We start from the raw sequence: 55422 nt of genomic DNA, 5'->3' as shown, positions 1-55422 counted from the left end.
GAGCGCCGCCGCCCCCGCCGGGGAGTCCGTGAGCCCGTGGGCCGACTCCAGGAGGGTCACCCCGAAGTAGTCGGCGACGACCGTGCCGGTGAACTGCCATTCCTCGCGCAGCAGTTGGGTGAGCAGTCGGTGGTGCGCATGGGCGGGCAGCCCGTCGACGTCGTTGTACGCGGCCATCACCGACCGCGCGCCGCCCTCCCGCAGGGCCATCTCGAACGGCGGCAGGATGACGTCCGCCAGCTCGCGCGGGCCGATCGACGCGGGCGCGTGGTTGCGGGCGCCGCGCGAGGCCGAGTACCCGGCGAAATGCTTGAGCGTGGCGACGATGCCCGCCGACTCCAGGCCCTGGACGTAGGCGGTGCCGACGGTCGCCACGAGGTGCGGGTCCTCGCCGATCGACTCCTCCGTGCGGCCCCAGCGCGGGTCCCGTACGACGTCGAGGACGGGGGCCAGCCCCTGGTGGATGCCGACGGACCGCATGACGGCGCCGATCGACGACGCCATCTCCTTCACCAGGGCGGGGTCGAAGCTCGCACCCCAGGCGAGCGGGGTCGGGAAGATCGTCGCCTGCCAGGCGGTGAACCCGGTGAGGCACTCCTCGTGCGCGAGGGCGGGCAGCCCGAAGCGGTTCGCGGAGCGGATGCGTTCCTGGAGGGAGGCGAGCCGGGCCGTGCCCTCCGCCGGGTCGACGGGCGAGGTGCCGAAGGGGCGGGTCAACTGGCCCAGCCCGTGCGGCAGAAGCTCCGCCAGGTCGATCTCCTCGGACAGGGCGTGCTGCAGCGGCGCCATGTCCCCGCCCGGCGTCTCGTTCGAGCCGGGCCACACGCTGTAGAGCTGGGCGATCTTCTCCTGGGTGGTCATACGGGCGAGCAGGTCGGCGGCGCGGACGGCGGCGGGCAGAGCGGGGTCCTGCCAGGGGTGGATCATGTAACTCCTCACAGATACGGGGGGATCGGCCGTCAGCCCTTGGTCGCGCCGAGTGTGATGCCGCCGATCAACTGCCGCTCGGCGACCGCGTAGAAGGCGAGGGCGGGCACCATGGCGAGCACCAGGTAGGCGAAGATGCGGGCCACGTCGGAGGCGTACTGGCCCTGGAACTGCTGGATGCCGACCGGGATCGTCCACCAGGTGGGCTCGCTGAAGACGAGCAGCGGCAGCAGGAACTGGTTCCAGCTGCTCACGATGGCGAGGACGGAGACCGTGCCGAGCGCGGGCCGGGCCAGCGGCAGCAGGATCCGCCAGAAGAACTCGAAGCGGGTGCAGCCGTCGAGGGTCGCCGCCTCCTCCAGCTCCCCCGGGATCTCCCGGAAGAAACCGCGCAGGATGATTATCGTCACCGGCAGTCCGAAGGCCGCCTCGGGCAGGATCACGCCCCACGGGTTGTCCAGCAGCCCGAAGGTGCGCAGCAGGATGAACAGCGGCAGGATCGCCACCGCGAACGGGAACATCAGCCCCATCGTGAACAGGGTGAACATCAACTCCCGTCCGCGGAAGGAGAACCGGGCGAGCGCGTACGCCGCCAGGGCCGCCGTCGTCACCGTCAGCAGGGTGGCGCCCACCGCGATCACCGTGCTGCTGCCGATGGACCGCCAGAACGTGCCCGAGCCGAGCAGCGAGGTGTAGTTCGACGTCACCCATGGCGAGGGCAGCCCGAACGGGTTGGAGGAGAGCTGGTCGGTGGACTTGAAGCCGGAGATCAGGGCGTAGAGGAGAGGGGTGACCATGAAGACGCCGACCACCCACAGGGTCACGTACACGGGCAGGCTGCGCAGCCGCCGGCGCCGCCGCGCGCTCTTCCGTATCTCCGTCGTGGCGCTCATCGTTTTCCTCGCATGGTGGTGATGGCTCCTTCGGTGTCCCTGCGCAGCACGAAACGCTGGTAGGCGAGGGCGAAGACCAGGCTGATCAGGAACATCACGACGCTGATGGCGCTGGCGTAGCCCATCTGATAGCGCTTGAAGCCGTACTGGACCATGCTGATCGCCATGGTCTCGGAGGCGTGGTCGGGGCCGCCGGTGGTGATGACCCAGACCAGGTCGAAGAGCTGGATGGAGTAGACGACCGAGAGGAACGCGCTGATCCGCAGGGTCGGCGCGAGCAGCGGCAGCGTGATGTGCCAGAAGCGCTGCCAGGTGCCGGCTCCGTCGATGCGCGCCGCCTCCTGCAGCTCGGCCGGAATGCCCTGCAGGCCCGCCAGGTAGAGCATCATGTGGAAGCCGAAGTACTTCCACGTCATGACGATGAAGAGGGTGGGCATCACGCTGTGCTGACCGGCGAACCAGTCGCCGCCCAGCCCGGCGAGACCGACCTTGTCGAGGACCTTGTCGGCGAGCCCCGCGCCCGGCGCGAAGATCATGCTGAACAGCACGCCGGTGATGACCTCGGACAGGATGTACGGGGCGAAGAACAGCATCCGGTACACGGCGCGGCCGCGCAGCTTCTGGTTGAGCAGCACGGCCATGGCGAGCGCGAACGGCAGCTGCAGGATGATGGAGAAGCCGATCAGCAGCGCGCCGCGCCCCAGGTCCCCCATGAACACGGGGTCTTTGAAGAGCCGTGTGTAGTTGTCGAGGCCGATGCTGTCCGAAGGCGAGCCGAAGCCGCCCCAGTTGAAGAAGCTGACGTAGATCGCGTAGCCCATCGGCACCAGCACGAGCATGCCGAACAGGACGAGGGCGGGGACCGTGAACACGACGGCCGACAGCCAGTCGCGCACCCGGCGCAGCGGCGACCTGCGGCGCGGCGGGCCGGGGGCGGCGTGGTCCCGGTCGGCGAACTTGCCGACCTCGGACGCGTACGCCGCCGACCCCCCGGAGGAGGCCGAAGAGGTGGCGGGGGTCGAAGTCGAGTGGGTCATCGGCGGCGCTAGCTCTTCTCGCTCTTGGCGACCTGCGTGACCGAACGCGTCACCTGCTCGGGCGACTTGGAGCCCGCGATGAGGGCGGCGACGCTGTCGTTGATCTCCTGGCCGACGGCGGGGGCGTATGCCTGGTCGAGGTAGAGCTGGAAGCCGGTGGCCTTGTTCAGCATCTCGGAGACGGCGGTGAGGTTGGGGTCGGTGAGCGCGCCGAGCGTCTGCTTGGACACCGGAATCAGGCCGGTCTGCTTGACGAGCTTCTCCGCGAACTCCTTCTCGGCGAAGAACTTCAGGAAGTCCAGCGCCTCCTGCGGGGCGTCCTTGCGCAGTGCGTGGCCGCCGCCCCCGCCGAACACCTCCGTGAGCGCGCCCTTTCCGCCCTCGACGGCGGGGAAGGAGAAGAAGCCGAGGTCCTTGCCGATGCCCTTGCCGGAGTCGGCCTCGACGATCGGCGCCCACTGGCCCATCAGCTCCATGGCCGCCTTGCCGTTGCCCATCAGGGCCGCTTCGCCGTTGGGGTCGGAGTAGGCCCCGCCGAGGAACCCCTTCTGGAAGGGCTGCAGCGCGACGAGGTCCTTGAGGTGCTGGCCGGCCTTCACGAAGTCGTCGCCGGTGAAGTCGGCGTCGTCGGAGGCCTTCTGCATCGCGTCGAGACCGGCGACGCGCATCGAGAGGTACGCCCAGTAGTACATGCCGGGCCACTTCTCCTTGCCGGCCAGGGCGATGGGCGTGATGCCCTTGGCCTTCAGGGCGCGGATGGCGTCGAGGTAGGCCGACCAGGTGGTGGGCGGCGTGGTGATGCCGGCCTTCTTGAAGAGCGCCTTGTTGTACCAGAAGCCGACGGCGCCTATGTCGAAGGGGACGGCGTACATCTTGTCGTCGTACTTGTAGGCCTCCATCGAGGCGGGCACGTAGTCGGCGGTCCAGGGGATCTTGCCCGTCAGGTCCTCGACCAGTCCCGCGTCGAGTTGCTGCTTGAGGACGCCGCCGCCCCAGGTGTGGAAGATGTCCGGCAGCTTGCCCGAGGCGATCTGCGCGGTCATCTTCGACTTGTAGGCCTCGTTCTCCATGGTGACGACCTTGATCTTCACGTCCGGGTGCGCGGCTTCGAACTCCTTTGCGCGCTGGGCCCACAGCTTCTTCGCGGGCTGGGTCGTGGTGATGTTCCACCACTCGATCGTCTTCTTGCCCGAACCGCTGTCGCCGTCCGAGGAGCCGCACGCGCTCAGCCCGGCCGCGCCCAGGCCGGTTGCCGCGGAGGCCGCCAGGAACCCACGGCGAGAGAAGTTGGAGGTCGTACCGAACGGTCGCATCGCACACCTTCCGGAAAGGAGCCGAAAATTATCGGTCAAGTGCGCACGGAAGTTACGGGCCGACGACAGGTATGTCAACGCTCCTGACAAATACGGGGGCCGACGAGATCCGCAAGACGGCGACCGGGTGACGAAAGCGCAGGCAGGGGGCGCGGGACAGGCTCGGGCGTCAGACGAGCGGGGCCGTACTCGCCCGCACCACCAGCTCAGTGGCGAGCTCGATCCGGGGAGAGGCGGGCTCCTCGCCGAGCGCGAGGCGCAGCACCGTACGCGTGGCCAGTTTGCCCATGTCCGCCAGGGGCTGGCGGACGGTCGTCAGCGGCGGCGCCGACCACCGGACCTCGGGCAGATCGTCGAAGCCGACGACGCTCAGGTCCTCCGGAACCCGCAGGCCACGGCGCCGCAGTGCCTCGATCGCGCCCAGCGCCATCTGGTCACTGGAGGCGAACAGCGCGGTCGGCGGCTCGGTCAGGTCGAGCAGGGCGTTGCAGCCGTCGAAGCCGGCGGAGTGGTAGAAGTCGCCGGGCACGATCAGCGCGTCGTCGACGGCGATGCCCTTGCCTTCCAGCGCCGCCCGGTAGCCGTCGAGCCGTGCCCGCGAGCAGAGCAGCCGGGGCGGCCCCGCGATGAACCCGATCCGCCGGTGCCCGAGGCCGAGCAGATGCTCCGTCGCGGCCATGCCACCGGCCCAGTTGGTGGCGCCGACGGTCGGCAGGTCGAGGGAGGGTGAGCCCGCCGGATCGACGACGACCAGCGGCACCCCGAGCCGCCGCAACTCGTCGTGCAGCCGGGGTTCGAGCACCGAGGTCACCAGGATCACGCCGTCCGAGGCGCGCGCCCGCAGATTGGTCATCCACTGGCGGGCCGACCCCGACGCCCCGTGGATGGCGGACACGACCGTGCCCACTCCGGAGGCGTGCGCGACCTCCTCGACCCCTCGGATGATCTCCACGGCCCAGGGGCTGTCGAGGTCGTTGAAGACCAGGTCGATGAGGGCGGCCCGGTCGCCCGGGGCGTTCGCCTTCCGCTGGTAGCCGTGGTGGCGCAGCAGGTCCTCGATCCGGGCCCGGGTCTCGGGCGACACGTCGGAGCGGCCGTTGACGACTCGGGACACGGTGGGCACCGAGACCCCGGCCTGCCGGGCGATCTCGGTGATCGTCACCTTGTTCTTGATGCTCTCCCGGGCCACGCGCCCACCTCCGTTGCCGAAACCTTGCAGGGGCCTTCCGGAATTCCGGGCTCGGCGTGAAGGCTACAGGGAGGGCGCACGGCTCTGTCCGGCCGGACAGCGCTTCAGCGCGGCGAAACGACCTGCCTGAAGAGGCGGATCGGACCGACTGCCGCGCCGCCCAATCTCCCTACGGGCGTACCCAGGGGGAGAGCGACACCGTCTCCGAGCGCACAACCGAAGAGGGCCAGCCCCACCCCGAGTGTGCTGACGCCGGGCAGGATCCCCGTCTGCACGGAGAAGACGAGGATCGGCACGCAATTGGAGAGGGCGACCAGGGTGAGACTCCTGCGAGAAAGCCTGAAGCACCACACGAAGAACATCCCCGCGAAGCCCAGCACCTGCAGGGCGATCACCACACCACTGAAATCGTTCGAGCTGCCGTATCCGAGCTCGGCCCGCGGAGTGAAGACACCGGCCAGGACGATCACCGAGGCCGCGAGATAGGACGCGTCACCGTAACCGATCCTGCTGATGCACACGGTCCCGAAAATCGCTCCGCTGAGAGTAATGGCAATCGAGTACAGAAGAATCGGCATATCTCCGCTGATAAAACTGACGAAGACCGGCACGGCGAACAGGAAGGCGACCGTATCGCGCGCGCCGCGTGCACGCCGGGCAGAGGGTCGCCCGAGCATTTCGAGAAATTCCCTGCGCGACTGAGCCGCCCGGGCACACTTCTGCGCGACATGAAGATCCACCAGCGATGTCACGATCAGCAGCACGGAAAACACCATGAGTACCGCCGAGTAAAGCAAAAACATATCCGGTTCCATCAGGGGACCATCATCGAACAGACTGTAATCGTTGTAGTGCCCATAGAGCAGGGAATCCTCATTGGTGGCCATTCCCAACCCCAACAAAGCGATCGCCACGGACACGACGACATACATCAACCCCGAGATGATGTCCCCGTACGAGAAGTCCTTCCGGCGTCGCGCGGTGAGATTGGCCAGGTGAACGCCCAGGGTGAGCCGTTCCCCGTCCGGCTTCCCGGGGCCGGAGACGGACACCGTGCCCACCGCCTGATCCGCTGAGTACGCGCCCTGCGCACCCGCCGGTTCGGGGCGAGCTCGTTTCGCGAGGGCCAGGTCGCCGGATCCGTCGAACTTGCGCCGCGGCAGGGGGTACTTGCCCGAGAGGCGGCTGCTCATGCGCCTGAACACCTCGTCCAGGCTGACGTCAGCGGAATCGTCGAGGTCCTCCGGCTCCGCTTCGAGGGCGTCCGCCAACGCCTGGGTGAAGGGGCTGGCCTCCCCCGGGGATTCCGCGTCGGCAGCCATGTCGATCGCGCTGGACGCGGTGATGACGTATCGCCCCTTCCCTGCGAGGGAATCCGGCATGACCTGGGCTCTTCCCTTGAAGGCGCCACTGTGGCAGCAGTCGAGAACAACGACCACCGTGCCCGCCCGCGTCTTCTTCATGATCTTGTTCAGCGAGTCCGCCGAAACCGCGGTGGAGACCATCCTGTTCTGCACCGAGTCCCTGCCGCAGAGAAAGAGCTCCTGCTGCTCCCGAACCCCGTGTCCGCTGTAGTAGAAGAGCAGGGTGTCCCCCGTCTCCCCCTTGGCGAAGAAATCCTCGGCCAGCTCCATGATCTCTTTCGAGGATCGCTCGTAGAAGACTTCCACGTCCTCCGAGCGGAATTTTCCCGTTCGAGGATTCGTGAGCGACGACCAGAGAATCAGCCCGTCTTTCCGTGGCCCCTCCAGCCGGCGAAATCGGGAAGGGTCCGCAGGGAAGACGGAGTTGCAGATCACCAATGCGCGGTACACCGCCACCCCCGTTCCGCTATGTTGCCCGTCAGGCAACAAGTAGATCGCCCGTATCGTACTCGGCGATCTCCGTACAGGAGGTTGGGATGACGGAATCAGTGCAGATCAGAATCCGCACGGAGGTCACCGGACTGACAGCGGATCACCCGGTCGCGCAAGAGGCTCTCGATGATTTCGCGAGTGACGCCCGGGAGGTGCCGGGCCTCTCCGTGGAAGAGGGAGGTGTGCCCGCCTCGGGAGCGAAGGGCGGCCCTTCGGAACTCCTCCTCGCGCCCGGGGCGCCGTCCGCCGCCTGGGCCGTGGTCAAACTCGTCGAACTCTGGCTGCGGCGTGACCGCTCGCGCTCGATGAAGATCACCATCCAACGAGACGGCGGCGAGGCGCTCGCGGTCGACGTCTCCGGTGAGCACATCTCCACCCAGGCCCTGGAGACGGGCATCGCCAAGGCCCTCGGGGAGGCCGCGGGCACTGAGGCCACCGAGGAGGCCTCGCAGGAGACGAACGAGACGTAGCGAAGGGAAGAGCCCCGGTGACGGAGGAGTCCGTCAGTCCCCGTCCACCGACTCGAACCGCCAACGGTGCACCGCCCGGGACACCAACTCACCGGTCGGTTCCGGGAGTTCGGGGAGCTCGGCGTCGTAGGCCGCGTCCCACCAGGTGATGACGAGGACGCGGTCCTGCGGGGCGCGGAAGGTCTCCCGGCGCAGGGGCTGCCCGTCCAGCTCCTGCTTCCGGGCCCAGGCCAGCAGGTCGGCGCCACGGCCGTCCAGGGCCCGGGCCTCCCACATCAGCGCGACGGTCACGAGTACAGGTTCTCCTTGCTGACCTCGTGCACATGGTCGTGCGAGTGACCGCGTCCCGGCACATGCGGGTCCGTCACCGGAAGCGACGAGTCCGCGGACAGATCCCAGTCCGAGGCGGCGCGCCCCCGGGCCACCATCTCGGCGCCCAGCGCGGCGACCATCGCCCCGTTGTCCGTGCACAGCTTGGGGCGCGGTACCCGCAGCCGGATACCCGCGGCCTCGCAGCGCTCCTGGGCCAGCACCCGCAGCCGGGAGTTGGCGGCGACGCCACCGCCGATCATGAGGTGGTCGACGCCCTGTTCCTTGCAGGCGCGTACCGCCTTGCGGGTCAGCACGTCCACCACCGCCTCCTGGAAGGAAGCGGCGACATCACGCACCGGCACCTCCTCCCCCGCCGCCCTCTTGGCCTCGATCCAGCGGGCCACGGACGTCTTCAGACCGGAGAAGGAGAAGTCGAACGCCGGGTCACGCGGGCCGGTCAGGCCGCGCGGGAACGCGATCGCGGCCGGGTCGCCCTCCTTGGCGTACCGGTCGATGACCGGGCCGCCGGGGAAGCCGAGGTTCAGCACACGCGCGATCTTGTCGAAGGCCTCACCCGCCGCGTCGTCGATGGTCGCGCCCATCGGCCGTACGTCGGAGGTGATGTCCGTGGACAGGAGCAGGGACGAGTGGCCGCCCGAGACCAGCAGGGCCATCGTCGGCTCGGGGAGCGGGCCGTGCTCCAGCTGGTCCACGCAGATGTGCGAGGCGAGGTGGTTGACGCCGTAGAGCGGCTTGCCGAGCGCGTAGGCGTACGCCTTCGCCGCCGAGACCCCGACGAGCAGCGCACCGGCGAGCCCGGGGCCCGCCGTGACCGCGATGCCGTCCAGGTCGCGCGCGCTGACGCCCGCGTCCTTCAGCGCCCGCTGGATGGTGGGGACCATCGCCTCCAGGTGCGCGCGGGAGGCGACCTCCGGGACGACTCCGCCGAAGCGGGCGTGCTCGTCGACGCTGGACGCGATGGCGTCCGCGAGCAGGGTGGTGCCGCGGACGACGCCGACGCCGGTCTCGTCGCAGGAGGTCTCGATGCCGAGGACGAGCGGTTCGTCAGCCATTGATCTCTGTTTCCTGTACGGATGGGGAACCCGCGGCGGAGCCGCTGTCGGATGGGGTGGTGAGGCGCATGACCAGGGCGTCGATGTTCCCCGGCTGGTAGTAGCCGCGTCTGAACCCGATGGGCTCGAAGCCGAAGCGCTCGTAGAGCTTCTGCGCGCGGATGTTGTCCACCCGGCACTCCAGCAGCACCTCGGCGCACTCGAACGCGGTCGCGGCCCGCAGCAGTTCGGTCAGCAGCCGCGAGCCGAGCCCGGTACCCCACTGGTCGCGGGCGACGGCGATGGTCTGTACGTCGGCCAGGTCGCCGTTGGCGGCAAGGCCCGCGTACCCGAGCACCCGCTTCTCGGGCGTCTCCGCCACCACGTACCGGCGCGTCGCGTCCGGGCCCCGCGCGTGGGCCAGTTCGGACCAGAACATGCCCCGGGACCAGGCGTCCTCGGGGAAGAGTTCCTTCTCCAGTTCCAGCACGGGATCGAGGTCCCACCAGCGCATCTCGCGCAGCTCGGACGTCACTTGGGGGTGACCACCTTGTAGTTCTTGGGGACCTGCGCGTCGGGGCGGCGCAGGTACAGCGGCCGGGGCGCGGCCAGGTCCTCGCCCGCCGCGAGGCGTTCCGCGGCAAGGGCGGCGAGCGCGGCCGCCGAGACGTACTCGGGCGCGCGGACGTCGGGGAAGGTGTCGGGGTAGAGCAGCGCGCCGGCGCCGACGGCGGGCAGCCCCGCGACGGTCTCGGCGATCTCGGCGGGCCGGTCGACGGCGGGCTCCGTGACGCGCGTGCGGGCGTCCTCGTACCGCGCCCAGTACACCTCCTTGCGCCGTGCGTCCGTCGCGACGACGAAGGGCCCCTCGATCTCGGCCGCGTAGGCGAGCCCGTCCAGGGTGCACAGGCCGTACACGGGCACCCCGAGCGCGAGGCCGAAGGTGTCGGCGGTCATGAGGCCGACGCGCAGCCCGGTGTAGGGGCCGGGTCCGACGCCGACGACGACGCCGGTGACGGCGTCGAGCTTCAGCCCGGCCTCGGCGAGCACGCGGTCGACGGCCGGCAGCAGCAGTTCCCCGTGCCGCCGTGCGTCCACCTGGCTCGAGGAGGCAACGACGGACGTGCCGTCGTGCAGGGCGACGGTCACGGCGGGGGTGGCGGTATCCAGAGCTAGCAAGAGCACGCAAACAGCCTACGGCGCCCGGGGCGGGAGCACGGCCGCCCGGGTCTGCCCCTTTCCGGCTGCTACCGTCACCACAAACGAGGTACAGGGTTCGAACGTGGTACGAGAGGTGGGCACACCAGGTGGCTAGGAGCAGCTCGGGATTCGTGGCCGGGCTCACCGTGGCGGCCGTCGCCGCAGTCAGCTTCCTCGCCTACCAGGCGTCGGCGAACGTCCCGGACAACCTGGGCAAGGCGCACGAGAGCGCGTCGCCCAAGGCCGCCACCTCGAAGGCCCCGCGGGACAAGAAGGGCCCGGCGGCGCCGCCCGAACAGTCCGGCACAGGCGAGCGCGTCGTCTACTCCACCGGCGACAACCGCGTCTGGCTGGTCGGCGCGAACGGCAAGCCCCGGCGCACCTTCAAGGTCACCCCCAGCGCGGTCGACCCGACGCCCGCCACGTACCGGGTGACGTCCCGCTCGAACGCCGTGACCGGCTCCGACGGCACCCCGATCGAGCACGTCGTGCGCTTCGCGACCAGCCAGGGCGTGGCGATCGGCTTCAGCGCCGCCGTCAGCGGCTCGACCGGCGCGCCCGACCCGGCCGCCAAGACGGGCGGCATCCGCGAGTCCCGCGCGGACGGCGACGCGATGTGGGAGTTCGCGACGATCGGCCAGAAGGTCGTCGTCGTCCAGTAGGACCGCAACACACGCCACGACACGGCACGACGGCGCGACCACGGCGCCATCACCGCACGTCAGTGCGGCAACACGGCGTGACGCCGATACCTCCGACAGCGTTACGCGGCCTTGCGGGGCTGCTCACTCCTGCGCGTCTCGGCGACGGGTGCCCGCGGCGGTGTGGACACCGCGTCGGCCGCCGCGCACGACGCCAGCAGATCCCGCATCGACACCGCGCCCGTCACGCGCGCCGGCGCCTCGTCTCGTTCCGATGCCGACATGGACGCCTCCTGGGGCCGGGGGCAAGCGTGGTTAGGTAGACCTAACTACGAGCTGGTATCCATGTGACCACGGCCGGGACGCCGTACGCAACATCTTGCCGACGTCTTGTCGGAACATTCATGTTCCGGCTTCTCCGGCGGCGGTCAGGCCGAGAGCACGCTCAGGTCGGCCGTCGTCCAGCGCTCCCCCAGCCCGGTGAGCGTGACGTGCCGTACCTCGTCCGTGGTGTCCCCGACCGCGCGGTGGATGACGACGTGCAGCCGGTCGTCGGTCAGCTCCTCGACCTTGCCCTCGCCCCACTCGACGACGATCACCGAGTCGGAGAGCGAGACGTCGAGGTCGAGGTCCTCCATCTCGTCGAGCCCGCCGCCGAGGCGGTACGCGTCCACGTGGACGAGGGGCGGGCCCTGGACGAGGGAGGGGTGCACGCGGGCGATGACGAAGGTCGGGGAGGTGACGGCGCCCCGGACGCCGAGCCCCTCGCCGAGCCCGCGGGTCAGTGTCGTCTTGCCCGCGCCGAGCTCGCCGTTGAGCATCACCAGGTCGCCCGGGCGCAGCAGCTTGGCGAGCCGACGGCCCAACTCCTGCATCTGTTCGGGGGAGTTGACGGTGAGGCGAACGGTGACGCCGCTGGGCATCGGGGCATGTGATGTTGCGATTTCTTCCATCGTCACTCACTTGCAGTAGTACACTGGTCACGCCCCGCAAGGGGCCGGTTCGGGCTGGACCGCAGTCGAAGACTGGAAGCCACCTCCGTCAGGAGGAGGCGGAGTCACAGCCACCCACGGTAGCTGTGGTTGGCATCGCCCCCGTGCGGGCGAGCAGATCGGCGAGGCGGTCTATGACGACTATCGGGTGCTCCAGCATCACCAGGTGTCCGGCGTCCGGCACCAGTACCAACTCCGCGGCCGGCAGAGCGTCCGCGATCGCCTCGCTGTGCTCGCTCGGGGTCACCATGTCGCCGACCCCGGCCAGCACGAGCACCGGCAGCTCGGTGAAGCGCGCCAGGGCTTCCGTCTTGTCGTGCTCGGTGAACGCCGGGTAGAACTCGGCGACGACGTCGATGGGCGTGCCCTCGATCATCCGCTCGGCGAACCTGGCGACCGCCGGGTCGACGTCCCGGGACGCGAACGAGTACCGCTTGATGATCCCCGCGAACAGGTCGGCGGTGGCCCGCCGCCCCCGCTCCACCAGCGCGGCCTGCTGCCCCAGCGCCTTCAGCACGCCGGGCAGTACGCGGCGCACCGCGTTGACGCCCGCGACCGGCAGCCCGAAGTTGACCTCGCCGAGCCGGCCCGAGGACGTACCTACGAGAGCGACGCCGACGACGCGGTCGCGAACCAGTTCGGGGTAGTGGCCGGCGAGCGCCATCACGGTCATGCCGCCCATGGAGTGTCCGACCAGCACGATCGGGCCCTCGGGTACGGCGGCGTCGATGACCGCCTTCAGGTCGCGGCCGAGCTGGTCGATGGAGACCGGTGTGCCGTCCTGCACCTGGCCGACGCCCCGCCCGGAGCGGCCGTGGCTGCGCTGGTCCCAGTGCACGGTGCGTACGACACCGCGCAGCGCCGCCCGCTGGAAGTGCCAGGAGTCCTGGTTGAGGCAGTAGCCGTGGCTGAAGACGACGGTGACGGGAGCCGGGGCCTTGCGCCCGAAGAGCCTGCGGCGGCGCGGGGTGAACGTGGCGTCCTGCTCGATGTCGTCGATCTCGTAGTACAGCTCGGTGCCGTCGTCGGCGTACGCCTTGCCGGAGGTGCCGCGCAGCGAGCCGAAGGGGCCGGTCGAGTCGAGGGCGAGCCGGGCCTTGGCGCGCATGCCGCGGCCGACGGTGAGCCGCTCCAGCGCGACACCGGCGGCGGCGCCCGCGGCGACCACGCCTATCGCGGCACCGGCGAGACCGGCCCTGCGCCAGGTCCCGACGGCTCCCGCGTTCTGGGCGGCGGGGGCGGCCGCCGTGACGGCGCTCGCGACCGCCTCCGCACTGCTCTCGCTCACGTACCGCTCCTTTTCGCTGGAGTCATTGAAATCACTGGTGTCACCGGACCCTCTGGAGTCACTGCGCTCACCGGAGCCATCGCAGTCACCTGGACCGCCTGAGTCACCGAAGCAGCCGTGGCCACTGGAGTCCGCTTCCCGGCACGCGCCGGGTCGTACACCTCTACGAGGGCTACCTGTTCTGTTCCTCGTTCACATTCACGTAGACGCGGGGGACGCGGGTTCCGATGCGTGTGACGATTTCGTAAGCGATCGTGCCCGCGGCCTGAGCCCAGTCCTCGGCGGTGGGTTCGCCGCGGTCGCCGGGCCCGAACAGGACGGCCTGCGCGCCCGGCTCCGGCTCGTCTCCCCCGAGGTCGACGACGAACTGGTCCATCGCGACCCGGCCCGCGACCGTGCGCCACTTGCCGCCGACCAGCACGGGGCCGGTGCCGGAGGCGTGCCTCGGGATGCCGTCCGCGTAGCCGACAGGGACCAGGCCGAGGGTCGTTTCGCCGGGGGTGACGTAGTGATGTCCGTAGCTGACGCCGTGACCGCCCGGGACCTGCTTGACCAGGGCGAGGGACGCGCTCAGCGTCATCACGGGGCGCAGTCCGAAGTCGGCCGGTGTGCCGACCTCGGGACCCGGTGAGATGCCGTAGACCGCGATCCCTGTGCGGACGAGGTCGAAGTGGGACTCGGGGAGCGTGAGTGTGGCGGGCGAGTTGGCGATGTGCCGCACCTCGGGGCGGACGCCCTGCTCCTCGGCGTACGCCACCATCGCGCGGAAGCGGGTGAGTTGGGCCTGGATGGAGGGGTGGCCCGGCTCGTCGGCGCAGGCGAAGTGCGACCAGAGGCCGGTGATGGTCACCAGACCTTCGCGCTCGGCGCGCAGGGCCTCGGTGACAAGGTCGGGCCAGTCGCCGGGCTGCGAGCCGCCGCGCCCGAGGCCCGTGTCGGCCTTGAGCTGGACGCGGGCGGTCCGGCCGGCCTCCCGGGCGGCCGCGGTGGCCTCGCGCAGGGCCCACAGGCCGCTGAGCGACACGTCGATGTCGGCCTCGACGGCCTCGCGCCAGGGGCCTCCGGGTGTCCACAGCCAGCACATGATCCGGCCGGGCAGGCCCGCCTCGCGCAGCGCCAGGGCCTCCTGGGGTGTGGCCGTGCCGAGCCAGCCGGCGCCCGCCTCGACCGCCGCGCGGGCACACGGAATCGCCCCGTGGCCGTAGGCGTCGGACTTGACCACGGCCATCAGGGCCGCGCCCGGTGCCTGGGCGCGCAGGCTCCGCACGTTGGCCCGCAGGGCGGCCAGATCGATCTCTGCGCGTGCGCGCAGTGGTGCTGTCTCAGTCATCGCGCCCCCAGTGTCTCAGAGGCGTCCGACAGCGCCCCTACCCGTCCGTACGCCTCATGTGCCGGCCCGGCGCCCCCACACGTACACCCGGTCGCCCTTCTTGAGGACGCGCCACAGCGTGCGGGCGTCGGCGAGCCGCAGGTTCACACAACCCCACGAGCCGTTCGGGTCGTAGATGCTGCCGCTGATGGCGTGGAAGGCCTGTCCCCGGTCGAAGAACTGGCTGTACGGCATGGGGCTGTGATAGATCGACGACCAGTGGTTCCTGTGCTTCCAGTAGACGCGGTGCCACCCGGTCCTGGTCCGGTACCCGGCCCGCCCGCTGCGCATCGGCGCGGGCCCCCACAGCACCCGCTTCCCCTTCTGTACCCAGGTCAGTTGCCGCTTCAGATCCACGCAGGCGATGCGGTACGACCGCACAGGGCACCTCCGTGCGGCGTTCGGGTTCTTCCTGGCGGAGATCAGCCGCATGGTGCCCCAGGTGACGGCTCCCGCGAAGCCGCTGTCGGGCTTGATCCCGTGCCGCCGCTGGAACGCGCGCACGGCGACGCAGTCACCGCCGGACTGCCTTCCGTCCACCCGCAGTTTCAGCCACCGCTCGACCTGCCGCTGGTAGGGACCGGTCCGGCCGGTGCAGGCCGCGGCGCCGGCACCGCGGTGCGCCACGTCCGCGGGCGCAGCGGCGCCCAGGGTCAGGGCGGCGGCGAGGACCAGGCCCGTGACGGCTCCTCGGCGTCGCGTGCCCTCTCGTACGATCATGCGTTCTTTGGTCACGGGTTCAGGGAATCGCTGTGAGCCTCCGAGAGGGTCGCGGCACGCGGCAGCCGCCGCCCGGGTCACCCGACGGGCGGCGGCGGGGACGAGCCGGGCCATCAACAACGGCGACGTCAAGACCGACATCAACGGCGGAGTGTTCTCGCTGGTCGGTTCGGGACTGGCACATCAGCCCCTCGGAGGCGAACAAGGGCGAGCGGCTTGCCGAGTTCCGCGGCGACGGCTCGCACTACCAGCTCACCTATGAGGTGCGGCCGGACAACTGGTAGGCCTCCTACCGCTGTACGTCACGCCAGGCGTCCGGGAGCGCCCCGGCGATCCCGGACGCCGTCAGCGGGGCACCGTCGGCGGCGTAACGCCCGGCAAGTCCGTGCAGGTACGCGGCGACGGATCCCGCGTCGCGGGCGTCGAGTCCGGCCGCGAGCAGCGCTCCGGCCAGGCCCGAGAGCACATCGCCACTGCCCGCGGTGGCCAGCCACGGGGTGCCGGTGGGGTTGACCCGCACCGGTCCCCTGTCCGCGTCGGCGACCAGCGTCGTCGAGCCCTTGAGCAGCACGGTCGCCCCGTACCTTGCGGCCAGTTCGCGCACCGAGTCGAGCCGGGCCGCCTCGACCCGTTCGCGCGGGACGCCGAGAAGTGCGGCCGCCTCACCGGCGTGCGGGGTGAGCAGGGTGGGAGCGCGCCGGGCCCGTACGGCGTCGGCGTCCAGGCCCCGCAGCCCGTCCGCGTCGACGAGCACCGGCACGTCCGACGCCAGCACCTCGTCGGCGCCGGTGCTGTCCCCGAGCCCGGGCCCGACCACCCAGGCCTGCACGCGGCCCGCCTTCGCCGGGGAGCCGTCGGAGACCAGGGTCTCGGGGAAGCGGGCGATGACCGCCTCCGCCGCCGAGCCGACGTAGCGGACCGCACCGGCGCCGCCGTGCAGCGCGCCCGCGACGGCGAGTACGGCCGCGCCCGGGTAGCGCACCGAACCGGCGACGACGCCGACGACGCCGCGGCGGTACTTGTCGCTGGCCGCGCCGGGTTCCGGCAGCAGTTCCGCCACGTCGGCGTGTTGCAGGGCCTCCAGGTCCGGCTCCGCCGGCAGGGCGCCGCGCAGGCCGATGTCGACGAGCCGCACCGCCCCCGCGTACTCCCGTGCCGGGTCGATCAGCAGCCCCGGCTTGTGCGTACCGAAGGTCACCGTCAGGTCGGCCGGGAGGGCGGCGCCGCGCACCTCGCCGGTGTCGGCCTCGATGCCGCTCGGCAGGTCGACGGCGACGACGGCCGCGCGGGCGTCGGCGGCGAGCTCGGCCAGGGGGGCGGCCTCGGGGCGCAGGCCACCCTTGCCGCCGATGCCGACGATGCCGTCGATCACCAGGTCCGCGCGGTGCATCAACGCCTCGGCGGCACCGGGCTCCACCACTCTGCCGCCGGCTCGCCGCAGCGCGGTCAGGCCCTCGCCATGGGTGCGCTCGGGGGCGAGCAGTACGGCACTCACGCCCGCGCCACGACGGGCGAGCCGGGCCCCCGCGTACAGGGCGTCGCCCCCGTTGTCCCCGCTGCCCACCAGCAGCACGACCCGGCTGCCGTAGACCCGGCCGAGCAGGTCGGCGCAGGCCGCGGCCAGCCCGGCGGCGGCCCGCTGCATCAACGCGCCCTCCGGAAGCCGGGCCATCAGCTCCCGCTCGGCCGCCCTTACCGTCTCCACGCTGTACGCAGTCCGCATGGCGTCGAGTCTGCCCCGTAAACCTCCGTGGCCGCACCCGGGCCGGTCAGCCCTCGGCCACCACCACCGCCGAGGCCACCCCCGCGTCATGGCTCAACGACACGTGCCACGACCGCACTCCCAGCTCGGCCGCCCGCGCCGCCACTGTGCCTCCCACCCGCAGACGCGGCTGCCCGCTGTCCTCGACGTACACCTCGGCGTCCGTCCAGTGCAGGCCGGCCGGGGCGCCGAGGGCCTTCGCCAGGGCCTCCTTCGCGGCGAACCGGGCGGCGAGCGAGGCGATGCCCCTGCGCTCGCCGCTCGGCAGCAGCAACTCCCGTTCCAGGAAGAGCCGTTCGGCCAGCCCCGGCGTACGCTCCAGCGACGCGCGGAACCGGTCGATCTCGGCCACGTCGATACCGACCCCGATGATGCTCATGCCTGGCACCTTAAGGGCACGGGGCAGCGGTCCCGACGCTCGTCGAACCCCTACCTACTGCACGTCGACAAAGTCACCGGTCGCCTTCACAGAGCCCGTGGTGGTCGTGCCGGCGAAGCTGAAGCGGTAGTAGCCGTCGACGTTGGCCGTGGTGGTGGTGTTCAGGGTCCCGGTGCTGCTGGAGGTGACCGTCTTGAGGGTGGTGTAGGTGTCGCTGCCCTTCTTGCGGAACTGCAGCTGCACCGGCTGGGTCGCGTAGCCCGCGTACTTGCTCGTGGTCCAGTTGGCGCGGCTCAGCTTCCCGGTGACCGTGACGGTTTTGCCCTTCTTCACCGGCTCCGGGGAGGCGTTGACGCTCAGCGTGGCGGCGCGCTTGAGCTTGGTGGTGGCGACGTCGTCGTTGTAGCTGGCGTTGGCGTAGAGGTCGTAGGCGCCGAGGAACAGTTTCCAGGTCCCGGCAACGCCGTTGCCGTCCTTGAAGTCACTGCCGGGGTCGATGTTGAAGACGGCCTTGCAGCTGTAGACGCCGAGTTGGGTCGTCGACTCCGTGCAGACGGGGTCGTCGTCCGTCCCCAGGGAGCCGGTGATGTCGTCCACGTTCGAGCTGTCGGTGCCCTGCCACAGGAATGCCTCGGTGAGGGCGATGCCGCTGTCGTTGGAGGCGGTGTACGTCACGGTGACGGACTTCTTGGCGCTCACACCGAGGACGACGTCCTTGCCGGCGTTGATGACCGCGTTCGTGAACTTGGTGGCGCCCAGCGAGTCCCTCGGCTGAACGGCCTTGGAGGCGAAGGATCCGAGCTTCGCCGTCCCGTCCGCATGCTCCGCCGCCTGAGCGGTGGCCGGAAGAGCGAGCGCGGAAAGAACGGCAGCGCTGGAAAGAGCGACGACAGCGGCGCGTACACGCATGAAATCCCCCACAGTGAAGTCGAAAGGCCTCGCCGAACCATCCCCCCGGCCAGGCCTGTTGAGATCTCGCATCGTACAGACGCACGAGTACCGCGGACCCGTGCCGGGCCTGTGAGTCGGATCATGAAGGCAGAAGGATTGGCAGATCCGTACCGCGCGTGACCTCGTGGTCGACGACGTGATCGACGGTGTGCGGGACTACTCCACCGTCACCGACTTCGCCAGGTTCCGAGGCTGATCCACCTCGTTCCCGCGAGCCGTGGCCAGCTCGCAGGCGAACACCTGGAGGGGAACCGTCGCGACCATCGGCTGGAGCAGGGTCGGGGTGACCGGGATACGGATCAGGTGGTCGGCGTACGGCACGACCGCCTCGTCCCCGTCCTCCGCGATCACGATGGTTCGCGCACCCCTCGCCCGGATCTCCTGGATGTTGGACACGATCTTGTCGTGGAGCACGGACCGTCCCCGGGGCGACGGCACGACCACCACCACCGGCATGTCCTCCTCGATCAGCGCGATCGGCCCGTGCTTCAGCTCGCCCGCCGCGAAGCCCTCCGCGTGCATGTACGCGAGCTCCTTCAGCTTGAGCGCACCCTCCAGCGCCACCGGATACCCCACATGGCGCCCAAGGAAGAGCACCGTGTTCTTGTCGGCGAGCGAACGCGCCAGCTCCCGTACCGGCTCCATGGTGGCGAGGACCTGGTCGACCTCACCGGAGATCTTCGCCAGGTCCCGGATCACGGCCTGGATCTCGTCACCCCACTTGGTGCCGCGCACCTGCCCCAGGTACAGCGCCACCAGATAGCAGGCCACCAGCTGCGTCAGAAACGCCTTGGTCGACGCGACCGCGACCTCCGGGCCCGCGTGCGTGTACAGCACCGCGTCGGACTCGCGCGGGATCGTCGAGCCGTTCGTGTTGCAGATCGCCAGCACCTTGGAGCCCTGCTCACGGGCGTGCCGCAGCGCCATCAGCGTGTCCATGGTCTCGCCGGACTGGGAGATGGCGATCACCAGCGAGCGCGAGTCGAGAATCGGATCCCGGTAGCGGAACTCACTGGCCAGCTCCACCTCGCACGGGATCCGCGTCCAGTGCTCGATGGCGTACTTGGCGATCAACCCGGCGTGGAACGCCGTACCGCACGCGACGATCACGACCTTGTCGATCTCGCGCAGCTCCGAGGTGGAGATCCGCACCTCGTCGAGTGTCAGCGAGCCCGCGGCGTCGATCCGGCCCAGGAGCGTATCGGCGACAGCCTTGGGCTGCTCGGCGATCTCCTTGAGCATGAAGTAGTCATAGCCCCCCTTTTCCGCCGCCGACGCGTCCCAGTCGACGTGGTACGAGCGCACGTCCCCGGGGGCGCCGTCGAACCCGGTGACCGTCACCCCGTCCCGGCGCAGCTCCACCACCTGGTCCTGGCCCAGCTCGATCGCCGACCGCGTGTGGGCGATGAACGCGGCGACGTCCGAGGCGAGGAAGGCCTCGCCCTCTCCGACGCCCACCACCAGAGGCGAGTTCCGCCGCGCCCCGACCACCACGTCCGGCTCGTCCGCGTGCACCGCGACCAGCGTGAAGGCGCCCTCCAGCCGCCGGCACACCAGCCGCATCGCCTCCGCGAGGTCCGCGCAGGCCGAGAACTCCTCCGCGAGCAGGTGGGCCACCACCTCGGTGTCCGTCTCGGAGGCGAGCGCGTGCCCGCGCTCCGCCAGCTCGGCCCGCAGCACGGCGAAGTTCTCGATGATCCCGTTGTGCACCACGGAGACACGGCCCGCGTTGTCCAGATGCGGGTGCGCGTTGGCGTCCGTGGGCCCGCCGTGGGTCGCCCACCTGGTGTGCCCGATGCCCGTCGACCCGGCCGGCAGCGGCCGGTCGACCAGCTCCTTCTCCAGGTTGACCAGCTTCCCGGCCTTCTTCGCCGAGGCGAGCCCGCCGTCCGCGAGCACGGCGACGCCCGCCGAGTCGTACCCCCGGTACTCCAGTCGCTTCAGTCCGGCCATCACCACGTCAAGCGCCGACTGCGACCCCACGTATCCCACGATTCCGCACATGGGCCGCAGCCTACGGGCCGACGCCCGCCCCAACACGGCTCTTCCTGCCCGATATCGGAAATTCCCGCGCCCGTACGAAGCCCGTACGAAGCGCGCGCGCCGCCCCCTACGAAGCCGCGCCGTCCCCCCGCGTGACGGACCCCACCCCCCATCCTGTCCATACTCCCGTAACAATGGACTGTGATCTCTCCGGTCTCCCCGTCGCAGCGGAGCGCCCACCGGCCCAAGCCGGAGGCGACTCCTTACGTCGACCTCACCCGTGCCGAGTGGAGCGCGCTGCGCGACAAAACGCCGCTCCCGCTGACCGCCGAGGAGGTGGAGAAGCTGCGCGGCCTGGGCGATGTCATCGACCTCGACGAAGTGCGGGACATCTACCTCCCGCTCTCCCGCCTGCTGAATCTCTACGTCGGCGCCACGGACGGCCTGCGCGGCGCCCTCAACACCTTCCTCGGCGAGAAGGGCTCCCAGTCGGGCACCCCGTTCGTCATAGGGGTCGCGGGCTCGGTCGCGGTCGGCAAGTCCACCGTCGCCCGTCTCCTCCAGGCGCTTCTCTCCCGCTGGCCCGAGCACCCCCGCGTCGAGCGGGTCACCACCGACGGCTTCCTCCTGCCCACCCGGGAGTTGGAGGCGCGCGGCCTGATGTCGAGGAAGGGCTTCCCGGAGTCCTACGACCGCCGGGCCCTCACGCGTTTCGTCGCGGACATCAAGGCGGGCAAGAACGAGGTCACCGCCCCGGTCTACTCGCACCTGATCTACGACATCGACCCCAGCCGAAAGCTCACGGTCCGCCGCCCCGACATCCTCATCGTCGAGGGCCTGAACGTCCTGCAGCCCGCCCTGCCCGGCCAGGACGGCCGCACCCGCGTGGGCCTCGCCGACTACTTCGACTTCAGCGTGTACGTCGACGCCCGCGCCGAGGACATCGAGCGCTGGTACCTGAACCGTTTCCGCAAGCTGCGCCAGACGGCGTTCCAGAATCCGTCGTCGTACTTCCGCAGGTACACCCAGGTCTCCGAGGAGGAGGCGCTCGACTACGCGCGCACCACCTGGCGGACCATCAACAAGGTCAACCTCCTGGAGAACGTGGCCCCGACCCGTGGCCGTGCGGGCCTCGTCATCCGCAAGGGACCGGACCACAAGGTGCAACGACTGAGCCTGCGCAAGCTGTAGGACGCCCTGAAGGACGACCTGTTAGAAAGGCGTCATGCTGCATCTGCGCCTCATCACGCCCGCGGACCGGACCGACGACGTGGTCCGCCTGATCGAGAAGACGGTCGGCACCACGCACCTCGTCGTGCTGCCGGGCGCCGCCCGCAACCCCGTCGGGGACGTGGTGATGTGCGATGTCGCGCGCGAGTCGGGCGACGAACTCCTGGTCGGCCTGCGGAAGTTGGAGATCGACAAGACAGGCTCGATCGCCGTCGAGAACATCGACCTGTCGCTGTCCAGGCGCGCCGACAAGGCCGAGGAGGAGGCGCCCGGCGAGGGCGCGGACGCGGTTTTGTGGGAGCAGTTGCGGGACGCGACGCACGAGGAGTCGACGCTCAACGTCACCTATCTCGCGTTCCTCACCGTCGCCACGATGCTCGCGGCCTGCGGTGTGATGCTCGACAACGCGATCCTGATCGTGGGCGCGATGGCGGTGGGCCCGGAGTTCGGCCCGCTGGCCGGGATCTCCACGGCCCTGGTGCAGCGCTCCCCGCATCTGGTGTTGCGCTCGCTGTGGGCGCTGCTCGCCGGGTTCGCGGCGGCGATGTTGCTGACAGTGGGCTTCAGTTGGCTGCTGGACGCCTTCGGCCTGTTCGAGAGGTCGATGGTGGAGGCGGCCCGGCCCAACACGGCGTTCATCTGGAAGCCCGACTGGATGTCGTTCGTGGTGGCGTTCCTCGCGGGCATCGCCGGGACGCTCTCGCTGACCTCCGCCAAGTCGGGCGCCCTGATCGGCGTCGCGATCTCGGTGACGACGGTCCCGGCGGCCGCGAACGCCGCGGTGGCCTTCAGCTACACCGACTACTCCCAGACGTGGGGCTCCACCTGGCAGCTGCTGGCCAACCTCGGCGGCATCGTCGTCGCGGGCACTCTCACGCTGCTCGCCCAGAAGTGGTTCTGGGCGAGGCAGCGCAGGATCCCCGTCGGCGGGATCGGCTGACGGACCGGACAGGTCCTAGCCCAGCGCCGACTTCACGACATCGGCGAGGCGTCCGGCGACCGACCGTGCCTGGTCGATGTCGGCGGCCTCGACCATGACGCGGACGAGCGGTTCGGTGCCCGAGGGGCGCAGCAACACCCGTCCGGTGGAGCCGAGTTCACGCTCGGCGTCGACGACCGCGGCGGCCAGCTCGGCGGAGGTCCGCACCCGGGAGCGGTCCACGTCGGGGACGTTGATGAGCACCTGCGGGAGCCGCTCCATGACGGAGGCGAGGTCCTTGAGCGTACGGCCGGTCTGGGCGACCCGGGCGGCCAGCAGCAGGCCGGTGAGGGTGCCGTCGCCGGTGGTGGCGTGGTCGAGGATGATCACGTGCCCGGACTGCTCGCCGCCGAGCGCGTAGCCGTGCTCCTTCATCTCCTCCAGCACATAGCGGTCGCCGACCGCCGTCTGCACCAGCGAGATGCCCTCGCGCTCCATGGCCAGCTTGAAGCCCAGGTTCGACATGACCGTCGCGACAACGGTGCCGGAGCGAAGTACGGAACGCTCCCGCATCGCCAGCGCGAGTACGGCCATGATCTGGTCGCCGTCGATCTCGGCGCCCGTGTGGTCCACGGCGAGGCAGCGGTCGGCGTCGCCGTCGTGCGCGATACCGAGGTCGGCGCCGTGCTCGACCACGGCGGCCTTGAGAAGGCCCAGGTGGGTGGAGCCGCAGCCGTCGTTGATGTTGAGGCCGTCCGGGTCGGCGCCGATCGTGATGATCTCGGCACCGGCGCGCGAGAACGCCTCGGGCGACACGCGTGCGGCGGCGCCGTGCGCCTCGTCGAGGACGATCTTCAGCCCGTCGAGACGGTTGGGGAGGACGGCGATGAGGTGGGCGACGTACTGGTCGAAGCCCTCGGCGTACGACTTGACGCGGCCGACTCCGGCTCCGGTCGGACGGCTCCAGGGGGCGCCGGTGCGGTGCTCGTCGTAGACGGCCTCGACCCGCTCCTCCAGCTCGTCGTCGAGCTTGTGCCCGCCGCGCGCGAGGAACTTGATGCCGTTGTCCGGCATGGCGTTGTGGCTGGCCGAGAGCATGACACCCAGGTCGGCGCCGAGCGCGCCGGTGAGGTACGCGACCGCGGGGGTGGGCAGCACGCCGACGCGCAGGACGTCCACGCCCGCGCTGGCGAGGCCCGCGACCACGGCGGCCTCCAGGAACTCCCCGGACGCACGCGGATCCCGCCCGACCACTGCCACCGGCCGGTGGCCCTCGAACGAGCCCGCCTCGGCGAGTACGTGCGCCGCTGCCACGGAGAGTCCGAGCGCGAGCTCGGCCGTCAGATCCGCGTTGGCGACACCGCGCACACCGTCCGTGCCGAAGAGTCGTCCCACTTGTCCTCCCGAGGTACTTCAGAATTCGGAATTCATCCGATCACACAAACCTTTGAGGGCCTTGTGCCGTTATACGCCCAAGCCTGTGATAAACGAACGCCCCGGCGGCACACAGCGTGCCGCCGGGGCGAACGGTCGTACAAAAAGCAGCAGGCGGTGATTAACGCTTGCTGTACTGCGGGGCCTTACGGGCCTTCTTGAGACCGGCCTTCTTGCGCTCGACCGCACGGTCGTCGCGCTTGAGGAAGCCGGCCTTCTTGAGGGCGCCGCGGTTGTTGTCGACGTCGGCCTCGTTCAGCGCACGGGCGACACCGAGACGGAGCGCACCGGCCTGACCGGAGACGCCGCCACCCGAGATACGGGCGATGACGTCGTAACGGTCGTCGAGCTCGAGCACCTTGAAGGGCTCGTTGACTTCCTGCTGGTGCACCTTGTTGGGGAAGTAGTCCTCAAGGGTGCGACCGTTGATCTTCCACTTGCCGGTGCCCGGAACGATCCGGACGCGGGCGATGGCGTTCTTGCGACGGCCCAGGCCGGCGGCCGGCTGCGGGTCGCCGAAGCGGCCGGCGAGCGACTCCGAGGTGTACTCGCCCTCGACGGGCACCTCGGACTCGGTGGTGTAGCTCTCGATGTCGACGAGCTCGGTCTCGGTCTCTTCGACCGGCTGCTCAACGGTGGTCTCGGCCACGATGCTCCTCAGATTCTTTTCTGTCTTTGGGGGTGGCCGGAACTACTGCGCGACCTGGGTGATCTCGAACGGCACCGGCTGCTGTGCAGCGTGGGGGTGCTGGTCGCCCGAGTAGACCTTCAGCTTCGAGAGCACCTGACGGCCCAGGGTGTTCTTGGGGATCATGCCCTTGATGGCCTTCTCGACGGCCTTCTCGGGGTTCTTGGCCAGCAGCTCGTCGTAACGGACGGAGCGCAGACCACCCGGGAAGCCGGAGTGGCGGTACGCCAGCTTCTGGGTCTTCTTGTTGCCGGAGAGGTGCACCTTGTCGGCGTTGATGATGATGACGAAGTCACCGGCGTCGACGTGGGGGGCGTAAATCGGCTTGTGCTTGCCCCGCAGGATGTTCGCGGCAGTGGTCGCCAGACGGCCCAGGACGACATCCTGGGCGTCGATGACATACCACTGGCGAGTGATGTCGCCGGGCTTAGGGCTAAACGTACGCACTTCGTAGCCTTCGCTTCTTCAGTGGATGGGTCCTGACACATGGCATCACTGAAGCGATCGTGCAGCTGGGGACGACAGTGCCGGGAACGATGCCCGTATGCCGCCCACTGGTAACTGCTCCAGGGAACCTACGTACGGCCCTATCGCGTGAGAACGACCAAGCCGATACGCATAACAAAGTGCAACACTACCCGCGCCGCCCCGGACGGGTCAAAACGCGCGAGGACGACCCCCCGGCGGAACCCTCTCGGGCATCCACGGAGGCCGCTCCATCCGGAGCATCCGGAGATGTCACTTTTGCCGTTCCCCCCAAGGGTACGACGAGGGTACGAGAGAGACAGGAGTGGCCTCCGGAGCGGAACGGCACCCCCCGCACCCCGTCTAAGATGCGGCCCATGAGCTATGGGCAGGGGGAGCCCCCGTGGGATCCCTGGAAACCGGGTTCCCAGCAACCGCAGTGGGGCAACCAGAGCGGCGGGACGCCCGACTGGGCGGCACTCGCCGAGGCGTCGGAGTCGCGCAACAAGCGGCGCAGACTGCTGCTGATCTTCGGCGGCGCCTTCGCCACGCTGGCGATCGGTGCTGCCGTCGCGGTGGCCGTCGTGTCCGCGAACGGCGACAGCCGGACCTCGGGCAAACCCACCTCCGACCTGCCCCCCAGCGCCGCCATCCCGAGTGACAGCACGGGAGCGGACCCCTCCTTCGAGCCGACCACGGCGCCTCCGCCGCTGGACCCGATGGACTTCATATCCAGCGCGAAGAAGGACACGGCACCGCTCAGCCCGGACATCCTCTTCCCGGGTTCGCAGCTGACGATGGGCGACCGCGTCTACCGCAAGGGCGCGACGGCCTCGACGACGAAGTGCGCCACCGCCGTGCAGGGCACGCTCCCGCCGGTCCTCACCAGGAACGACTGCACCCGCGTGATGCGTGTCACGTACGCCAAGGACGGCATCGCGGTGACGGTCGGCGTCGCGCTCTTCGACACCGCGGAACAGGCGACGAAGGCCAAGAAGGAAGCGGACAAGAAGAGCATCGTGAGCTCCCTGCCCGGACAGGGCGTCCGCGCCTTCTGCCGTACGGCGATCTGCCGCACGACCACGAACTCCTACGGCCGCTACGCCTACTTCACGATCTCCGGGTTCACCAACGGCAAGGACGTGACGGACAAGGACACCAAGGTGTTCACGACCGGCGACGACCTGGCCGAGTTCACGTTCCGGCAGATCCGCCGCCGCGGTGAGGCCCAGGCGTCGGCGGCGGCCACCCAGTAGTACCCGGCCCGGCCGCCGCTCCCCCGCCTCTCGCTACTTGCCCTTCATCCGCAACCGGATCGGCACGACCGCCGACTCCAGCTGGGTGCGCAACGTCATCTTCGAGACGCCCTCGGTCCGCTCCTCGAAGCGGATCGGGATCTCGACGGCGCTGTGCCCGGCGCGTACGGCCTTGTACTTCAGCTCGACCTGGAAGCTGTAGCCCGCGCTGTCCAGCGTGGCCAGGTCGACATCCCGCAGGGCCGTGGCCGTCCACAGGTTGAAGCCGGCGGTGATGTCCCGGATCTTCGTGCCGAGCACCGTGCGCGCGTACCGGTTCGCGAACCGCGAGAGCAGCACCCGGTGCACGCCCCAGTCCTCGTCGAGCGCGCCGCCCTCGACATACCGGCTGCCGACGACCAGCCCGACGCCGGTGGCCAGGGCCGTGCCCAGCATCTGCGGCACCGCGTGCACGGGATGGCTGCCGTCGGCGTCCATCTGCACGACGTACGCCGCGCCCTCGTCGAGCGCGGCGCTCATCCCGGCGGTGTAGGCCCGCCCCAGGCCGTCCTTCTCGGTGCGGTGCAGCACGCTCATGCGGTGCCGCCCGTCGGCGTTGTACTTCTCGGCGAGTTCGTCGGCGATCCGCCCGGTGCCGTCCGGGCTGGAGTCGTCCACGATCTTCAAGTGCAGCCCGTCGAGCGGCAGTTGCAGCACCGCCTCGGCCATCCTCGGCAGGTTCGCCGCCTCGTTGTACGTCGGCATCACCACGGTGACCGCCGCGTCCGCCCCCAAGTCGTGGGTCATTTCCATCCCCTCTGGATCATCGGGTTCTCGCGGGACCTCAGCAACAACCGGCCCCGGGCAGCGTGCGCTTGTTCCGCGCCTCCTTGTTGCGCGCGGCCAGCAACTCATCGGCGGGGTAACCGACTTCCTCCAGCGTCAGCCCGTGCGGCCGTACGACATGCACGGCCGAGTCCCGTACGCCGGCGGCCAGCACCTTCCCGGGCCAGTCGGCGGGGCGGTGCCCGTCCCCCACGAACAGCAGCGCCCCGATGAGTGAGCGCACCATGTTGTGGCAGAAGGCATCCGCCCGCACGGTCGCGGTGATGATCCCGTCCGCACCCCGCAGGAGGCTCAGCTCCTGGAGGGTACGGATGGTGGTCGCGCCCTCGCGCTTCTTGCAGTACGCGGCGAAGTCGTGCCCCCCGACGAGCCGCCCGGCCGCCTCGTTCATGGCGTCGACGTCGAGCGGCCAGTCGTGCCACAGAACGTGGCCGCGCAGCAGCGGGTCGACGCCGCCCGGGATGTCGGTCACGCGGTATGCGTAGCGCCGCCAGACGGCGGAGAAGCGCGCGTTGAATCCGCTCGGCGCTTCCTCCACCGACCACACCCGTACGTCCTTGGACAGCCGCCCGGCGAGCCGCTTCAGCAGCTTCTCGCGGTGTTCTGCCCAGAGCTCCTCGGGCAGGTCGACATGCGCCACCTGCCCGCGGGCGTGCACGCCCGCGTCGGTGCGGCCGGCCACGGTCAGCTCGTGCGTCGTCTCCCCGGACCGCGTCACCGTCCGCAGGGCGTCCTCGATCTCGCCCTGCACGGTCCGCCGTCCCCCGGCCTGCTTGGCCCACCCGGAGAACTCGCTCCCGTCGTACGACAGGTCCAGCCGCACCCGTACGAACCCGGGCTCTACCTCGTCACTCACCCATTGATCCTCTCAAAACGCGAAAGCGGGCCCGCCCCGAAGGGCGGACCCGCTCAAACGCGAGCCGAAGCTCAGGCGTCCTTGGACTCGTCGCCCTCGGCAGCAGCCGGAGCAGCGTCCTCGACGACCTCGGCCTTGGGAGCCTCGGTGTCCTTCGCGGCACGCTTGGTGGCGGCCTCGGCCTCACCCGTGGCCTGCTGCGCGACGGTCAGCGCCTCGACCAGCTCGATGACAGCCATGGGCGCGTTGTCGCCACGGCGGTTACCGATCTTGGTGATACGGGTGTAGCCACCCGGGCGGTTCTCGTAGCGCGGGCCGATCTCGGTGAAGAGCGTGTGCACGATGCTCTTGTCCGTGATCACCGAAAGCACCTGACGGCGGTTGTGAAGGTCACCCTTCTTCGCCTTGGTGACCAGACGCTCGGCGTAGGGACGCAGGCGGCGGGCCTTGGCCTCGGTGGTGGTGATGCGGCCGTGCTCGAAGAGCGACTTCGCGAGGTTCGCGAGGAGCAGCTTCTCGTGCGCGGCGCTGCCGCCCAGACGGGCACCCTTGGCGGGCTTCGGCATGGTGTTTCTCCTAGGTGTCTGCCCCGGCCGTATCAGGTACCGGGGTCAGTGTCCGAGCGGGCGGATGCCCGTCGAAGATCCGGGGGTCTTCGCGAGACCCCCGGAGGTGGTGCGGATCAGTACTGCTCGGTCTCCACGAACCCGGCGTCCACGTCGTCGTCGGCGCCGAAGGCGTCCGCGGCGGCCGTGGGGTCGAATCCGGGCGGGCTGTCCTTGAGGGCCAGGCCCATGCCGGCCAGCTTCGCCTTGACCTCGTCGATGGACTTCGCACCGAAGTTGCGAATGTCGAGGAGGTCGGCCTCGGAGCGGGCGACGAGCTCACCCACGGAGTGGATGCCCTCACGCTTGAGGCAGTTGTACGACCGAACGGTGAGCTCGAGCTCCTCGATCGGCAGGGCGAGATCAGCGGCAAGGGCGGCGTCCGTGGGGGACGGGCCCATGTCGATGCCCTCGGCGTCGATGTTGAGCTCGCGCGCCAGACCGAACAGCTCGACCAGGGTCTTACCGGCCGACGCCATGGCGTCACGGGGACGCATGGCCTGCTTGGTCTCGACGTCGACGATCAGCTTGTCGAAGTCGGTGCGCTGCTCGACACGGGTCGCCTCGACCTTGTACGTGACCTTCAGCACCGGCGAGTAGATCGAGTCGACCGGGATGCGCCCGATCTCCTGACCGACCTGCTTGTTCTGAACGGCGGAGACGTAGCCGCGACCGCGCTCGACGGTCAGCTCCATCTCCAGCTTGCCCTTGCCGTTGAGCGTGGCGAGGACGAGGTCGGGGTTGTGCACCTCGACACCGGCCGGGGGCGCGATGTCGGCGGCGGTGACCAGACCCGGGCCCTGCTTGCGCAGGTACATCACGACGGGCTCGTCGTGCTCCGAGGAGACGACCAGCTGCTTGATGTTGAGGATCAGGTCGGTGACGTCCTCCTTGACGCCCGGCACGGTGGTGAACTCGTGCAGAACGCCGTCGACGCGGATGGACGTGACCGCCGCACCCGGGATCGAGGAGAGGAGCGTACGACGCAGGGAGTTGCCGAGGGTGTAGCCGAAGCCCGGCTCCAGCGGCTCGATCACGAACCGGGAGCGGAATTCGTCGACGACCTCTTCGGTCAACGAGGGACGCTGAGCAATCAGCATGTTGCGATCCTTCAGTCAGGGACGCCCGCTATTTGACGTCCTGCTCACCGGGCGGAGCCCGATGTTGCTACTACTGCAAGGGTACGGGCGGCACGCCCCCGAGGAGACGTACCGCCCGAAACCTAAGACAACCGTGCGTCAGACGCGGCGGCGCTTGGGCGGACGGCAGCCGTTGTGCGGGGTGGGGGTGACGTCCTGGATCGAGCCGACCTCGAGGCCAGTGGCCTGGAGGGAGCGGATCGCGGTCTCGCGACCGGAGCCCGGGCCCTTCACGAAGACGTCAACCTTGCGCATGCCGTGCTCCTGCGCGCGGCGGGCGGCCGACTCGGCGGCCATCTGCGCGGCGAAGGGGGTGGACTTGCGCGAGCCCTTGAAGCCGACGTGGCCGGCGGAGGCCCAGGAGATCACGTTGCCCGAGGGGTCCGTGATCGAGACGATGGTGTTGTTGAACGTGCTCTTGATGTGCGCGTGGCCGTGAGCGACGTTCTTCTTTTCCTTGCGGCGCACCTTCTTGGCAGCGCCCTGACGACCCTTGGGGGGCATCTGTTTCTCCTACAGGGAGGTGGTCGGTCCTACAGCGAAGACCGCTTGGTAAAGCGTCCGCTGAGGACTACTTCTTGCCCGGCTTCTTCTTACCGGCGATGGCGCGACGCGGGCCCTTGCGGGTACGAGCGTTCGTGCTGGTGCGCTGACCGTGAACGGGCAGGCCACGACGGTGGCGAAGACCCTGGTAGCAGCCGATCTCAACCTTGCGGCGGATGTCGGCCTGCACCTCGCGACGGAGGTCACCCTCGGTCTTGAAGTTGGCGTCCACGTACTCGCGGATGCGGACCAGCTCCTCCTCGGAGAGGTCGCGCACGCGGGTGTCGGGGTTGACGCCGGTCTCGGCCAGCGTCTTCTGCGAGAGGGTCCGGCCGATGCCGAACACGTAGGTCAGGGCGACCTCCACACGCTTTTCACGCGGGATGTCAACACCGGAAACGCGTGCCATTCAATGGCTCCAGTTGTCGTTCGGAGGTCTTCCACAGGACCGGTTCCCAGTTGCCGTATGAGGTACGAACCGGGTCCCCGGCCTCCGACCGGGGGTGTCGGACGTGAGAAACACGTCCGGGTCCTGCGTATGAACATGTACTGCTGCGTCGCGCGAAGTTCTGCGGGTGCAGAAGGTGCGGTCGTGCGTCAGCCCTGGCGCTGCTTGTGGCGCGGGTTTTCGCAGATGACCATGACCCGGCCGTGACGGCGGATCACCCTGCACTTGTCGCAGATCTTCTTGACGCTCGGCTTGACCTTCATTGGGTGAGGTTCTCCGGGTCAGTGCCACCACCCCGCGGAAGCGGGGCACAGGCAAGATCTACTTGTATCGGTAGACGATCCGGCCACGCGTCAGGTCGTACGGAGACAGCTCCACCACGACCCGGTCGTCAGGGAGGATGCGGATGTAGTGCATACGCATCTTGCCGCTGATGTGTGCCAGCACCTGGTGGCCGTTCTGGAGCTCAACCTTGAACATGGCGTTCGGAAGAGACTCGACGACAGTGCCCTCGATCTCGATGGCACCTTGCTTCTTGGCCACGCTTCGCCCTTCGAATCGACTACCTTGATCGACTCCGTACGAGCGCATGCAGGCATGCGGGTGCACGAGAGCCGACGAGTCAGTCTACGTCAGGGCCCCCGGAAAGACGAATCGAGGAAGAATGCCCCGCATTCAAGATCATCATGCGGGCATACCGAGGCAACCGGGAGCACTGGGGAGAAGAGAGCAACCCGGACATCAACGAGCCTGAGCACTACGCCAGCGGATCCGGCGCCGCGGTGATCCCGTGTTCCGCCGGCTTCACCTTGCCGCCGTCCACGGCGGTCAGGACGAGAGGGCCCTCTTCCGTGAGGGCGACGGAGTGCTCCCAGTGCGAGGACCAGGTCCCGGCCCAATTCTGGATGCCGCCCTCGCGGGCTCGGCGCCAGGGCGCCTCACAAGCTTCGAGCGGCTGCGCCGGCCTCCGACCGGCGGTCCTGGCACGGGCCGCCGGCCGGGCGCGACGGATCCGAGCAGCGTACGACTACGCCAGCGGATCCGGCGCCGCGGTGATCCCGTGTTCCGCCAGCTTCGCCTTGCCGCCGTCCACGGCGGTCAGGACGAGCGGGCCCTCTTCCGTGAGGGCGACGGAGTGCTCCCAGTGCGAGGACCAGGTCCCGTCGGTCGTGATGACCGTCCAGTCGTCTTCGAGGACCTCGGTCTTCGGCGTACCCAGGGACACCATCGGCTCGATGGCCAGGCAGAAGCCGGGGACCAGCTTGGGGCCCTTGCCGCGCTTGCGCTCGACGTAGTTCAGCAGATGCGGGTCCATGTGCATCTCGGTGCCGATGCCGTGGCCGCCGTAGTCCTCGATGATTCCGTACTTGCCGCCGCCGGGCTTCGGCTGACGGCGGATGTACGTCTCGATGGCGCGGGAGACGTCGACCAGGCGGTTGCCCAGCTTCATGGCGGCGATGCCGGCCCACATCGACTCCTCGGTCACCCGGGAGAGCTCGACCAGCTCCGGAGCGTGACCCGTGCCGACGAACGCGGTGAACGCGGCGTCGCCGTGCCAGCCGTCGATGATCGCGCCGGCGTCGATGGAGATGACGTCACCGTCCTTCAGGACGGTCTTGTCGTCGGGGATGCCGTGCACGACGACCTCGTTGACCGAGGTGCAGATGGTGGCGGGGAACCCGCCGTAGCCGAGGAAGTTCGGCTTGGCGCCGTGCTCGGCGAGGACCTTGCGGGCGACCTCGTCCAGATCCCTGGTGGTGGCGCCGGGAACCGCCGCCTCACGGGTGGCCGCATGCACGGCGGCGACGACCAGCCCCGCCTCACGCATCTTGGCGATCTGCTCGGGGCTCTTGATCTGCACCATGGGCGCCTGCGCTCTCCGTCTTCTCCGTCAACCGGCGCCGACGTTCCTGTCGACCGGTCCCTACACGTGCTCGTGCCCGGACAGACACGCGCCTGTACAACACTACGGCCGCGGCGCCCCTGAAGGGCACCGCGGCCGAAGCTGGTGTGACGGCTACTTGCCGTCGTCCTCGCGCTTGAGCGCATCCATCGCACGCCCCGTGACCTCGTCCACCTTGCCGAGGGCCGAGATCGTGACCACCAGGCCCTGGGCCTTGTAGTAGTCGATGATCGGCTCGGTCTGCGTGTGGTAGACCTCCAGGCGCTTGCGCACCGTGTCCTCGGAGTCGTCGTCACGCTGGTACAGCTCGCCGCCGCAGACGTCGCAGACGCCCGCCGCCTTCGGCTGCTTGTACTGCACGTGGAAGACGTGGCTGGAGTCCTTGCGGCAGATGCGGCGACCCGCGATGCGCTTGACGACTTCGTCCTCGGGGACCTCGAGGTCCAGGACCGCGTCCAGCTTCATGCTCTCGGTCTTCAGCATCTCGTCCAGCGCCTCGGCCTGCGAGACGTTGCGAGGGAAGCCGTCGAGCAGGAAGCCGTTCTCGGCGTCCGGCTGCTCCATGCGGTCCTTGGCCATCCCGATGGTGACCTCGTCCGGCACCAGGTTGCCGGCGTCCATGAACGCCTTCGCCTGCTTGCCCAGCTCCGTGCCCTGGCTGATGTTGGCGCGGAAGAGGTCGCCCGTGGAGATGTGCGGGATCGACAGGTTCTGGGCGAGGAACGCGGCCTGCGTTCCCTTGCCGGCACCGGGCGGCCCGACGAGGACGATTCGCATCAGCGGAGGAACCCTTCGTAATTGCGCTGCTGAAGCTGGCTCTCGATCTGCTTCACCGTTTCGAGACCCACACCCACGATGATCAGGATGCTGGTACCACCGAACGGGAAGTTCTGGCTTGCCCCGAAGCCAACCAACGCCATCGTCGGTACGAGAGCGATCAGACCCAGATACAGCGACCCCGGCCAGGTGATCCGGTTGAGTACGTAACTCAGGTACTCGGCGGTCGGCCGGCCAGCCCGGATGCCCGGGATGAAGCCACCATACTTCTTCATGTTGTCGGCGACTTCCTCAGGGTTGAAGGAGATCGCCACATAGAAGAACGCGAAGAACACGATCAGCAAAAAGTACATGCTGATGTAAATCGGGTGATCGCCCTTGGTCAGATTCTGCTCAACCCAGGTTTTCCAGCCGGAAGTGTCCTTGGAGAACTGAGCGACCAGCGCCGGAATGTAGAGCAGCGACGACGCGAAGATGACGGGAATCACACCCGCCTGATTCACCTTCAATGGGATGTAGGTGGACGTACCGCCGTAGGACCGGCGGCCGATCATGCGCTTCGCGTACTGGACGGGGACCCGGCGCTGAGCCTGCTCGACGAAGACCACCAGGCCGACCATGACGAGACCCACGGCGATGACCGTGCCGAACTCGATCCAGCCGCCGGCGAGGGTGCCCGACTTCTTGATGGCCCAGAGCGCGGACGGGAACGTCGCGGCGATCGAGATGAACATCAGGATCGACATGCCGTTGCCGATGCCGCGGTCGGTGATGAGCTCACCGAGCCACATCACGACGGCCGTACCGGCGGTCATGGTGACGACCATGGTGATGGTCGTGAAGATCGACTGGTCCGGCACGATCTGGTTGGCGACGGGGCAGGAGCCGAAGAGCGCGCCGCTGCGGGCGGTGGCCACCAGGCCGGTGCCCTGCAGGATCGCCAGCGCCACCGTCAGATAACGGGTGTACTGCGTGATTTTCGCCGTGCCGGCCTGGCCCTCCTTCTTGAGGGCCTCCAGACGCGGGATCACCACCGTCAGCAGCTGCAGGATGATGCTCGCGGTGATGTACGGCATGATGCCGAGCGCGAAGATCGTGATCTGCAGCAGTGCGCCGCCGCTGAACATGTTGACGAGACCGAACAGGCCCTGGTTGCCCTTGGCCGCGTCAATGCACGTCTGGACGTTCTTGTAGTCGACGCCAGGGATCGGGATGTGGGTACCTACGCGGTACACCACGATCACGCCGAGTGTGAAGAGCAGCTTCTTGCGCAGGTCGGGCGTCCTGAACGCCCGGGCGAACGCGGTGAGCACGGTGCCTCCTGCGACCCCCGCGCAAGTGCGTCAGAGGTGACGGTCTTGAGGTTCGACGAATGAATGGCGGTCAACTTCCGCCCGGCGAACGGCCTGATGAAAGTTGGCAGTGCAGGCCACCTTACCGGCGGGACTGCCCCCCTTGGAACGACCAACCGGGGATGCCCCTTTTGTGGGGCATCCCCGGCTGGGAATCGCTCATGTCATCGAGACGCCTGAAGTGATCAGACGAGCTCGGTGACCGTACCGCCGGCGGCGGTGATCTTCTCCTTGGCGGAGCCGGAGACGGCGTCAACCGTCACCTGCAGCGCCACGGTGATCTCGCCCTGGCCGAGGACCTTGACGAGGCTGTTCTTGCGAACGGCACCCTTGGCCACCAGACCCTCGACGGTGACTTCGCCACCCTCGGGGTAGAGCGAGGCGAGCTTGTCCAGGTTCACGACCTGGAACTCGACCTTGAAGGGGTTCTTGAAGCCCTTGAGCTTCGGGAGACGCATGTGGAGGGGCATCTGGCCACCCTCGAAGCGCTCCGGAACCTGGTAACGGGCCTTCGTACCCTTGGTACCACGACCGGCCGTCTTACCCTTCGACGCCTCACCACGACCCACACGGGTCTTGGCGGTCTTGGCGCCCGGGGCGGGACGGAGGTTGTGGATCTTGAGCGGGTTGTTCTCACCCATGATCAGTCGACCTCCTCGACCGTCACGAGGTGGCGGACGGTGTGCACCATTCCGCGGAACTCGGGGCGGTCCTCCTTGACGACCTGCGTGTTGATGCCCTTGAGACCAAGGGAGCGCAGGGTGTCACGGTGGTTCTGCTTGCTGCCGATGTACGACTTCGTCTGCGTGACCTTGAGGCGAGCCATTACGCACCCGCCCCGGCACGTGCACGAAGGAGAGCCGCGGGGGCGACGTCCTCGAGGGGCAGACCACGGCGAGCCGCGATCTCCTCGGGACGCTGCAGGCCCTTGAGGGCCGCCACGGTCGCGTGCACGATGTTGATCGCGTTGGACGAGCCGAGCGACTTCGACAGGATGTCGTGAACGCCGGCGCACTCGAGCACTGCACGCACCGGGCCACCGGCGATAACGCCGGTACCGGGGGAAGCAGGCTTGAGCAGGACGACGCCCGCGGCCTTCTCGCCCGTGATCGGGTGCGGGATGGTGCCCTGGATACGGGGGACCTTGAAGAAGTGCTTCTTGGCCTCCTCAACACCCTTGGCGATGGCGGCCGGCACCTCCTTGGCCTTGCCGTAACCGACACCGACGGTGCCATCGCCATCGCCCACTACGACGAGCGCAGTGAAGCTGAAGCGACGACCACCCTTCACAACCTTGGCGACGCGGTTGATCGCGACAACGCGCTCAACGTACGCGGTCTTCTCGGCGGCAGCAGCGCCGCCGTCACGGCCCTTCCGGTCCCGCCGCTCGCCGCCACCGGCACCGCTTCCACGGCGCTGGGGTCCAGCCATTGGATTACCTCTCTCTGTTTCCGCTAGCTACGGAAGCGGCTCAGAACTTGAGTCCGGCTTCGCGGGCGGCGTCCGCCAGGGCAGCAATGCGCCCGGCGTACTGGTTGCCACCACGGTCGAATACGACAGCCTCGACACCGGCGGCCTTGGCGCGCTCGGCGACCAGGGCGCCGACCGACTTGGCCTGCGCGGACTTGTCGCCCTCGCCACCGCGGATCGTGGTGTCCAGGGTCGACGCCGACGCCAGGGTGTGACCCTTGATGTCGTCGATGACCTGGGCCACGATGTGGCGGTTGGAGCGCGTCACGACCAGGCGCGGACGCTCAGCCGTACCCGAGACGTGCTTACGGATCCGGATGTGACGACGCTTGATGGCAGCACGCTTGTAAGCGTCGCCCTTAGCAATCTTGACACCGTATGCCATGGCTTACTTACCCGCCTTTCCGACCTTGCGGCGGATGACTTCGCCTTCGTACTTGACGCCCTTGGCCTTGTACGGGTCGGGCTTGCGCAGCTTGCGGATGTTGGCCGCAACCTCACCGACCTTCTGCTTGTCGATGCCCTCGACCGAGAAACGGGTCGGGTTCTCCACCTTGAAGGTGATGCCCTCGGGGGCCTCGACAGTGATCGAGTGGCTGTAGCCGAGCGAGAACTCCAGGTTGGAGCCCTTCGCCAGGACGCGGTAACCAACACCGCTGATCTCGAGCTTCTTCACGTAACCCTGGGTCACGCCGGTGATCATGTTCGCCACCAGCGTGCGGGACAGGCCGTGCAGGGCCTTGTTCTGACGCTCGTCGTTCGGGCGGGTGACATTGAGAATGCCGTCCTCGCCCTTAGCGATCTCGATCGGCGCCGCGACGGTGTGGGTCAGCGAGCCCTTGGGGCCCTTGACCGAAACCGTACGGCCGTCGATGGTGACGTCCACGCCGGCGGGAACCGTGATGGGGAGCTTGCCAATACGCGACATAGCTGTTTCCTCCGTTCCCTTCCGCTACCAGACGTAGGCGAGAACTTCTCCGCCTACGCCCTTCTTGCCGGCCTGCTTGTCGGTGAGGAGACCGTGCGACGTGGAGATGATCGCCACGCCGAGGCCGCCAAGCACCTTGGGCAGGGAGGTGGACTTCGCGTAAACCCGGAGACCGGGCTTGGAGATCCGCTTGATGCCCGCGATGGAGCGCTCACGGTTCGGGCCGAACTTCAGCTCGAGGACGAGGTTCTTGCCGACCTCGGCGTCCTCGACCTTCCAGCCCGTGATGAAGCCCTCCTGCTGGAGGATCTCCGCGATGTGCGACTTGATCTTGCTGTGCGGCATACCCACGGTGTCGTGGTACGCCGAGTTCGCGTTACGCAGACGCGTAAGCATGTCCGCGATCGGATCAGTCATGGTCATGAATTGGCCTTCGGCCTCTCTCGCCGGGGTTTCCTGTATGCGCCATCCCTCTCCCCACACAGGGGCGGGACGGGTGCGGCGCGGGGACCTACGGCGTAGTAAGTCGTACGGGCGTCAGGCGCCCAACCCTCCTAGCCTAAGCCATGGAGAGGTGGGCACCTGACAGAGCCCATTGCTTACCGAGAGCCCTGGAATCCGGAATTACCGGATTTACCAGGAGCTCTTGGTCACGCCCGGCAGCTCGCCACGGTGAGCCATCTCACGAAGGCACACGCGGCAGAGGCCGAACTTGCGGTACACGGAGTGCGGGCGGCCGCAGCGCTGGCAGCGGGTGTACGCACGCACACCGAACTTGGGCTTACGAGCAGCCTTGGCAATCAGAGCCTTCTTCGCCATCTCGCTTACGCCTCCTTGAAGGGGAAGCCGAGGTGACGGAGAAGGGCGCGGCCCTCAGCGTCGTTGGTCGCCGTGGTCACCACGGTGATGTCCATACCCCGGACGCGGTCGATCTTGTCCTGGTCGATCTCGTGGAACATGACCTGCTCCGTGAGACCGAAGGTGTAGTTGCCACGGCCGTCGAACTGCTTGGGGGACAGACCACGGAAGTCGCGGATGCGCGGCAGCGCGAGCGACAGGGTGCGGTCCAGGAACTCCCACATGCGGTCGCCACGGAGCGTGACGTGGGCACCGATCGGCTGGCCCTCACGCAGCTTGAACTGCGCGATGGACTTGCGGGCCTTGGTGATGGCCGGCTTCTGACCGGTGATCGTGGTCAGGTCACGGACGGCACCGTCCATGAGCTTCGAGTCACGGGCGGCGTCGCCGACACCCATGTTGACCACGATCTTCACGAGGCCCGGCGTCTGCATGACGTTCTCGTAGGAGAACTCTTCCTGCAGCTTCGCCGCGATCTCCTCGCGGTACTTCGTCTTGAGACGCGGAGTGGTGGTGGTAGCCATCAGATGTCCTCACCCGTCCGCTTGGCAACGCGAACCTTGTTGCCCTCGTCGTCGAAGCGGTAACCGACACGCGTGACGACCTTGTTGCCGTCCTTCTCCACGACGAGCTGAACGTTGCTCACGTGAACAGGGGCCTCGGTCGTGACGATGCCACCGGCCTGCGAACCACCAGCGGTGGGACCGGCCTTGGTGTGCTTCTTGACCCGGTTGACACCCTCGACCAGGACGCGGTCCTCGCGGGGGTAGGCCGCGATGACCTTGCCCTGCTTGCCCTTGTCCTTACCGGTGATGACCTGAACCAGGTCGCCCTTCTTGATCTTCATGCTTACAGCACCTCCGGCGCGAGCGAGATGATCTTCATGAACTTCTTCTCGCGCAGCTCTCGGCCGACCGGGCCGAAGATGCGGGTGCCGCGAGGGTCGCCGTCGTTCTTCAGAATGACGGCGGCGTTCTCGTCGAAGCGGATGTACGAGCCGTCCGGACGGCGGCGCTCCTTGACGGTGCGAACGATGACCGCCTTGACGACGTCACCCTTCTTCACGTTGCCGCCGGGGATCGCGTCCTTGACGGTGGCGACGATGACGTCACCGATGCCCGCGTAGCGGCGACCGGAGCCACCGAGCACACGGATGCAAAGGATTTCCTTCGCACCAGTGTTGTCGGCGACGCGCAGTCGCGACTCCTGCTGGATCACGTCTATCTCCTGATCGTCTGCCGGTTCCCCGAAGGGGCTGCCTCGTTACGAGGTGAGCCCCTTCGGAGCCTGGCGGAACTGTCCTGCGAGGAATGCCCCGCAGGAGATTTACTTGGCCTTTTCGAGGATCTCGACGATGCGCCAGCGCTTGCTCGCCGACAGCGGACGCGTCTCCATGATGAGGACGCGGTCGCCGACGCCGGCAGCGTTCTGCTCGTCGTGCGCCTTGAGCTTGTTCGTACGGCGGATGACCTTGCCGTACAGCGCGTGCTTGACGCGGTCCTCGACGGCGACGACGACGGTCTTGTCCATCTTGTCGCTGACGACCAGACCCTCGCGGGTCTTGCGGAAGCCGCGAGCGGCCTTCGTCTCTTCAGTCACGTTGCTCTCGCTCATCAGGCGCTCTCCACCGTCTCGATGCCCAGCTCGCGCTCACGCATCAGGGTGTAGATCCGCGCGATGTCCTTGCGGACGGCCTTGAGCCGACCGTGGTTCTCGAGCTGACCCGTCGCCGCCTGGAAGCGGAGGTTGAACAGCTCTTCCTTGGCTTCGCGGAGCTTCGCAAGAAGCTCCTCGTCACCCAGTTCGCGCAGCTCGGACGCCTTGGTACCGGCCGACATCACGCTTCACCTGCCTCGCGCTTGACGATCCGGCACTTCATCGGCAGCTTGTGCGCCGCACGAGTGAGGGCCTCACGCGCAATCTTCTCGTTGGGGTAGGACAGCTCGAACATGACCCGGCCCGGGTGCACGTTCGCGATCCACCACTCGGGCGAACCCTTACCGGAACCCATGCGGGTCTCGGCAGGCTTCTTCGTGAGCGGGCGGTCCGGGTAGATGTTGATCCAGACCTTGCCGCCACGCTTGATGTGGCGGGTCATCGCGATACGTGCGGCCTCGATCTGGCGGTTCGTCACGTACGCCGGCGTGAGGGCCTGAATGCCGTACTCGCCGAACGAAACCTGCGTACCGCCCTTGGCCTGACCACGGCGCTTGGGGTGGTGCTGCTTGCGGTGCTTGACCCTACGGGGGATCAGCATTTCGGTCAGGCCTCCGTTCCGGTGCTCTCAGCCGGAGCGGCAGCGGCGGCGGGAGCGTCGGCCTTGGGGGCCTCGGCAGCCGGCGCGGACTGCTGCTGCGGCTTGCGGCCGCGGCCGCCACGCTCGCCACCACGGCCACCGCCGCGGGCCGGACGGTCGCCGCCCGGGCCACCGCCACGAGCCGGGCGGTTACCCGCACGGGCCGCAGCGTTCTCGGCGCGGACCTCGGCGATGTTCTTGACGTCGCCCTTGTAGATCCAGACCTTCACACCGATACGGCCGAAGGTCGTCTTGGCCTCGAAGAAGCCGTAGTCGACGTTCGCGCGGAGCGTGTGCAGGGGCACACGGCCCTCGCGGTAGAACTCCGAGCGGGACATCTCGGCGCCGCCGAGGCGGCCACCGCACTGGATCTTGATGCCCTTGGCGCCGGCCTTCATCGTGCCCTGCATGCTCTTACGCATGGCGCGACGGAAGGAGACGCGGGAGGAGAGCTGCTCGGCAACGGCCTGGGCAACCAGCTGAGCGTCGGTCTCGGGGCTCTTGACCTCGAGGATGTTCAGCTGGACCTGCTTGCCCGTGAGCTTCTCGAGGTCACCGCGGATGCGGTCGGCCTCGGCGCCACGGCGGCCGATGACGATGCCGGGACGCGCGGTGTGGATGTCCACCCGCACGCGGTCACGGGTGCGCTCGATCTCAACCTTCGAGATGCCGGCGCGCTCCATGCCGGACGTCATCATCCGACGGATGGCGACGTCTTCCTTGACGTAGTCCTTGTACAGCTTGTCGGCGTACCACCGGGACTTGAAGTCCGTGGTGATGCCGAGCCGGAACCCATGCGGGTTAACCTTCTGGCCCATTACCGGGTTCCTTCCTTGCTGCTGACGACCACGGTGATGTGGCTGGTCCGCTTACGGATCCGGTAGGCACGGCCCTGAGCACGCGGACGGAACCGCTTCAGGGTCGGGCCCTCGTCCACGTACGCCTCGCTGATGACCAGCGAAGAGGCGTCGGTGTGGTCGTAGTTGTGCGCGGCGTTGGCAATGGCGCTGTCAAGCACCTTGCCGACCGGCACGCTCGCGGCCTGCGGGGCGAAACGCAGGACCGCCTGAGCCTCCGTGGCATCCATGCCACGGATAAGGTCCACCACGCGGCGGGCCTTCATGGGCGTAACGCGGATGTACCGCGCCTGGGCCCTGGCTTCCATGGTTGTCCTTCCAGTGTCTGTCATGGTCGATTCCACCCCGCGTTAGCGGCGCTTCGACTTCCGGTCGTCCTTGACGTGACCCCGGAAGGTGCGCGTCGGCGAGAACTCGCCGAGCTTGTGGCCGACCATCGACTCGGTGACAAACACCGGAATGTGGGTCTTGCCGTTGTGCACCGCGATCGTGTGGCCGAGCATGGCCGGGATGATCATCGAGCGACGGGACCAGGTCTTGATGACGTTCTTGGTACCGGCTTCGTTCTGTACGTCCACCTTCTTGATGAGGTGTCCGTCGACGAAGGGTCCCTTCTTGAGACTGCGCGGCATCTAAACCCGCTCCTAGCGCTTCTTGTTCGTCTTGCGGCGGCGGACGATGTACTTGCTCGATGCCTTCTTCGGCGAGCGAGTACGACCCTCCTTCTGACCCCACGGGGAGACCGGGTGGCGACCACCGGAGGTCTTGCCCTCACCACCACCGTGCGGGTGGTCAACCGGGTTCATCGCCACACCGCGGACGGACGGGCGAACGCCCTTCCAGCGCATGCGGCCGGCCTTGCCCCAGTTGATGTTGCTCTGCTCGGCGTTGCCGACCTCGCCGACCGTGGCGCGGCAGCGCTGGTCGACCAGGCGGATCTCACCGGAGGGCATGCGGAGGTGGGCCATGGTGCCCTCCTTCGCGAGCAGCTGCACCGAGGCGCCGGCGGAGCGGGCGAACTTGGCGCCGCCACCGGGACGGATCTCGATCGCGTGGATCGTGGTACCGACCGGGATGTTGCGGAGCGCCAGGTTGTTGCCCGGCTTGATGTCGGCCCCGGGACCGTTCTCGACGCGGTCACCCTGCTGCAGGTTGCGCGGGGCGAGGATGTAGCGCTTCTCGCCGTCCGCGTAGTGCAGCAGCGCGATGCGCGCGGTGCGGTTGGGGTCGTACTCGATGTGCGCGACCTTCGCCGGCACGCCGTCCTTGTCGTGACGACGGAAGTCGATCACTCGGTAGGCGCGCTTGTGTCCGCCACCCTGGTGGCGAACGGTCACACGACCGGCGTTGTTACGGCCGCCCTTGCTGTGCAGCGGGCGGACCAGCGACTTCTCCGGCGTGGACCGCGTGACCTCGACGAAGTCGGCGACGCTGGAGCCACGACGGCCCGGCGTAGTCGGCTTGTACTTGCGGATTCCCATTTCTCAGTCCTCGTCCGATATTCGGACCAGGGCGCTCCGTTAGGAGGCCTGGCCGAAGATGTCGATACGGTCGCCCTCAGCGAGGGTCACGATCGCGCGCTTGGTGTCCGCACGCTTTCCGAAGCCGCTCTTGGTCCGCTTGCGCTTGCCCTGGCGGTTGATCGTGTTGACCCCGGTGACCTTGACCGAGAAGACCGCCTGGACGGCCTCCTTGATCTGCGTCTTGTTGGAGCCGGGCGCGACGACGAAGGTGTACTTGCCCTCGTCGAGAAGCGCGTAGCTCTTCTCCGAGACAACCGGCTTGAGCAGCACGTCACGGGGGTCCGTGAAGGACTTGCTCATCGGGGTCTCGACGGTGTTCTTGCCCTCGGTGGCGTGGCGCTTCGCCTTGGCGACGCGCGCGGCCTTGGCTGCCTTGGCAGCCTTCGAGGCGATGCTCGGGTGACGCGTAGCCATCAGGCTTCGCTCCCTTCGGTGTCAGCGGCCTGGGGGCCAGACACGAAGGACTCGAAAGCGGCCTGGGTGAAGACCACGTCGTCCGAGACGAGAACGTCGTACGTGTTCAGCTGGCCCGGCTCCAGGATGTGGACCTGGGGCAGGTTGCGCGCGGAAAGCAGCGCGGCCTCGTCGGAGCGCTCGATGACCAGGAGCACGTTCTTGCGCTCGCTGACCTTGCCGAGGAAGCTCTTCGCGGCCTTGGTGGAGGGGGTCTCGCCCTCGATCACGCCGGTGATGACGTGGATGCGAGCGTTGCGGGCCCGGTCGGTGAGGGCGTGGCGCAGGGCCGCGGCCTTCATCTTCTTCGGGGTCCGCTGCGAGTAGTCACGCGGCGTGGGTCCGTGAACGACGCCACCGCCGGCGAACTGCGGCGCACGGGTCGAGCCCTGACGGGCGCGGCCGGTGCCCTTCTGGCGGTAAGGCTTGCGGCCACCACCGCGGACCTCGCCACGACGCTTGACCTTGTGCGTGCCCTGACGGGCAGCGGCCAGCTGTGCGACGACGACCTGGTGAAGCAGCGGAACGCTGATCTTCTCTACGTCGAAGATCTCGGCCGGGAGCTCAACGGTCCCGGCGGTGTCGCCGGAGGGCGACAGAATGTCAATGGTGCTCATGTCCTCAGGCCCCCTTGGCCGCGGTACGGACCAGGACGAGGCCGCCGTTCGGACCCGGGATGGCTCCCTTGATGAGGAGCAGCCCCTTCTCCGCGTCAACGGCGTGAACGGTCAGGTTCTGGGTGGTGACCCGCTCGTTGCCCATGCGGCCCGCCATGCGGACGCCCTTGAACACACGGCCCGGGGTGGCACAGCCACCGATGGAGCCGGGAGAGCGGTGCTTGCGCTGGACACCGTGGCCGGCGCCGAGGCCCTTGAAGTTGTGACGCTTCATGACACCGGCAAAGCCCTTGCCCTTGCTCTTGCCGGTCACGTCCACCTTGACGCCGGCCTCGAAGGTCTCGGCGGTGATCTCCTGGCCGAGGGTGTACTCGCTGGCGTCAGCGGTACGGATCTCGACGAGGTGGCGGCGGGGAGTGACGTCGGCCTTGGCGAAGTGACCCTTGAGGGGCTTGTTCACCTTGCGAGGGTCGATCTCGCCGAAGGCGATCTGGACCGACTCGTAGCCGTCGACATCGTTCGTACGGACCTGGGTCACGACGTTGGGGCCGGCCTTGACGACGGTGACCGGAACAACACGGTTGTTCTCGTCCCACACCTGCGTCATGCCGAGCTTCTCGCCCAGGATGCCCTTGATCTGCTTAGCCATTCTCAGATCACCGACCCTTAGAGCTTGATCTCGATGTCGACACCGGCCGGGAGGTCGAGTCGCATCAGGGAGTCAACGGTCTTCGGCGTCGGGTCGAGGATGTCGATCAGGCGCTTGTGCGTGCGCATCTCGAAGTGCTCGCGCGAGTCCTTGTACTTGTGCGGCGACTTGATGACGCAGTACACGTTCTTCTCAGTGGGCAGCGGCACCGGGCCCGCGACCGACGCACCAGTGCGGGTCACCGTCTCGACGATCTTCTTCGCCGAGGAGTCGATGACCTCGTGGTCGTAGGCCTTGAGCCGGATGCGGATCTTCTGTCCCGCCATGGCTACTAGTAGTCCTTTGTCTAGTGAAACGCTCTGGTACCCGGGGGTTCGCGTCCCCTCCTCCGACCCACGCGGTCGGGTGTGTCGCGCTCCTGCCGCACAGATATCCGTAAACGGATTTCCCTGCGAGGGACGCGGCTCGCCCGAAAGCAACCGCAGGACCGGGGGTGAGACACCCACCGGGCGCCTGGCCCGCGCCCCGCTGACACTTCCCGGAAGATTCCCGTACGTCCGCTCCAGCGCTGCCTTACGGCAGTTGGGGCGACGAGTACTGTGGGACTCGCTTCCGGTCCCCCCGACGGGAGGCGTGCAGCATCGGCGCTCGACCGAGCAACTCCGACAGTCTGCCATACGGGGCAGGGGCCTGGCCAATCGAGCCGAGGATCGTACCCCTTGGGTGACGCAGGTCAAACCCAATGCGCCTACGGCCCGCGCCTCCGGCGCCGGGCCAGGGGCCAGGCCGCCTCGGCCGTCACTCCGAGTGCTGTCACGGACACAAAATGAAGCAGGGGGCCGGGCCTGTGGCCCGACCCCCTGTCATTCAGTGATCCGTGATCACGGCGTCACGTTGACCGTGAAGCGGTTGTCCGGATCGTCACAGTGGATGACGCTCGTCGGCCGGTTTCCAGGGCCGTCGCCGATCAACGGAACCGGTGCGTCCACGTTCCACGGGTTACCGCCGCTTCCCCTTCCGGAGGCGTCGCAGTCGTCGAACCCGTTGCCGTTGGGAGAGGTGGGGGGCAGGTTGGAGAAGTTCCTCCAGTCCCCCGTGTGCACCTTGCCGCTGGACGGACGGCCGAGGTCGTCCGTCATCTTTCCGTCGACGTAGACGTAGAGGTCGGGCATGTAGCTCTGCCACACGATGCCGTTGCTCGGGTCCGCGTCCTTGTTCGTCTCCAGGTGCGTGGGCTTCACGGAGCCGTCCGCGCAGAACGCGGCGGCGATGTCGTGCCAGATCGGCGGGGCGTTGCCGATCATGCTGCCCCACATGTTGTTGTTCCAGTCACCGGAGTTCTTGAAGAACATCGAGTAGATGTCCCCCGCCGCCCTGCGCACCGAGTAGTTGGTGTCGGGGCTGGAGTTGACCTTGTCGAGCCAGGCCTTGACGTTGTCGTTGATGGAGTGGTGGCCGATCATCGCGCGATACCCGTGGACGCCTCCGCCCACGGCGCGGATGTCCACGCAGGTGTTGTCCGAGTTCACCCGCGCGCCCCTGAGGTGCGGGAGGTAGGCCTGTCCCGGCGTGTCCCCGTCCACCAGCGGATCGGCGGTGTAGGTGCGCCCGTATTCCAGGGCGTCGGGGGTCGTGTACGTCAGGTCGGGGACGGCGATGTGGTAGTCCGCCGAGATCGCCTTGATCAGCTGGGTGACGAAGGTGGGCAGGTGGGCGTTGCCGACCCGGACGTCGTAGCTCGCGCTCTCGCTGCCCGGGATGACGTGTCCCGTGCCGTCCTTCACGAACGTCACGTCGACATCGCTCTTGATCTTGTAGCTGTTCGGGTCCTGGAACGCCTGGCTGGGAGACGCCGACAGGCTCGGGCGGGTGTTCGACATGCCCATCCACATCGGGATGGACATCGACGGCACCGATCCGTCGGCGTTCGGTGTGTAACCGCCGGCCTTGACGTTCTTGGCCCAGGCGTCGCCCGCGTCATAGGTCTTGGGACCCGTGCACTCGTCCATGTTCACTTCGGTCGTGCATCGCGTCCACGACGTCAGACCGTTGTCCGACACCTCGTTGCTGGGAGTGCCGTCCCACAGCGGGCCGCCGTTCGTCCCGGCGGAGACCTCGGTCCCCCAGTCGTAGAGCGCCTTCATCGACCGGATGGGCGTGTTGAGCTCGGTGACCGGCCAGTTGGAGTTGAGCTCCTGGTTGGGGTCGAAGACCGAGGCCGCCGTCAGGGTGCGGTGGACGAACGTGCCCTGCACCGGCTGGAAGGCGACGGCACCGTAGGCGACGTCACTGTCCGCGGACCCGGTGGGCGTGTAGTTGGACAGGGACACGCTCGGGGTGCCGTCGAACTTGAAGGCGCCCAGCGAGACCCACTTGTTGTTGTTGCCGTCCTGGTTGATGTAGCGGTCGTAGGGACCGCCGACGGCACCGCTGATCTCGTAGTGCGCGCGCTTCTCCTGCGCTCCGGTGTCGGGCACGTGCACCCACACCTGGGCGAGATCGAAGCTGCCGTTCGGGATCCACGTGCCGCGGACCGTCAGCGGGCCGGAGGTGGTGCCGCCCAGGTGGTCGGCATCGCGGGTGTGCGTGTACCAGAAGTGACCGCCGTAGCCGCCGCCGATCTGGTGCAGGTCGGCCTTGGCCTCGTACTGTCCCGCGGTGTCCGCGTAGAACGTGAAGCGGAAGGTGCCGTCGGATTTGACGTTGCCGCAGTCGCTCCAGGTCGGAGTGCCGTTCGGTACGGAGGCGACGACCTTGGCGCCCGAGGGGGCCCCGCTGCACACCGGGGTGCCGTTCTTCAGCCGGTAGCCGCGTCCCGGCTCGGCGATGAGCGACTGGTACTTGATGTTCTCGTTGCCACAGGTGCTGGCACAGCCGACCTTCCACGTCGCGTTCGACTGGTTCCACCAGTACTTCTTGTAGCACTCGGCGTCCGGGCAGTCCGGCGGGCTGCCCGGGTCACAGTTGTTCTTGCTGTTGCAGAAGGTGCTCTTGGGCGGTGAGACCAAGGAACGCTGGAGGTTGTCGATCCACCAGGCGGGACGGAAGCCCACCGAGGAGAACCCGGACTCGCCCTGCCAGTCCTGGCGTCCGGAGGTGGCGTAGGAGAAACCGGTGTCGGTGGACCATGCGGACCAGCCCATCACCTTCTCCTCGTAGGGCCAGTCCTGCGGGTGTGCCGCGTCGTGGTTGGCGTTGGAGTCGACGGTGGTGTCCATGAACGGGTTGTCGTTCTTGTACACGGGGTTGGCCGGGTTGTTGTACCAGCCCAGGCCCCACGCGGTGCCGGAAGCACCGGGAGGGTTGAAGCCGAGGTTGTAGTTCCAGACGGCGGTGAACCAGTTCTCCACCTTCGACGGGTCGTCGTTGTTGACGGTGACCGTCTGGCCGGCCTTGTGCACCTCGTTCCACTTGTCGGCGAGGATCTTCATCGACGCGGCGATGTTGCTCGCGTAGTCGACAGCGACGATCTTCTGCTTCCCGGGGGAGAGAGCCGTCTCGTCCTTCTTCTCGTGGCCCGCCATGCGCATGCCGTCGGTGACCTGGCCCACGCCGTAGCCACAGTCGGACTTGTCCCAGTGGATGTTCCAGAAGTCGGCGACCGTGCCGCCGGTCTTGTGGCCGTAGTAGCCGTCGACCGCGGCGAGCGGGCTGCCCATCTGGCCCGGAACCGCGCCGGACTCGGCCTGCCACAGGTTCGATTCCTGGGACAGGATGCCGAGCAGCACGTTGACCGGGATCTGGGCGCCGGCCTTGCCGTCCAGCGTCGGCCGGGGGAAGAGGCCCTGCGGGTCGATGGTGCCGAGACCGGCCTGGTCGCGGTAGCCGCCCTGCCGGATGTACCCGGAGGTGAGGTTGCCGCGTACGGCCATGTCGGCGGCCCACTCGACCTGGTTCGAGGTCGGCTGGAGCGCCTGCACGCTGACGTCGTTGCGGGAGACCGAGCACCAGCGGTCCGGGTCGGTCGGCTCGTGCGCCGCGTCCGTGTCCGTCGCGGTGGTGGCGACGGTGCGTTCCATCTGGGTGCCCATGCCGGCGGGCGCGGTCTCCGTGACCGGCTTGGTGCCGCTCTTCAGGGCGGGCGAGGACTCCTGGGTACCGGCCGCCACCTGCGGCGCCACCTGCTGGGTCACCTCGGTGCCCGTGGTGGTGGCGGTGGAGGTGATGGTGGCCGACTCCGTCTTCGCCAACGTCTTCGGCGGGACGGAGGACTCGGCCGCCGCCTTGTCGGGCTTGGCCTCCTGGGCCTTGGTGAAGCCGCGGCCGGCGTTCGCGATGTGCGCCAGGCCGGCCCTCATGCCGGGCATGAGGACGGGGTCGACGGCGAGTCGGCCCTGCGTGGAGACATCGGAGTCGGCGGGCGCGTCGAGCCGGGTGATGCCCGTGCCCTTCGTGTGCACGGCACCGGTCGGCTTGCCGGTCAGAAACGCCTTGCCGGGAGCGCCGGCGGCGAGGTCGAGCGCTCCGGGAGCGCCGGTGGCGACCGTGGCCGGGCTGCCGTGACCGCGCCAGATCTTCGCCGTGTGCTTCTTGTTGCCGCGCTCGACGAAGGCGAGCTGCTTGCCCTGGGCGTCGAGCGGCCGGATGTCGAAGGCGACCGCGTCGACGGACGTCACCTTGCTGGTCTTCCCGGCCTTGCTCTTGCCGGTGTCGCCGAGGCGCACCAGATCGCGGCCGACCGCGCCGATGGCGCCGCCGGTGACGGGCGCGGCCGAGGTGACCTCGCCGTGCACCGACGCCTGGGTCAGCTGCTTGCCCGCCGTGTTCACGGTGACCACACGGGTCTTCACCGCGGCCGGGTCGTTCATGTCCCGGTACGAGGTGAAGGCGGCCGTGTGGGCGGAGGTGTTGCAGGTCGGGTCGAAGTACGCCAGCGAGGCGGTGAACCCGAGCTTGGTGACCGAACCCGTGCTGGTGTTGACGATCGCCGTGAACGCGCCGCCCTGGAACAGGTCGGGCTTGTTGGTGAAGGTACGCGGCGCGTAGACGACGGCCGCGTGGTCACGGTCCATCAGGCACTGGTTGCCGATCCAGGAATCGGCCGGCATACCGGGCTCGGCAAGGATCGCGGCGGTCTTCCACCCGTACGCGTCCTTGGAGTCGGCCACGAGAAGGTGCAGGCCGTCCGCGTCGGCGGCGGCCGTGACGGCACGGTCGGGTGAGGACTTCCACCCGGTGCCGAGCTTCTTGCCCGGATCCTTGATCCGGCCGGAGCCGGAGGGGCCCTGGGCCGCGGCGGCCGAGTCTGATTGCGTGGTCCGGCCGGACCCGGTTGTCGAGTCGGGCCCGGCGTCCGGCGCGCCGAACGCCGGAACGGCGCTCAGCAGGCCACCGCTCAACGCGGTGCACGCCGCTATGACGACCAGAGGTCTGTGAAGTTGTCGCCTGGATCTCAAGGCAGGGGTTCCCCGATTTGTTTGAGGTTTCGGATCCGCAATGCCGAGCGCCGGGTCAGGTGACCCGGCGCTGTCGGTGTGGTGGTCAGGCACACTCGGAATCGTCGTTGTCGACGGCGAAGACGTAGCCGCCCTTGAAGTTGACGAGGTTGGAGGTGCTGCTCGACGTGTTCTTCATGAGCGCGGTGATGGTGACGCAGCGGCCTCCCCTGGCGAGGGTGCTGCTGTGCACCGGACCCGCGTACTCCGAGAAGTTGCCGTGGTCGCGCTCGCCGGCCGACTTGGTGTCCCCCGGGTACATCTGAAGGTCCATGTACTTGGCGCCGGTCGTGTTGTTGTCGAGGATCGCGCAGGCGCTGTTGCCCTTCATGTAGAAGAAGAGCGTCGCCTGGCGGTTGGTGGCGCTGGGCAGCGCCTTGGCGTCGTTGAACACGTACCCGGTGCCGCAGACCGTCGCGGAAGCAGCGGCCGCCGGAGTGCTCGGCACGACGACACCCAACGCGGCGACGGCGGAGGCGGCTACGGCGAAGCGAGTCAGGTTCTTACCGATTGAAGACACAAGTCCCCCTATGAAGTGGTCGAGTTCATGAGTGTCTCCACTGCGGGACGAGGACTGGCCTCCCCGTTCAAAACCCCGTTCGAATGAAGACGTCGGGACTGTAGCTACTCCGACTCTGCACAGGCAACGCATAAGATCCGGCGCAACGGGTAGCCGCAACGCCCAAAAGTAGCGAACTCGTTGTAGCTGCCATCGGATTTCGCTCAAAATTTCAACATGTGCCCCGTTTGGGGGCTACTCTCCGCGACCTTCCCACCCGTAGTGACTTGCATCACAGCGCATAACGATTCGAACCTGCTACCGAGCAAACGAAATACCCCGCCCATGGGACCAACCACGGGCGGGGAAACTTCAGTTGACGAGGAGGCAGACTCCGGGATCGGTGGCCGACAGCCATCGCCGCCGCCACGTGCGTCAGCGCCCCGGTCTCACCCGAGAGTCCAACAGGCCGAGTCCTTGGGGGGTGCCGGACGGATCGGCAACTGCGCGAAGTCGATTCCCGCGTCCGCCTCGGCGTCCCCGGTCGGGAGCCGGTCCTGGTCGTCAGGAAGGTAGTACGCGCCGTAGGCCCAGAACTCCGGGAACTCGTGCGTCATGAGGTTCTGTTCGAGAGTGCTCATCTCGTTCCGCGCGTACCTCTCGTTGATCCTGGCGACGGCTTCCGCCCGGGAGACGCCACAGCGTTCCGTCAGAACGTCCACCATTTCGCGAAAATACTCAAGCATTTCCTCGTCGAGGCTGATCAGGAATTCTTCGGTTCTCACGATGTCGGCCCCACCACGCGATGAAGTGAATTATTGAAAAGGTCTGCAGCACGATCCGAGTAGATCGCTATTTGATGTCCGAAGAATTCCGGAGCGGCCTTGCCGCTCACGAACCTTCTGACATTCCTGAGCATCGGACCCTCGACCATCTCGTAGCTGTGCATGGCACCACCGGTACGGTGGTGCTTGATGAAGGACGCGAGCTCGTCGCTCGGGCCATCGAAGATCTTGCCGCCCAGGTTGTCGAGCTCACTCTTCGGGACCTTGAAGTGCACGACCGCGGGGAGACCCCCTCGCTTGTCAGCCAACTGCTTCGCCCAGACCAATGCCTGCTGAGGGTCCTTGGTGACGTAGAAACCGCCCCTGCCGAAGTCCATCGCACGGCCACTTCCCATCAGGTCGATTCCGTCGTTGGCGATACTGTCCGCATATTTCCTGATGGTCCCGTGATACAGATCCACCATGCATGGCGCCTTCAGACCCAGCGGGTCCATCCACTGCAGGGGATTCTTTACATATGCATAGTTGTTCGGCGCGGGTGTGCGACCCAGGGGATCGGGGCTCAGGTAACGAGCTGTGCTCGGCTCGTAGTAGCGATGGTGATTGTAATGAAGTCCGGTTTCAGCGTCGAAATACTGGCCGGGGAAACGCAATGGGCAGTTGACATGATCACTGCCTGCCCGCCCGACAGGAACGCCCCACAGGGTCGACGACTGGGTCCAGACAACGTCACCCTCCTCGTCCACCAACTCCGTCGGTGTCCCGAGGAGGTCGGTGACGATCGCATAGAAACGCTCATCGATCTCCTCCTGGGGTGAGTCCGGTCCGACGGACCCGGCGCCGCGTACGCGCTGCCCGACCGGAGTTGTCTCGCTGCCCCAGTCCCACGACGTGCTGACGGAGCCGTCCGTCTGTTCCGCGAGCTGGTCCCCGTCCCAGAAGAAGGAGACCTGCTCGGTGACCGTCGTACCGTCGTCGCCGAGCAGCTGTTTGGCCACGCGCCGGCCCAGCGGGTCGTACACGTAGTGCCACTGACGGCCGTCCGGGGTGAGGACGTCCGTGAGCTGGTCCTCTGCGTTCCAGATGTAGCGCCATACGCGCCTGCCGCCGGACAGCAGCTTCGTGACACGACGGACCACCCGCCCCTGGCCGTCATGGCGATAGAAGGTGCGTCCCGCCCGCTCGATGAGAGTTCCGGAGTACGCCCGGTCGCCCGTCCCCGCCTCCTCATCGCGCAGGGGCGCGGACGTAGCGAAGCCGGTGAGATTGCCGAGGGCGTCGTACCGGTAGCGCTCGTCCCCTCCTCCGCCGCCGCCGAGCGCGGCGGTAACCCGCCCTGCCTGGTCCAGCTCGAACGACCGCTCGCCGTGTCGTGCGTCGACCACCCGGACGAGACCGCCGTCGTCACGGTGCTGGTACGTCCGACGCATCACGTCGCCGGCGCCGGCCGTCCGCAGCGACTGCGTGGTCCGCAGCCGGTCCGCGTCCCACTCGTGGGTCAGACGCGCGGTGTCGCTGAGTACGCGCTCGATCTCGCGACCTGCCACGTCGTACCGGAAAGTGACGTCGTGCCGCCCCATCCGCTGTACCAGCGAACGTCGGCCGGGCTCGTACGTCCAGCGCGTGATCGCACCGCTCGGTGTCGTCCGCGAAGTGCGGCGTCCGCTGACGTCGTACTCGCTGCGGACCTCGTGCCCGTTCCAGCACTCACTCAGGACGCGTCCCATCGCGTCGTGCTCGATGTCGAGCTCGACGTCCGCGTTGCGCGCGTGGACGATCCTGCCCAGCGGGTCATACGTGTACGTTGCGCCCACGCCGTCGGCGTCCATGGCGACGACGTTGCCGAGCACGTCGTGACGGAACGCCGTGACCTGGCCGGCTCCGTTGGTCCTTTCGATCAGCAGGCCGACGGCGTCGTAACGGTAGGTCAGTGTGCGGCCGTTGAAGTCCGTCTCGCTGACCAGGCGACCCACGGGGTCATACTCGTAATTCCAGCTCTGCCCTGCCCCGTTGGTGACACTTCGCAGCCGCAGCTCGGTGTCGTAGGCGAAGCGCTCCAGTGTCCCGTCCTCGTTCTCACGCACAGAGCAGAGATCGAAGTGGGTGTTCTCGTAGATGGTGCGGCGGCCCGTCGACGACTGGTATTCGAGTGGATTGCCCTCGACGTCGTACGACCAGCGTTCCACGGTCCCGTTCGGCAGCTCTCGCCACGAGATCTGGCCCTCCACCGTCCAGCCGACCCGTGTGACAGCACCGGCGGGATCGGTGAGCTCGATGATCCGGCCGAAGGCGTCCCGCAGGAACGAGGTGCTGGCGCCGAGCGCGTCCACTGTGCCGACGACCAGCCCCGCCGCGTCGTTGACGACGGTCTGCTGCCGGATGCCCAGGGCGTCCGTGATGCCGGTCAGGCCACCACGGTCGTCGAACGTGAACGACGTCGTGGCGCCGTGAGGGTCGACGACGGCCACACGGTTGCCGCGATCGTCGTAGATCGACTCCCAAGAACTGCCGTCCGGCTGCGTCACCTTGGTGACCAGGTTCAGTTCGTCGTACTCGGTGACGACGGCGCCACCGTCAGGACGAACGACCTTCGTGACGTTGCCCACCGCGTCATGGCTGAAGCACGTCGTACGGCCGAGCGGATCGGTGAGGGACGTCAGACGGCCGAGATCGTCCCACTCCCGTGTGGTGGTGTGCCCCAGAGGGTCGGTCTCGGCGAGGGGCCGCAACGAATCGTCGAAGCGGTACGCCATGTTGTGGCCGAGCGAGTCGATCGCGACCGTGGTGCGTGACTCGTCGTCGTAGGCGTAGGAGTACGCGAGGACACCGTCCACGCCGCCCGTACGGACACAGCGGCCCGCGTCGTCGTAGGCGTAGCGGTACCAGTCGCCTTCCCTGCTCTGCCAACCGGTGAGCCGCTGACGGTCGTCGTAGCTGTAGCGCTGGGGCACCAAGGACGAGTCGGTGGCACCGACAAGGCGTCCGTATTCGTCGTACTCGTACGTCGCCAGGCAGGGCTGCTCGGGAGCGCTGAGGAGAGAGAGCCTGGTGACGCGGCCCGACGTGGTGGTGATACCGAGCCGGTATCCGCCGTGGTGGACCAGCTCCGCCGGGGAGCCATCGGCCGCATAGCCGATCTGGACGGTGTTGCCGTTTCGGTCCTCGATGCCGACCAGTGACAGCTCCGCGGCCCGTCCACCTGGCACGGACGTGAATCGCAGCGTCGTGCCGCTCTCCGGCTGCCACACCCTGATCTCGCCGTCCGGGGTGCCATCCCAGCTGAGCGGCCAGTTGGGACCGAGGATCGGCCTCATCGGCTCGCCGCTTTCCGGCACGGCGTAGTACAGAACGGCGCCATCGTCAGCGATGAACCGGATGCCGTCGCCATCGACCAGAAGCCGCTGATCAAGGGTGGACGTCCAGTCCGCCCCGAACCAACGTCCTGCTCGTACGCCCGTCCGGTGAGTACGTTGCACGACCAGGGGCAGAACGCCGGGCAGGGAGACATCCGGTATCGACATCACCATCTGGCCCGACGCCATGTCGATGGGATCACCGCAGGTGAAGAGGTTCTTCATCGGCCGCCCGAGGTTCTTCATGCGCGGGCCCAGTCCCTTGAGCCCCATCGCCATGCCCTTGAGTCCGCCCTTGCCGAGGGCCTTCATGCCCTTGGCGAGTTTGCCCAGGCTGGTGAGGCCCTTGCCGCCGGGGATGCAGTCCAGTGCCGCGAAGGCCACATCCCATAGGGACGCCTGGCCCTTCGCGTATTTGTTGAGGGTGTCGGCGAGGACGACCAGCGCGGCGATCAGCACGATGGCGCCGAGGATCGGCCCTCCGATGATCATCGCGATGATGCCGACGACGGCGACGACGACCTTGCAGACCGCGACGATGGTGTCCCAGTTGTCGGAGAACCAGTCCCCGACCTCCTCCCACCACTTGCGGTTGTGGATACCCGCGTCCGACGCCTCGCCGATCTTCGTCTTCGCAGTGTGCGCGGCCTCCTCGCGCATCTTGCGCGCGTCCTCGGCCATCTTCTTCGCCGCATCCAACGCGTTGGAGGCCGTCGTGACGTCCGACTGCGCCGACGTCTGCGCCGTCTTCGCATGCTGCGCATCGCGGGTGGCCGCCCGGACCTTCGCCTCGTCCGGCTTCTCCGCCGCCTTGCTGCCCGTCGGATCGTCCTTGTACTTGTCGGCTTCCTTGTTCGCCGTGGTCACCCACGAATCAGCCGACGTCAGACGGGACTTGGCCGACGACAGATCCGCCCGCGCCTCC

General features: G+C 68.1%; 63 protein-coding genes (1 of these 63 only partly in view). 5 read left to right on the top strand and 58 right to left on the bottom strand.

All coding sequences use genetic code 11. The annotated features are described in order from the left end of the window. The 6 genes from ACN6LB_RS29635 to ACN6LB_RS29610 all read right to left on the bottom strand — a co-directional run. Positions 1-927 carry the 5' end (the start) of a beta-xylosidase/alpha-l-arabinosidase gene (locus ACN6LB_RS29635; protein WP_445028534.1) on the bottom strand. It extends 1302 nt beyond the left edge of the window, so only the first 927 of its 2229 coding nucleotides appear in the window; the start codon lies at positions 925-927; its stop codon lies off the left edge, out of view. A gap of 32 nt (positions 928-959) precedes the next feature. Further along, on the bottom strand, positions 960-1820 hold the full coding sequence (locus ACN6LB_RS29630) for a carbohydrate ABC transporter permease (RefSeq protein WP_356131513.1): 861 nt from the start codon (positions 1818-1820) through the stop codon (positions 960-962). Continuing rightward, a complete protein-coding gene (locus tag ACN6LB_RS29625) occupies positions 1817-2857 on the bottom strand; it encodes a carbohydrate ABC transporter permease (RefSeq protein ID WP_356131510.1) in 1041 nt (346 codons plus the stop codon). Before ACN6LB_RS29625 ends, ACN6LB_RS29630 begins: the two co-directional genes overlap by 4 nt. Before the next feature lie 8 nt (positions 2858-2865). Then, positions 2866-4170 (bottom strand): extracellular solute-binding protein, encoded by a 1305-nt coding sequence (locus ACN6LB_RS29620; protein ID WP_356131507.1) that lies wholly within the window; start codon positions 4168-4170, stop codon positions 2866-2868. Between the two features lie 169 nt (positions 4171-4339). Continuing rightward, positions 4340-5359, bottom strand: a complete 1020-nt coding sequence (locus tag ACN6LB_RS29615) for a LacI family DNA-binding transcriptional regulator (protein ID WP_445028533.1) — start codon at positions 5357-5359, stop codon at positions 4340-4342. Between the two features lie 104 nt (positions 5360-5463). Further along, a complete protein-coding gene (locus tag ACN6LB_RS29610; protein ID WP_445028532.1) occupies positions 5464-7179 on the bottom strand; it encodes a caspase family protein in 1716 nt (571 codons plus the stop codon). 80 nt (positions 7180-7259) lie between these two features. Between ACN6LB_RS29610 and ACN6LB_RS29605 the strand changes: the two genes are divergently transcribed. After that, on the top strand, positions 7260-7685 hold the full coding sequence (locus ACN6LB_RS29605; RefSeq protein WP_445028531.1) for a hypothetical protein: 426 nt from the start codon (positions 7260-7262) through the stop codon (positions 7683-7685). Between the two features lie 33 nt (positions 7686-7718). Here the strand turns inward: ACN6LB_RS29605 and ACN6LB_RS29600 are convergent, their stop codons facing one another. From ACN6LB_RS29600 to tsaB, 4 genes are read right to left on the bottom strand one after another with little or no spacing between them, the layout of a single operon-like run. After that, the gene (locus ACN6LB_RS29600; RefSeq protein WP_445028530.1) at positions 7719-7976 is read right to left on the bottom strand and encodes a hypothetical protein; all 258 of its coding nucleotides are present in this window, start codon (positions 7974-7976) and stop codon (positions 7719-7721) included. Further along, positions 7973-9070 carry a tRNA (adenosine(37)-N6)-threonylcarbamoyltransferase complex transferase subunit TsaD gene (tsaD, locus tag ACN6LB_RS29595; protein ID WP_445028529.1) on the bottom strand — a complete coding sequence of 366 codons (1098 nt, stop codon included), beginning with the start codon at positions 9068-9070 and terminating at the stop codon, positions 7973-7975. Before tsaD ends, ACN6LB_RS29600 begins: the two co-directional genes overlap by 4 nt. Next, the gene (rimI, locus tag ACN6LB_RS29590) at positions 9063-9563 is read right to left on the bottom strand and encodes a ribosomal protein S18-alanine N-acetyltransferase (RefSeq protein WP_445028546.1); all 501 of its coding nucleotides are present in this window, start codon (positions 9561-9563) and stop codon (positions 9063-9065) included. The genes tsaD and rimI overlap by 8 nt, the downstream gene beginning before the upstream one ends. Positions 9564-9580: 17 nt before the next feature. Continuing rightward, a complete protein-coding gene (gene tsaB / locus ACN6LB_RS29585; protein WP_356131488.1) occupies positions 9581-10234 on the bottom strand; it encodes a tRNA (adenosine(37)-N6)-threonylcarbamoyltransferase complex dimerization subunit type 1 TsaB in 654 nt (217 codons plus the stop codon). Between the two features lie 122 nt (positions 10235-10356). Here tsaB and ACN6LB_RS29580 point away from each other — a divergent pair, with 122 nt between their 5' ends. After that, positions 10357-10911: a hypothetical protein gene (locus ACN6LB_RS29580; RefSeq protein WP_445028528.1), complete on the top strand. Its 555-nt coding sequence runs from the start codon at positions 10357-10359 to the stop codon at positions 10909-10911. 101 nt (positions 10912-11012) lie between these two features. Here the strand turns inward: ACN6LB_RS29580 and ACN6LB_RS29575 are convergent, their stop codons facing one another. The 9 genes from ACN6LB_RS29575 to glmS all read right to left on the bottom strand — a co-directional run bounded on the left by ACN6LB_RS29575 (position 11013) and on the right by glmS (position 20355). Further along, positions 11013-11174, bottom strand: a complete 162-nt coding sequence (locus tag ACN6LB_RS29575; RefSeq protein WP_445028527.1) for a hypothetical protein — start codon at positions 11172-11174, stop codon at positions 11013-11015. A gap of 144 nt (positions 11175-11318) precedes the next feature. Further along, a complete protein-coding gene (gene tsaE, locus ACN6LB_RS29570) occupies positions 11319-11813 on the bottom strand; it encodes a tRNA (adenosine(37)-N6)-threonylcarbamoyltransferase complex ATPase subunit type 1 TsaE (RefSeq protein ID WP_356131479.1) in 495 nt (164 codons plus the stop codon). Positions 11814-11931: 118 nt separating this feature from the next. Continuing rightward, on the bottom strand, positions 11932-13170 hold the full coding sequence (locus tag ACN6LB_RS29565) for an alpha/beta fold hydrolase (protein WP_445028526.1): 1239 nt from the start codon (positions 13168-13170) through the stop codon (positions 11932-11934). Between the two features lie 172 nt (positions 13171-13342). After that, positions 13343-14500: an alanine racemase gene (gene alr / locus ACN6LB_RS29560; protein WP_445028525.1), complete on the bottom strand. Its 1158-nt coding sequence runs from the start codon at positions 14498-14500 to the stop codon at positions 13343-13345. Between the two features lie 54 nt (positions 14501-14554). After that, entirely contained in the window at positions 14555-15259 is a 705-nt protein-coding gene (locus tag ACN6LB_RS29555) for a L,D-transpeptidase family protein (RefSeq protein WP_445028545.1), read from the bottom strand. Positions 15260-15548: 289 nt separating this feature from the next. After that, positions 15549-16982, bottom strand: a complete 1434-nt coding sequence (locus tag ACN6LB_RS29550) for an NAD(P)H-hydrate dehydratase (protein ID WP_445028524.1) — start codon at positions 16980-16982, stop codon at positions 15549-15551. A gap of 46 nt (positions 16983-17028) precedes the next feature. After that, on the bottom strand, positions 17029-17400 hold the full coding sequence (locus ACN6LB_RS29545) for a holo-ACP synthase (RefSeq protein WP_356131460.1): 372 nt from the start codon (positions 17398-17400) through the stop codon (positions 17029-17031). 54 nt (positions 17401-17454) lie between these two features. Continuing rightward, positions 17455-18309: a hypothetical protein gene (locus ACN6LB_RS29540; RefSeq protein WP_445028523.1), complete on the bottom strand. Its 855-nt coding sequence runs from the start codon at positions 18307-18309 to the stop codon at positions 17455-17457. Between the two features lie 198 nt (positions 18310-18507). Beyond that, on the bottom strand, positions 18508-20355 hold the full coding sequence (gene glmS / locus ACN6LB_RS29535; RefSeq protein WP_445028522.1) for a glutamine--fructose-6-phosphate transaminase (isomerizing): 1848 nt from the start codon (positions 20353-20355) through the stop codon (positions 18508-18510). Between the two features lie 180 nt (positions 20356-20535). On the opposite strand from glmS, the gene coaA reads away from it, so the two are divergent. Next, positions 20536-21525, top strand: a complete 990-nt coding sequence (gene coaA, locus ACN6LB_RS29530) for a type I pantothenate kinase (protein WP_356131450.1) — start codon at positions 20536-20538, stop codon at positions 21523-21525. A gap of 34 nt (positions 21526-21559) precedes the next feature. Further along, entirely contained in the window at positions 21560-22504 is a 945-nt protein-coding gene (locus ACN6LB_RS29525; protein WP_445028521.1) for a DUF389 domain-containing protein, read from the top strand. A gap of 15 nt (positions 22505-22519) precedes the next feature. Here the strand turns inward: ACN6LB_RS29525 and glmM are convergent, their stop codons facing one another. The 3 genes from glmM to rplM form a co-directional block, all read right to left on the bottom strand. Then, positions 22520-23878, bottom strand: a complete 1359-nt coding sequence (gene glmM, locus ACN6LB_RS29520) for a phosphoglucosamine mutase (RefSeq protein ID WP_445028520.1) — start codon at positions 23876-23878, stop codon at positions 22520-22522. Positions 23879-24038: 160 nt separating this feature from the next. Further along, positions 24039-24566 (bottom strand): 30S ribosomal protein S9, encoded by a 528-nt coding sequence (gene rpsI, locus ACN6LB_RS29515; protein WP_356131441.1) that lies wholly within the window; start codon positions 24564-24566, stop codon positions 24039-24041. Positions 24567-24608: 42 nt separating this feature from the next. Continuing rightward, the gene (gene rplM, locus ACN6LB_RS29510) at positions 24609-25052 is read right to left on the bottom strand and encodes a 50S ribosomal protein L13 (protein WP_445028519.1); all 444 of its coding nucleotides are present in this window, start codon (positions 25050-25052) and stop codon (positions 24609-24611) included. A gap of 395 nt (positions 25053-25447) precedes the next feature. Between rplM and ACN6LB_RS29505 the strand changes: the two genes are divergently transcribed. After that, on the top strand, positions 25448-26326 hold the full coding sequence (locus ACN6LB_RS29505) for a hypothetical protein (RefSeq protein WP_445028518.1): 879 nt from the start codon (positions 25448-25450) through the stop codon (positions 26324-26326). A 33-nt stretch (positions 26327-26359) separates the two neighbouring features. On the opposite strand, the gene ACN6LB_RS29500 is transcribed toward ACN6LB_RS29505, so the two are convergent. The 36 genes from ACN6LB_RS29500 to ACN6LB_RS29325 form a co-directional block, all read right to left on the bottom strand. Further along, positions 26360-27112, bottom strand: a complete 753-nt coding sequence (locus ACN6LB_RS29500) for a polyprenol monophosphomannose synthase (protein ID WP_445028517.1) — start codon at positions 27110-27112, stop codon at positions 26360-26362. A 37-nt stretch (positions 27113-27149) separates the two neighbouring features. Next, a complete protein-coding gene (truA, locus tag ACN6LB_RS29495) occupies positions 27150-28007 on the bottom strand; it encodes a tRNA pseudouridine(38-40) synthase TruA (RefSeq protein WP_445028516.1) in 858 nt (285 codons plus the stop codon). Positions 28008-28078: 71 nt separating this feature from the next. Next, positions 28079-28573, bottom strand: coding sequence for a 50S ribosomal protein L17 (rplQ, locus tag ACN6LB_RS29490; protein ID WP_356131426.1), 495 nt, complete (start codon positions 28571-28573; stop codon positions 28079-28081). Positions 28574-28689: 116 nt separating this feature from the next. Then, positions 28690-29712, bottom strand: a complete 1023-nt coding sequence (locus ACN6LB_RS29485; RefSeq protein ID WP_046583607.1) for a DNA-directed RNA polymerase subunit alpha — start codon at positions 29710-29712, stop codon at positions 28690-28692. A gap of 138 nt (positions 29713-29850) precedes the next feature. Then, positions 29851-30255 (bottom strand): 30S ribosomal protein S11, encoded by a 405-nt coding sequence (gene rpsK, locus ACN6LB_RS29480; protein WP_003956432.1) that lies wholly within the window; start codon positions 30253-30255, stop codon positions 29851-29853. A 67-nt stretch (positions 30256-30322) separates the two neighbouring features. Then, entirely contained in the window at positions 30323-30703 is a 381-nt protein-coding gene (gene rpsM, locus ACN6LB_RS29475) for a 30S ribosomal protein S13 (RefSeq protein ID WP_266455950.1), read from the bottom strand. Between the two features lie 188 nt (positions 30704-30891). Then, on the bottom strand, positions 30892-31005 hold the full coding sequence (gene rpmJ / locus ACN6LB_RS29470) for a 50S ribosomal protein L36 (protein ID WP_003998809.1): 114 nt from the start codon (positions 31003-31005) through the stop codon (positions 30892-30894). A 58-nt stretch (positions 31006-31063) separates the two neighbouring features. Further along, the gene (gene infA, locus ACN6LB_RS29465) at positions 31064-31285 is read right to left on the bottom strand and encodes a translation initiation factor IF-1 (RefSeq protein WP_003948620.1); all 222 of its coding nucleotides are present in this window, start codon (positions 31283-31285) and stop codon (positions 31064-31066) included. Between the two features lie 484 nt (positions 31286-31769). Beyond that, a complete protein-coding gene (map, locus tag ACN6LB_RS29460; protein ID WP_356131420.1) occupies positions 31770-32606 on the bottom strand; it encodes a type I methionyl aminopeptidase in 837 nt (278 codons plus the stop codon). Positions 32607-32759: 153 nt separating this feature from the next. Further along, entirely contained in the window at positions 32760-33422 is a 663-nt protein-coding gene (locus ACN6LB_RS29455) for an adenylate kinase (protein ID WP_356131417.1), read from the bottom strand. Then, positions 33422-34735: a preprotein translocase subunit SecY gene (gene secY / locus ACN6LB_RS29450; RefSeq protein WP_356131414.1), complete on the bottom strand. Its 1314-nt coding sequence runs from the start codon at positions 34733-34735 to the stop codon at positions 33422-33424. Before secY ends, ACN6LB_RS29455 begins: the two co-directional genes overlap by 1 nt. Before the next feature lie 224 nt (positions 34736-34959). Next, entirely contained in the window at positions 34960-35415 is a 456-nt protein-coding gene (rplO, locus tag ACN6LB_RS29445) for a 50S ribosomal protein L15 (protein WP_356131411.1), read from the bottom strand. Between the two features lie 2 nt (positions 35416-35417). Beyond that, on the bottom strand, positions 35418-35600 hold the full coding sequence (gene rpmD / locus ACN6LB_RS29440; RefSeq protein WP_055553514.1) for a 50S ribosomal protein L30: 183 nt from the start codon (positions 35598-35600) through the stop codon (positions 35418-35420). Next, a complete protein-coding gene (gene rpsE / locus ACN6LB_RS29435; RefSeq protein ID WP_006376045.1) occupies positions 35600-36205 on the bottom strand; it encodes a 30S ribosomal protein S5 in 606 nt (201 codons plus the stop codon). The genes rpmD and rpsE overlap by 1 nt, the downstream gene beginning before the upstream one ends. A gap of 40 nt (positions 36206-36245) precedes the next feature. Continuing rightward, on the bottom strand, positions 36246-36629 hold the full coding sequence (gene rplR / locus ACN6LB_RS29430; protein WP_356131408.1) for a 50S ribosomal protein L18: 384 nt from the start codon (positions 36627-36629) through the stop codon (positions 36246-36248). A gap of 3 nt (positions 36630-36632) precedes the next feature. Next, on the bottom strand, positions 36633-37172 hold the full coding sequence (gene rplF / locus ACN6LB_RS29425; protein WP_445028515.1) for a 50S ribosomal protein L6: 540 nt from the start codon (positions 37170-37172) through the stop codon (positions 36633-36635). Positions 37173-37196: 24 nt separating this feature from the next. Then, the gene (gene rpsH, locus ACN6LB_RS29420) at positions 37197-37595 is read right to left on the bottom strand and encodes a 30S ribosomal protein S8 (protein WP_190037509.1); all 399 of its coding nucleotides are present in this window, start codon (positions 37593-37595) and stop codon (positions 37197-37199) included. 210 nt (positions 37596-37805) lie between these two features. Next, entirely contained in the window at positions 37806-37991 is a 186-nt protein-coding gene (locus ACN6LB_RS29415) for a type Z 30S ribosomal protein S14 (protein ID WP_003956452.1), read from the bottom strand. Between the two features lie 5 nt (positions 37992-37996). Then, positions 37997-38554 carry a 50S ribosomal protein L5 gene (rplE, locus tag ACN6LB_RS29410; RefSeq protein ID WP_148010026.1) on the bottom strand — a complete coding sequence of 186 codons (558 nt, stop codon included), beginning with the start codon at positions 38552-38554 and terminating at the stop codon, positions 37997-37999. Beyond that, the gene (gene rplX / locus ACN6LB_RS29405; RefSeq protein ID WP_356131400.1) at positions 38554-38877 is read right to left on the bottom strand and encodes a 50S ribosomal protein L24; all 324 of its coding nucleotides are present in this window, start codon (positions 38875-38877) and stop codon (positions 38554-38556) included. The genes rplE and rplX overlap by 1 nt, the downstream gene beginning before the upstream one ends. 2 nt (positions 38878-38879) lie before the next feature. Further along, the gene (gene rplN, locus ACN6LB_RS29400; RefSeq protein ID WP_003998823.1) at positions 38880-39248 is read right to left on the bottom strand and encodes a 50S ribosomal protein L14; all 369 of its coding nucleotides are present in this window, start codon (positions 39246-39248) and stop codon (positions 38880-38882) included. A gap of 108 nt (positions 39249-39356) precedes the next feature. After that, positions 39357-39644, bottom strand: a complete 288-nt coding sequence (gene rpsQ, locus ACN6LB_RS29395; protein WP_356131397.1) for a 30S ribosomal protein S17 — start codon at positions 39642-39644, stop codon at positions 39357-39359. Further along, the gene (gene rpmC / locus ACN6LB_RS29390; protein ID WP_003998824.1) at positions 39644-39868 is read right to left on the bottom strand and encodes a 50S ribosomal protein L29; all 225 of its coding nucleotides are present in this window, start codon (positions 39866-39868) and stop codon (positions 39644-39646) included. Before rpmC ends, rpsQ begins: the two co-directional genes overlap by 1 nt. Beyond that, positions 39868-40287 carry a 50S ribosomal protein L16 gene (gene rplP, locus ACN6LB_RS29385; RefSeq protein ID WP_010986348.1) on the bottom strand — a complete coding sequence of 140 codons (420 nt, stop codon included), beginning with the start codon at positions 40285-40287 and terminating at the stop codon, positions 39868-39870. Before rplP ends, rpmC begins: the two co-directional genes overlap by 1 nt. 5 nt (positions 40288-40292) lie before the next feature. Continuing rightward, complete coding sequence (gene rpsC, locus ACN6LB_RS29380; RefSeq protein WP_055614925.1) at positions 40293-41144, bottom strand: 30S ribosomal protein S3; 852 nt, start codon at positions 41142-41144, stop codon at positions 40293-40295. After that, complete coding sequence (gene rplV, locus ACN6LB_RS29375; protein ID WP_004571827.1) at positions 41144-41491, bottom strand: 50S ribosomal protein L22; 348 nt, start codon at positions 41489-41491, stop codon at positions 41144-41146. Before rplV ends, rpsC begins: the two co-directional genes overlap by 1 nt. Positions 41492-41533: 42 nt before the next feature. Continuing rightward, positions 41534-41815 (bottom strand): 30S ribosomal protein S19, encoded by a 282-nt coding sequence (rpsS, locus tag ACN6LB_RS29370; protein WP_013001415.1) that lies wholly within the window; start codon positions 41813-41815, stop codon positions 41534-41536. 12 nt (positions 41816-41827) lie between these two features. After that, complete coding sequence (gene rplB, locus ACN6LB_RS29365; RefSeq protein ID WP_356131391.1) at positions 41828-42664, bottom strand: 50S ribosomal protein L2; 837 nt, start codon at positions 42662-42664, stop codon at positions 41828-41830. 39 nt (positions 42665-42703) lie between these two features. Beyond that, a complete protein-coding gene (rplW, locus tag ACN6LB_RS29360; RefSeq protein ID WP_356131388.1) occupies positions 42704-43120 on the bottom strand; it encodes a 50S ribosomal protein L23 in 417 nt (138 codons plus the stop codon). After that, entirely contained in the window at positions 43120-43776 is a 657-nt protein-coding gene (gene rplD / locus ACN6LB_RS29355) for a 50S ribosomal protein L4 (RefSeq protein ID WP_356131385.1), read from the bottom strand. The genes rplW and rplD overlap by 1 nt, the downstream gene beginning before the upstream one ends. Positions 43777-43780: 4 nt before the next feature. Beyond that, the gene (gene rplC, locus ACN6LB_RS29350; RefSeq protein ID WP_356033220.1) at positions 43781-44425 is read right to left on the bottom strand and encodes a 50S ribosomal protein L3; all 645 of its coding nucleotides are present in this window, start codon (positions 44423-44425) and stop codon (positions 43781-43783) included. Positions 44426-44442: 17 nt separating this feature from the next. Further along, the gene (rpsJ, locus tag ACN6LB_RS29345; RefSeq protein WP_003948644.1) at positions 44443-44751 is read right to left on the bottom strand and encodes a 30S ribosomal protein S10; all 309 of its coding nucleotides are present in this window, start codon (positions 44749-44751) and stop codon (positions 44443-44445) included. 555 nt (positions 44752-45306) lie between these two features. Then, positions 45307-49821 carry an SGNH/GDSL hydrolase family protein gene (locus ACN6LB_RS29340; protein WP_445028514.1) on the bottom strand — a complete coding sequence of 1505 codons (4515 nt, stop codon included), beginning with the start codon at positions 49819-49821 and terminating at the stop codon, positions 45307-45309. An 85-nt stretch (positions 49822-49906) separates the two neighbouring features. After that, positions 49907-50380: a hypothetical protein gene (locus ACN6LB_RS29335; RefSeq protein WP_445028513.1), complete on the bottom strand. Its 474-nt coding sequence runs from the start codon at positions 50378-50380 to the stop codon at positions 49907-49909. Between the two features lie 428 nt (positions 50381-50808). Further along, positions 50809-51144, bottom strand: coding sequence for a hypothetical protein (locus ACN6LB_RS29330; protein WP_445028512.1), 336 nt, complete (start codon positions 51142-51144; stop codon positions 50809-50811). Next, positions 51141-55364, bottom strand: a complete 4224-nt coding sequence (locus ACN6LB_RS29325) for an RHS repeat-associated core domain-containing protein (RefSeq protein WP_445028511.1) — start codon at positions 55362-55364, stop codon at positions 51141-51143. The genes ACN6LB_RS29330 and ACN6LB_RS29325 overlap by 4 nt, the downstream gene beginning before the upstream one ends. Positions 55365-55422 lie beyond the last annotated feature (58 nt).

It is taken from the genome of Streptomyces sp. SAS_270 (assembly GCF_052543295.1).
This window is presented reverse-complemented; position numbering and strand designations above follow the sequence as displayed.

Coding starts and splice junctions, on each gene's coding strand:
- ACN6LB_RS29630 (WP_356131513.1), bottom strand. CDS start 1,820: ATGAGCGCCACGACGGAGATACGGAAGAGCGCGCGGCGGCGCCGGCGG.
- ACN6LB_RS29625 (WP_356131510.1), bottom strand. CDS start 2,857: ATGACCCACTCGACTTCGACCCCCGCCACCTCTTCGGCCTCCTCCGGG.
- ACN6LB_RS29620 (WP_356131507.1), bottom strand. CDS start 4,170: ATGCGACCGTTCGGTACGACCTCCAACTTCTCTCGCCGTGGGTTCCTG.
- ACN6LB_RS29605 (WP_445028531.1), top strand. CDS start 7,260: ATGACGGAATCAGTGCAGATCAGAATCCGCACGGAGGTCACCGGACTG.
- tsaD (WP_445028529.1), bottom strand. CDS start 9,070: ATGGCTGACGAACCGCTCGTCCTCGGCATCGAGACCTCCTGCGACGAG.
- rimI (WP_445028546.1), bottom strand. CDS start 9,563: ATGCGCTGGTGGGACCTCGATCCCGTGCTGGAACTGGAGAAGGAACTC.
- ACN6LB_RS29575 (WP_445028527.1), bottom strand. CDS start 11,174: ATGTCGGCATCGGAACGAGACGAGGCGCCGGCGCGCGTGACGGGCGCG.
- tsaE (WP_356131479.1), bottom strand. CDS start 11,813: ATGCCCAGCGGCGTCACCGTTCGCCTCACCGTCAACTCCCCCGAACAG.
- alr (WP_445028525.1), bottom strand. CDS start 14,500: ATGACTGAGACAGCACCACTGCGCGCACGCGCAGAGATCGATCTGGCC.
- ACN6LB_RS29555 (WP_445028545.1), bottom strand. CDS start 15,259: ATGATCGTACGAGAGGGCACGCGACGCCGAGGAGCCGTCACGGGCCTG.
- ACN6LB_RS29550 (WP_445028524.1), bottom strand. CDS start 16,982: ATGCGGACTGCGTACAGCGTGGAGACGGTAAGGGCGGCCGAGCGGGAG.
- ACN6LB_RS29545 (WP_356131460.1), bottom strand. CDS start 17,400: ATGAGCATCATCGGGGTCGGTATCGACGTGGCCGAGATCGACCGGTTC.
- ACN6LB_RS29540 (WP_445028523.1), bottom strand. CDS start 18,309: ATGCGTGTACGCGCCGCTGTCGTCGCTCTTTCCAGCGCTGCCGTTCTT.
- glmS (WP_445028522.1), bottom strand. CDS start 20,355: ATGTGCGGAATCGTGGGATACGTGGGGTCGCAGTCGGCGCTTGACGTG.
- ACN6LB_RS29525 (WP_445028521.1), top strand. CDS start 21,560: ATGCTGCATCTGCGCCTCATCACGCCCGCGGACCGGACCGACGACGTG.
- ACN6LB_RS29505 (WP_445028518.1), top strand. CDS start 25,448: ATGAGCTATGGGCAGGGGGAGCCCCCGTGGGATCCCTGGAAACCGGGT.
- ACN6LB_RS29500 (WP_445028517.1), bottom strand. CDS start 27,112: ATGACCCACGACTTGGGGGCGGACGCGGCGGTCACCGTGGTGATGCCG.
- rplQ (WP_356131426.1), bottom strand. CDS start 28,573: ATGCCGAAGCCCGCCAAGGGTGCCCGTCTGGGCGGCAGCGCCGCGCAC.
- ACN6LB_RS29485 (WP_046583607.1), bottom strand. CDS start 29,712: ATGCTGATTGCTCAGCGTCCCTCGTTGACCGAAGAGGTCGTCGACGAA.
- rpsK (WP_003956432.1), bottom strand. CDS start 30,255: ATGCCCCCCAAGGGTCGTCAGGGCGCTGCCAAGAAGGTGCGCCGCAAG.
- rpsM (WP_266455950.1), bottom strand. CDS start 30,703: ATGGCACGCGTTTCCGGTGTTGACATCCCGCGTGAAAAGCGTGTGGAG.
- rpmJ (WP_003998809.1), bottom strand. CDS start 31,005: ATGAAGGTCAAGCCGAGCGTCAAGAAGATCTGCGACAAGTGCAGGGTG.
- map (WP_356131420.1), bottom strand. CDS start 32,606: ATGGTGCAGATCAAGAGCCCCGAGCAGATCGCCAAGATGCGTGAGGCG.
- ACN6LB_RS29455 (WP_356131417.1), bottom strand. CDS start 33,422: ATGCGAATCGTCCTCGTCGGGCCGCCCGGTGCCGGCAAGGGAACGCAG.
- rplO (WP_356131411.1), bottom strand. CDS start 35,415: ATGGGTGAGAACAACCCGCTCAAGATCCACAACCTCCGTCCCGCCCCG.
- rpmD (WP_055553514.1), bottom strand. CDS start 35,600: ATGGCTCGCCTCAAGGTCACGCAGACGAAGTCGTACATCGGCAGCAAG.
- rpsE (WP_006376045.1), bottom strand. CDS start 36,205: ATGGCTGGACCCCAGCGCCGTGGAAGCGGTGCCGGTGGCGGCGAGCGG.
- rplR (WP_356131408.1), bottom strand. CDS start 36,629: ATGGCATACGGTGTCAAGATTGCTAAGGGCGACGCTTACAAGCGTGCT.
- rplF (WP_445028515.1), bottom strand. CDS start 37,172: ATGTCGCGTATTGGCAAGCTCCCCATCACGGTTCCCGCCGGCGTGGAC.
- rpsH (WP_190037509.1), bottom strand. CDS start 37,595: ATGACCATGACTGATCCGATCGCGGACATGCTTACGCGTCTGCGTAAC.
- ACN6LB_RS29415 (WP_003956452.1), bottom strand. CDS start 37,991: ATGGCGAAGAAGGCTCTGATTGCCAAGGCTGCTCGTAAGCCCAAGTTC.
- rplE (WP_148010026.1), bottom strand. CDS start 38,554: ATGGCTACCACCACCACTCCGCGTCTCAAGACGAAGTACCGCGAGGAG.
- rplX (WP_356131400.1), bottom strand. CDS start 38,877: ATGAAGATCAAGAAGGGCGACCTGGTTCAGGTCATCACCGGTAAGGAC.
- rpsQ (WP_356131397.1), bottom strand. CDS start 39,644: ATGAGCGAGAGCAACGTGACTGAAGAGACGAAGGCCGCTCGCGGCTTC.
- rpmC (WP_003998824.1), bottom strand. CDS start 39,868: ATGTCGGCCGGTACCAAGGCGTCCGAGCTGCGCGAACTGGGTGACGAG.
- rplP (WP_010986348.1), bottom strand. CDS start 40,287: ATGCTGATCCCCCGTAGGGTCAAGCACCGCAAGCAGCACCACCCCAAG.
- rpsC (WP_055614925.1), bottom strand. CDS start 41,144: ATGGGCCAGAAGGTTAACCCGCATGGGTTCCGGCTCGGCATCACCACG.
- rplV (WP_004571827.1), bottom strand. CDS start 41,491: ATGGAAGCCAGGGCCCAGGCGCGGTACATCCGCGTTACGCCCATGAAG.
- rpsS (WP_013001415.1), bottom strand. CDS start 41,815: ATGCCGCGCAGTCTCAAGAAGGGACCCTTCGTCGACGGACACCTCATC.
- rplB (WP_356131391.1), bottom strand. CDS start 42,664: ATGGGAATCCGCAAGTACAAGCCGACTACGCCGGGCCGTCGTGGCTCC.
- rplW (WP_356131388.1), bottom strand. CDS start 43,120: ATGGCTACGCGTCACCCGAGCATCGCCTCGAAGGCTGCCAAGGCAGCC.
- rplD (WP_356131385.1), bottom strand. CDS start 43,776: ATGAGCACCATTGACATTCTGTCGCCCTCCGGCGACACCGCCGGGACC.
- rplC (WP_356033220.1), bottom strand. CDS start 44,425: ATGGCTAAGCAGATCAAGGGCATCCTGGGCGAGAAGCTCGGCATGACG.
- rpsJ (WP_003948644.1), bottom strand. CDS start 44,751: ATGGCGGGACAGAAGATCCGCATCCGGCTCAAGGCCTACGACCACGAG.